Source organism: Actinocatenispora sera, from assembly GCF_018324685.1.
GTDB classification, from domain to species: domain Bacteria; phylum Actinomycetota; class Actinomycetes; order Mycobacteriales; family Micromonosporaceae; genus Actinocatenispora; species Actinocatenispora sera.
Genome location: NZ_AP023354.1, coordinates 1,026,245 through 1,081,658 on the forward strand (window position 1 = coordinate 1,026,245; position 55,414 = coordinate 1,081,658).

Below are 55,414 nucleotides of genomic sequence, written 5' to 3' on the forward strand. Positions count from 1 at the left end.
GTACTACGTGGAGTGGACGATCTTCGCGATCTGCGCGTCGATCTTCGCCATCCGCACCTTCAAGATCGCCGCCGGCGACTTCCCGTACCCGACCTGGGCGACGCCGCTGTCGCACGCGTTCGGCTCGATCTTCACCGGCATGCCCACCGGCACCGCGCTGAACCTGGTCACGATCTGCGCGCTGGTCAAGCTGCTGGTGTCCTGGGTGTGGTTCATCGTCATCGGGCTGAACCTGACGATGGGCGTCGCCTGGCACCGGTTCCTCGCGTTCTTCAACATCTTCTTCAAGCGCAACTCCGGCGGTGCGCTCGCGCTCGGCCCGCTGAAGCCGATGACGGACGCCGACGGCAAGCCGCTCGACTTCGAGGAAGCCGACCCGGAGAAGGATCCGTTCGGGGTGGCGCAGGTCGAGCAGTTCAGCTGGAAGGGGCTGCTCGACTTCACCACCTGTACCGAGTGCGGCCGGTGCCAGTCGCAGTGCCCGGCGTGGAACACCGGCAAGCCGCTCTCGCCGAAGCTGCTGGTGCTGTCGCTGCGCGACCACGCGCACGCGAAGGCGCCGTACCTGCTGGCCGGCGGCGGCAAGGACGCCACCGGCGAGGAGAAGGCGAGCCAGGAGCAGCTCGCCGGCGTCGACGCGCTGGCGCTCGCCGAAGCGGACCGCCCGCTGATCGGCGGCCCCGACGAGGGCGGCGTGATCGACCCGGACGTGCTGTGGTCCTGCACCACCTGCGGCGCCTGCGTCGAGCAGTGCCCGGTGGACATCGAGCACGTCGACCACATCGTCGACATGCGCCGGTACCAGGTGCTCATCGAGTCGAGCTTCCCGACCGAGGCCGGCGTGATGCTGCGCAACCTGGAGAACAAGGGCAACCCGTGGGGCGCCAACCCCAACACCCGGGAGGACTGGACGAAGTCGCTCGACTTCGAGATCCCGCGGGTGGGCAGCGACGAGGCCACGGACTTCGAGTACCTGTACTGGGTGGGCTGCGCCGGGGCGTTCGACGACCGGGCGAAGAAGACCGCGAAGTCGGTCGCCACGCTGCTGCACGAGGCGGGCGTCAAGTTCGCCATCCTCGGCGAGGGCGAGACCTGCACCGGTGATCCGGCCCGCCGGATGGGCAACGAGTTCGTGTTCCAGATGCTCGCCCAGCAGAACGTCGAGACGCTGAACGAGGCGTTCGAGGGCCGGGACAAGGGGCGGCGCAGGATCGTCGCGTCCTGCGCGCACTGCTTCAACACGCTGGCCCGGGAGTACGAGCAGCTTGGCGGCGAGTACTCGGTGGTGCACCACACCCAGCTGCTGGCCGACCTGGTGTCCGCCGGGAAGCTGACCCCGGTGAGCCCGATCGAGGGCGGCGTGACCTACCACGACCCGTGCTACTTGGGCCGCCACAACCGGATCTTCGAACCGCCGCGGGAGCTGATCGGCGCCGCGGCCGGCGCGGCGAGCGGGCACGGCGGCCCGGCCGGGAACGGCGCGGCCGCGGGGAACGGCGGCCCGGCCGGCGATGGCGCGGCGAGCGGGCTGACCGAGATGCCGCGGTTCGCGGAGCGGTCGTTCTGCTGCGGCGCCGGCGGTGCCCGGATGTGGATGGAAGAGCGGATCGGCAAGCGGATCAACGTGGAGCGGGTCGAGGAGGCCCGCTCGACCGGGGCGAAGACCATCGCGGTGGCCTGCCCGTTCTGCATGACGATGATCTCCGACGGGGTGAACGCCACCAAGCCGGACGGGGTGGACGCCGAGGACGACGTCGAGGTGCTCGACGTCGCCACGGTGCTGCTCCGCTCGCTGGGCAAGTAGTGCGCATCAGAACGGGCGGTGTGGTTCCCGGTTCGGGAGCCGCACCGCCCGTTCGGCGTACTGCCAGATCGTGGTAGGCGCCGCGGATGACGCCCGCCTGGTACGCGCCGTTGTAGTTCGCCGCGAACGCGGCGTCGTGGTAGGTGGTGCCGTGATTGAAACTTTCCGGCACAGACCGGCGTTCCGGGTCAACAGTGCGTATCTCCCCAAGGCTGCGATTTGCGACCGATCAGGGCGATCGAGCTGCGTACCGAAACGGTCCCGAAGCGGCTGTCACGCGAGCGGCCTGGTGCGGTTACCGGCCCGACACGGCGTAGCCTGCACCTCGTGGAGCACGCAGCCGGCGGTGACGATCGACCTGGTCCGGGTCGATCGTCGGCCGAGCCCGCCCCGGCCGAGACCGGCCAGGCCAACGGGAAGCATCCGGTGCTGCGCGACGACCCCCGGCGGCCCGCCGACGACGAGCCCTCCGAACAGCCGGACGCGGCGGAGCAGCCGATCTGGCAGCGGCACAAGCCGCCCATCTGGTACCAGCCGCGGGTGCTGCTGGCGGTGCTGATCGTGGTGGTGTTCGTCGGCGCCGTGGCGCTCGCCGCCCGGCACGGCACCTGGCCGCCGAAGGCGCAGTGCGGCACCCCCAAGATCACCGGCTCGGTCGGCCACGTCAAGAAGGGCAACCCGGTGTACTGGGCGGCCACCGGCCGGGCGGGCACGTACGCGGTGACGTTCGGGGCAACCTCCGCCCGGGTCGTCGGAGGGAAGGTCGAACCGGTCGGCAGCGAGTCGATGGCCGCCGGCAAGGCGATCGTGGTGCGGCAACCGGCGACACTCTCCGGCTGCCGGTACGTCGGGCACTTCACCATGCCGTTCCCCACCGGCGAGTACCACCTGCGGTTGTTCCGGGTCGACGGCTCGACCGCGAACCAGGTGGCCAGCGCGCGCGTCGACTCGGACGGGTGATCGCGCTGTCGACGGTGCTACCGCTGGCCGCATTCGTGCTGCTGACCGGGGCGAACGCCTTCTTCGTGGTCGCCGAGTACGCGCTGGTGACCGCCGACCGGGCCACCATCGAGCGGCAGGCGTCGGCCGGCGACCGCCGGGCCCGGCAGGTACTCGCCGCGTTCCGGCGGCTGTCCTTCCAGCTGTCCGGCGCCCAGCTGGGCGTCACGCTGTCCGCGCTGCTGACCGGCTATCTGGCCCAGCCGGCGCTGGCGAAGCTGCTGCGGCCGCTGTTCGACGGGCTGGGCGGCGAGGTCGCGGCGAACGTGGCCGCGGTTCTGGCGCTGGTGATCGCGACGCTGTTCTCGATGCTGTTCGGCGAGCTGATCCCGAAGAACGCCACGCTGGCCAAGCCGATGGGCGCGGTCCGGGCGGTGACCCCGATCCTGCGCGGCTTCTCGGCCGTCTTCGGCTGGCTGATCCGGATCCTGAACGGCTCCGCCAACGCGGTGGTGCGCCGGTTCGGGGTGCAGCCGCAGGAGGAGCTGGCGAGCGCCCGGTCGGCGGAGGAACTGGGGCTGCTCGCCGCGATGTCGGCGCGGGCCGGTGCGCTGCCGCGGGAGACCGCGATGCTGGTCCAGCGGACGATCCGGTTCGGCGACAAGCGGGCCGCGGAGGCGATGACGCCGCGGGTGGACGTGGTGGCGCTGCCGGCCGAATCCACCGTCACCGACATGCTGGCGCTCGCGAACGAGTCCGGCCGCAGCCGCTTCCCGGTGTACGTCGACACGCTCGACTCGATCGTCGGGGTCGCCGTCATCTCCGACGTGCTCGCGGTACCGCCGGACCAGCGCCGGGCCACGCTGGTGCGCCGGTACGCGCGCGAGCCGGTGTTCGTACCGGAGAGCCTGCGGCTGGACAAGGTGCTCGAGGCGCTGCGGCAGGGCGGCCGCGACCTCGCCATCGTGGTCGACGAGTACGGCGGGACCGACGGCGTGGTGAGCCTGGAGGACCTGGTCGAGGAGCTCGTCGGCGACATCGAGGACGAGTACGACCGGCCGGAGGAGGAGTCGCTGTCGGCGCAGACGCTGGAGATCACCGCACCCGGTGTCGACCCGGCGAAGCTGGTGCCCGGCGTGCTGCGCGCCGACGAGCTGTACGAGCAGTGCGGCTTCCGGCTGCCCGACGGGCCGTACGAGACGCTCGCCGGATTCGTCATGGCGCAGCTCGGGCACATCCCGGTGGCCGGCGAGAGCGTCGCGCACGACGGCTGGGAGTTCACCGTCACGTCGGTCGAGAAGCACCGGATCGAGCAGGTCCGGGTGCGGCCGCCGGCCGACTGGGAACCGCCCAGCGAGTACGTCCCGCAGGAGTCGTCATGACCGCCCCGAGCGCGCGGGAGGCCCCGTGAACGTCGGCGCGCTGATCGTCACGGTGGTACTGCTGGCCGGCAACGCGTTCTTCGTCGCCGGCGAGTTCGCCATCATCGCCTCCCGGCGCACCCAGATCGAGGCGGAGGCCGGGCGGTCCCGGCGCGGCCGGTGGACGCTGTCGGCGATGAGCCAGCTGCCGCTGATGGTCGCCGGTACGCAGCTGGGCGTCACGATCTGCTCGCTCGGGCTCGGCGCCGCGGCCGAGCCGGCGATCGCGCACCTGCTGCGCATCCCGTTCGAGGCGGCGCACGTACCGGACGAGGTGCTGCACCCGGTGTCGTTCGTGCTGGCGCTCGCGATCGTCACCTACCTGCACACGGTGCTCGGCGAGATGGTGCCGAAGAACCTGACGCTGGTCGGGCCGGAACGCGCGGTGCTGTGGCTCGCGCCCCCGCTGCTCGGCTTCTGTACCGTCACTCGCCCGTTACTGACGGCGGTGCAATGGCTGGCCCGGCTGGTGTTGAAGCTGTTCCGGATCGAGCCGCCGGACGAGGCGAAGTCGGTGTTCAACGCCGACGAGTTCGCCGGGCTGGTCAGCGAGTCGCGGACCGAGGGGCTGCTGGCCGAGCCGGAACACGCCCGGCTCGCCGGCGCGCTCGCGCTGGGCCGGCTGACCGCCGCCGACGCGCTGCTGCCGTGGATGGACGTGGTGGCGGTGCCGGACGACATCTCGCCGGCGGCGCTGGAGTTGACGGCGAACCGTACCCACCGGTCCCGGTTCCCGGTGGTGGCCCGGTCGTCGCGCCGGGTGCTCGGGTTCATCCACGTCAAGGACGTGCTGGAGGTGACCGGGCCGGCCCGCCGCAAGCCGCTGCCGGCCAGCGCGATCCGGCCGCTGCCGGTGGTGGCGCCGAACCGTACGCTCGCCGACCTGCTGCTGTCGATGCGCCGCGGCCGGCACCACATCGCCCTGGTCGGTACCGAGGGCGCGCCGATCGGGATCGTCACCCTCGACGACGTGCTGTCCGCCGTCGTCGGTACGCCGGCGCCGGCGGAGCCGCGGCCCCGGTGATCCCGGGGGCCGCGGCCACCGCCGGTCAGGCGGTCGACTTGTACATGCCGCCGTCGATGATGTAGTCGCCCCCGGTGATGTTGCGGGCCCGGGAGGAGACCAGGAACGACACGAGGTCGGCGACCTCGTCCGGCTCGCTGACGCGGCCGGTGGTGATCGCCATCGACTCCGGCAGCACCCGGTCCATCACGTCGTCGACGGTCGTGTTCGCCTGCGCGGCGAACAGTTCCGCGAAGCCGCCCGGGTCGGTCCACAGCGGCGTGCGCACCGGGCCGGGGGAGACCGTGTTGACCCGGATCCCGGCCGGCACCAGCTCCTCCGACAGCGCCTTGCCGAGGTTCGCGAGCGCCGCCTTCGCCGCCGAGTACGGGGCGATCATGCCCGCGGGCAGCCGGGCGTTGAGCGAGCCGAGCATGACGATCGAGGCGTTCTCGCGGCCCCGCATCGAGGGCACCGCGGCCCGCACCGCCCGTACCGCGCTGAAGAACGTCAGGTCGAAGATGCGGTGCCACTGCTCGTCGGTGAAGTCGAGCACCGACTGCGCCGGCTCGCTCACCGCGACGTTGTTGACCAGGATGTCGATGCCGCCGTGCGTCTCCGCCACGGTACGCACCAGCCGGTCGGCGCCGTCCGGGGTGCCGAGGTCGACCGGGACGAACGTCACGCCGTCGACCGGTTCGGCCGGTGCGGTACGGGCGCCGACGGTCACCCGGGCACCGGCCGCGGCGAGCGCGGCCGCGATGCCGGCGCCGATTCCCTTGCTGCCGCCGGTGATCACGGCGACCTTCTTGTCGAGGTTCAGTTCCATGCCGCCAGCATCGCCAGGTCCGATCGCCGATGCTGGCGGCGATCGGACCTGGCGTTCGCCGGTCAGACCGGGCGGATGGTGACCGCGTCGGCGCGGACGAAGCCGATGCGGTGCCCGAACTGGATCTCGTAGTACCGGTCGTGCCCGACCACGACGGTGTGGTCACCGGGCAGCGAGCTGTCGATCGTCGGCGCGTAGTAGTAGTCGGTGACCACGTCGGTCAACCCCAGCGGGTACCGCTGGCCCGCCGTCATGGTGTAGCCGAGGTCGACGACCGACTGCACCGGCACCGGCGTGCCGTCGTAGGCGCTGGCCTCCGGGTACGCCCGGCCGTAGATCGGCACCGTGGCACCGTGCTTCGGCGTCACCACGAACCCGTGCGCCGCGGTCGCGGTCGGGCTGCGGTGCGGGTCGAGGAACCAGCCCTTGACCCCGGCGTACCAGATGGCGGTCCAGTCACCGGATCGTCCGGCCAGCGCGAACTGCTGGCCGTCCACCGCGCGGGCGGCCCAGTCGGCGATGTCGGTGGTGCCGGGCCCGGCGTGCAGGCCGGGGTCGGACACCAGCGGCGAGTCGGCGCTCGGCTGCGTGTGCAGGTAGACGAAGTTGGTGCCCTGCGCGTCACACGGGGTGCCGGAGCCGGACTTGTCGCAGCCGGTGACCAGCTGCTGGTTGGTGGCGAAGTCGGGCGAGATCGTGACCAGGCCGCCGGTGTGGCTGTGCCGCTGCGCGTGCCCGCGCACCAGGTTCATGTAGTGGTTCCAGTCCCAGTACGGGCCCGGGTCCCAGTGCATGTTCCTGATCCCGGCGGCGGTGGTGGCCGGTACGTTGTCGTGCCCGATGATGTGCTGCCGGTCCAGCGGGATCCGGTACTTCCCGGCGAGGTAGCGCACCAGCTTCGCGGACTGCCGGTACATCGCCTCGGTGTACCAGGTGGCGCCGGTGGCGGCGAACCCCTCGTGCTCGATGCCGATCGAGTGCGCGTTGATGTACCAGTTGCCGGCCTGCCAGGCGACGTTGGTGTTCTGGATCATCTGCGTCACGTGGCCGTCGGAGCTGCGCAGCTCGTAGTGCGCCGCCGCGTACGCCGCCGGGTTCTGGAACCAGCTCAGCGTGCCGTTGTAGTAGCCCTCGTTGTCGTGGATGACCAGGTACTGGATCTTCAGCTTGCTCGGCCGCTCGGCGAGGTCGTAGTTGCCGTAGTCGCCCTTGTCCGCGCTGTTCTGCGCGTACGCGGCGGGTACGAAGTCACACCCCATGCTGGCCGGGCACTCCGGCTTCGGGGTGTCGGCGTCGCTCTCCGCCTTGGCCAGGTGCAGCGCGGACAACTGGCCGGTCTTCGGGGCCACCGACGGCTGGGCGGCGAGCCGTACCGTGTCACCGCTGTCGGTGCGGCGGGCCTCGCCGGTGCGGATCACCTGGTAGACCTCGTCGGCGAACTCGCGCGCGCCGGCCACGTCGGTGGCGCCCGAGTAGCGGGCCACCGCGCCGTACCAGTCGGCGGCGTCGCTGCCGGTCGCGCCGAGCTGGCGCTGGTAGTCGGCGAGCAGCGCGGCACCGGCGTCGATGTTCGCCGCCGGGTCGGTGCGCAGGGTGGCGGGGCTGTCCCCGGTGAGCGCGGCGGCCGCGTCCATGGTGTGCAGCGCCGGATCGCCGGTGCTCTGGGCCGGTCGGGCCGGTGTGGTCATCGGCCGCGCGTCGTCGCCGCGGGCGTCACCGCGCGCGGCCGGCGCCGCCACCCGGGTCACGTCGGTGAGGTGCATCGGACCGTACCCGCCGGCGCTGCTCGGCTGCCCCACGTGGGCGTCCCACCGGGACTCCAGGTAGGACACGCCCAGCAGGACGGACAGCGGTACGTGGTGGTGGGCCGCGGCGGCGGCGAACTGCTGCTGCCGGTCGGCCCCGGTCGCGGCCGGTGCGGGCGCCGCCGTACCGGCCGCGGCCGGTACCAGGGCGACGAGACCGGCGCTGGCCACGATCGCGGCGGCGAGTCTTCGGGATGGCGGTCGGTGCATCGGGGTTCCTCCCTCACGAACCGTCCCGGGGCGACGGCGCCACCCCGGGACGGACCTTGGTTGTCAGGCGGGGACGACGACCACGTCGGCGGCGTTCACGAACGCGATCCGGTGGCCCAGCTGGATGCGCAGGTACCGGTCGTGTCCGGGCACGTCGGTGTGGTCGCCCGGGATGCTGTCGTCGATCGTCTTCGCGTAGTAGTAGTCGGTGACCGCCCGGCCTCCGTACACATAGGACTGTCCGGAGTGGATGGTGTAGGTGAGCGGGGTGACGCTCGCCGGCGGGATCTCGGCCGGGTAGGCCGACTTCTCCGGGTAGGCGACTCCGTAGGTCGGAATGCTGTCCCGGCCCGGCTTCGGCCGGATCACCGGGGCTCGCGCCGGCGAGACCGCGCGGGTGCCGTCGAACCAGACCTTCGCGCCGTCGTACCAGATCGCGATCCACGTGCCGGCCCGGCCGGCGACCACGTACTGCTGGCCGGCGCTGGCCTTGTCGCCCCAGTCGGCGGCGCAGTCGGTACCGCCGGTCTGCGCCGGGTCCAGCCCCGGATCGTCGAACAGCGGTGCGTCGTCACTCGGCCCGGTACGCAGCCAGACGAACGAGCTGGCCTGCTTCGCCACCGGCGTGTTCTGCTCGCAGTCACGCACCTGCTGCTCGTTCGCCGCGAACCGCGGGTTGATCGTGACGACGTGCCGTCCCGGCATCGGGATCGTCGGCCGGCCGACCAGGTTCAGGAAGTGGTTCCAGTCCCAGAACGGGCCCGGATCCCAGTGCATCCCGGGGATACCGGCGGCGCTGATGCCCGGCACGTTGTCGTGGCCGAGGATGTGCTGCCGGTCCAGCGGCACCCCGAAGCGGGCCGCGAGGTAGCGCACCAGCCGCGCGGTCGAGTGGTACAGCGGCTCGGTGAACCAGGTGGCGCCCTGGATCGCGAACCCCTCCTGCTCGATGCCGATCGAGTGCGCGTTGATGTACCAGTTGCCGGCCTGCCAGGCGACGTCCTTGGTCGGCACCATCTGGGTCACGTGGCCGTCGCCGGAGCGGACGACGTAGTGCGCCGACACGTAGCTCGCCGGGTTGGTGAACGTGTCGAGCGTGTCGCCGAACGTCTCCTCGGTGTCGTGCAGGACGATCGTGTCGATCTTCACCTGCTCGGGCCGGTCGGCGAGGTCGTAGTTGCCGTAGTTGCGGGGGTCCGAACCGTCGCCGTCGAGCTGGTACGCGGCCGGGACGAAGTCGCAGTCGAGCCCGCGCGGGCACTCCGGCCGCTGGCTGCTCGCCGGCTTCGGCAGGCCCAGACCCGCCGCCTCGGCCCGCTTCGGCGTCACCTTCCGGGCGGTCAGGCTGATCCGCTGGCCGTCCGCGGTGGTGGCGTGCGCGCCGGCCGCGATCGTGCCGTACACCGAGTCGGCGAAGCTCTGCGCGCCCTGCTGGGTGGACGCCTGGGCGTACTTCGCGACCGCGCCGTACCAGCCGTCGACGCCGCTCGGCAGGTTGCCGTGGCCGAGGTCGCGGGCGTAGCGGGCGAGCAGCGCCGCGCCCGCCTCGATGTTCGTCGCCTCGTCACCGCGCACCGTCGCCGCGTCCACGCCGAGCAGCGCCGCCGCGGTACGGGCGGTGTGCTGGGCGGCGCCATCGGCGGCGGCGCCCGCGGTGATCGCCGCGGCCGGCCGGGCGACTCCGTCTCCGCGCTGGTTGCGCTCCGGTGCGGTGGCCCGGGCGCCCCTGGTCGCGGCGGCCACGTCGGTCAGCGCCATCGGCCCGTACGCGCCGGAGGTGCTCGGCGCGCCGGCGTGCGCCTCCCAGCGCGTCTCCTGGTAGGACACGGCGAGCAGCACGTCGGCCGGTACGCCGGAGTGGTGCGCGGCCGCGGCGAACTCGGCCTGCCGCTGGTTCGGCCCGGACGCCGGAACGGTACTGCCCTGCGCGCCGGCACCGGTGGCCATGGCCCCGGCGCCCAGCACTCCGGCCGCGGCGACCGCGGCAACTCGGACGATGCGTCGCACAGCCTCATCTCCTCGTCGCGATGGTTACCCGTCGTTTCGGGTATGGCGGTTGATCAGACGCTAACCGCTTGTGGACACACTTGTCCGACCTTGAGCGGAGGTCAATACCTGCCGCCCCAAACCAGAGGAGTCGGAAGAATCCTTCACGGCGCGCAGGTCCGTTGCCGCCGCCCCGGGCGGTTTCGTGGTAGAAAAGCTGCCTGACCTCGAATGTCCGGTTACCCGCCGGCGCACGCGGGAGGGCCCATGCTCCGACGTCTCGCCGCAGCGCTCATCACCACCGGCGCCACCGTGCTCGCGGCTCTCGCGGTGCCCGGCACGGCCGCCGCCGCGACCACCCCGACCACCGTCTGGCAGTGGAACATCGCCGGCAACACGATGCACCACGGGTCCACCACCGACGGCCTCATCCCGGCCGCCACCTCGTCGATCGTCCACCGCAACGCCCAGTTCGTGGGCATCAACGAGCTCTGCCACCAGCAGTACACGGCGCTCGTGACCAGCCTGCGCGCCGCCGGCTTCCCGCAGGACCCGGGCAACTTCGCCCGGTTCGAGCCGAGCACGCCCGGCGGCCAGAGCAGCATCTGCGCCGGCCAGCAGTACGGGATCGGGCTGTTCAGCGCCGCCCCGCTCGGCACCGCCCGCCGGTACGCGCTGCCCGACGCGCGGCACCCGAACGAGACCCGCAAGCTGCTCTGCGCGCCGCTCGCCGCCCGGCCACACCTCGTCTACTGCACCACCCACCTGGTCCCGGACGACGCGTACCTGCAACCGCAGCTCGACGCGGTCCGCAGCCGGATCGACGGCTTCCGGGCCGCCGGCGACACCGTGCTGATCTCCGGCGACTTCAACGCCCAGCCGAACAGCGCGCGGCTGAACGGGTGGTACTCGTCGTCGCTCGACACCCCCGCCAACCGCGACAACACCGGCCGGTACCGGGAACTCGACGACACCGACGGCGGCTGCCCCGGCTACGGCGAGTGGACGTTCGGCAGCACCGGCGGGCCGTGCGGCCTCGGCACCAAGCTCGACCTGCTGTTCGTTCGCGAGGACACGGTCGCCGGCGTGTACCAGGAGGACTCGCTCGCGGTGCCGACCACCTGCGGCGGCCCCTGCTCGGACCATCGCGCCATCGTCGGCACGGTCCCGGTCACCGTGGCGGGTTGAGCATCGGTCCGAGTCAGCTGCCGGTCGGCCAGGTGCGCCAGTTCTGCCAGGAGCGGCTCGGGGTCGGGCCCCGCTGCCCCTGGTAGCGCGACCCGTACACGGCCGAGCCGTACGGCGCCGAGGCCGGTGACGACAGCCGGAACAGGCACAGCTGGCCGATCTTCATTCCCGGCCAGAGCATGATCGGCAGGTTCGCCACGTTCGACAGCTCCAGCGTCACGTGGCCGGAGAAGCCGGGGTCGATGAACCCGGCGGTGGAGTGCGTCAGCAGGCCCAACCGGCCGAGGCTCGACTTGCCCTCCAGCCGCCCGGCCAGGTCGTCCGGCAGCGTGACGACCTCGAGCGTGGACGCCAGCACGAACTCGTTCGGGTGCAGCACGAACGGCTCGCCGTCCGGCACCTCGCGCAGGCTGGTCAGGTCGTCCTGCTGGCGGGCCGGGTCGATGTGGGTGTAGCGCGAGTTGTTGAACACCCGGAACCAGCGGTCCAGCCGCACGTCGATGCTGGACGGCTGGATCAGCGCCGGATCGTACGGGTCGAGGCGCAGCCGGCCGTTGTCGATCTCCTTGGCCAGGTCCCGGTCGGACAACAGCATTCGCGCAGCGTACCGACAGCGCCCGGACAACGCCCCACCCGGCCCCGTGCGCGGCAGAACCTACAACAGATGTTTTGAAACAACTGTTGTAGGTGTAGGGTCGGCGCCATGGACGAGCAGGACATCCGCCTCGACACCGCGACCCTGCGGGTGCTGGCCCACCCGCTCCGGCTGACCGTGCTCAACCTGCTCCGCGAGCGCGGGCCGGCCACCGCCACCCGCGTCGCCGCCGCGCTGGCCATCAACCCCGGCGCGGCCAGCTACCACCTGCGCCGGCTCGCCGCCGGCGGGCTGATCGTCGAGGACGAGGACCTCGGCAGCGGGCGGGACCGCTGGTGGAAGGCGGCGCACCGGCAGTCGATCCACGACCCGTCGGCCGGGCCGGCGGACCACCGGGCGGCCGGCCGGGCGTACACGCACGCCCTGGTGCTGGCCCGGATCGAGCAGCTGCGCCGGGCCGCGCAGGAGGTCCCGCTGCTGCCCCGGGAATGGGCCGACGTCAGCACGTACGGAGACTTCACGCTGACGCTCACCCCGTCCGAGGTGGCGCGGCTGCGCGCCGAGCTGTTCGACGTGATCCGCCGGTACCGGGACGAGCCCGCCGCCGACGCCGCGGCCGGCGTGCCGGTGTCGGTGCAGGTTCAGGCGTTCCCGGTGCCCGGCACGATCCCACTCGAACCGCCGCCGGACGTCACGGTGCCGCACGATCCGAGGCCGCACGATCCGGGGCCACTCCAACCCGCGCCGGACGATGCGGAGCCCCTCGAACCGGGGCCGCACGATCCGAGGCCGCTCGAACCGGGGCCGCACGATCCGAGGCCGCTCGAGCCGGGGCGGCACGAGCCGGAGCCGCCCGAAGCGGAGCCGCCCGAAGCGGGGCCGCGCGAGCCGGGGCCGCGCGAGCCGGCGCCACGCGAACCGGGGCCGGCATGAGCGGGGCCGTGGCGCGCGGGCGTTCCCGCGAGGGCGACACCGCCGCAACCGCGGTCGTCCGGCCGGCACACCGCGACCCGAACGTGCTGCGCTGGCTCACCGCGTACACCGCGTCGGTGACCGGGGACCTGGTCTACTTCCTCGCGCTGTCCTGGGCCGCCACCCGCATCGCCGGCCCCTCGTACGTCGGGCTGGTCGTCGCGTGCGGCGCGGTGCCACGGGCAGTACTGATGCTCGCCGGTGGCGTGGTCGCCGACCGGTTCGGGCCGCGCCGGATCGCGGTGGCCAGCGACACCACCCGCTGCGTCGTGATCGGCGCGGTCGCCGTCACGATCCTGCTGACCTCGCCCGGCCTCGGCCTGCTGATCGCCGCCGCGGTGGTCTTCGGCGTGGTGGACGCGCTGTTCATGCCGGCCGTCGGCGCGTTCCCGCCGCGGATCACCACGTCCGGTCAGCTCGCCCGGCTGCAGGGCATGCGCGGGTTGTCGATCCGGCTCAGCAACGCGGTCGGCCCGATGCTGGCCGGCGTCGTCCTCGCGACCGGCAGCTCACCGGCGGCCTTCGGCGCGGCCAGCGCCCTGTTCGCGGTCTCGCTGCTCCTGCTGCTTCGGGTGCGCACCACCCCGGCGCCGGCCGCCACCCGGGTACCGGCCTGGCGCGGGCTCGGCGAGGGCCTGCGCTACCTGCGCGGGCACCGGGTGCTGGCTCCGCTGGTCGTGGTCGTCGGCCTGAGCGAGATGTGCTTCAGCGGCCCGGTCGGTCTCGGCCTGGTACTGCTCGCCGACGAGCACGGGTGGGGCGCCACCGGGATGGGCTGGATCGCCAGCGCGTTCAGCGTCGGCGGCGCCGCGGCCGCGCTGCTGGTCGCGGCGCGCCGCCGGATTCCGCGGGCCGGCCTGGTCTCCGCCGGCGCGCTGCTCGCCACCGCCGCCGGTACCGCCGGGATCGGATTCGCGCCGAGCCTGCCGCTGGCCGTACTGCTGGGCGGGTCGATGGGGTTGACCAGCGGCGTCACCAGCACACTGACCGGCGCGCTGGTGCAGACCGAGGCTGATCCCGGCTACCTCGGCCGGATCACCGCGGTCACCACGCTCGGCACCCTGGGGCTCGCGCCGATCCTGTTCCCCGCCGTCGGCCTCACCGTCGCCGCCTGGGGCTCGGCCGCGTTCTTCACCGGCTGCGCCGCGATCTGCCTGATCGCCGCCGCGGTCGGCCTCGCCGCCCGTGCGCTCCGGCGGGCCGAACTGCACCCCGCCGGTACGTCCGGGTAGCCGCCGGTCTACCGAATCAGCGAACTGCCGGGCTGGCAAGCTTCCGGCCTGACGGACTGCCGACCTGACGGACTGCCGGGCTGGCAAGCTTCCGGCCTGACGGACTGCCGACCTGACGGACTGCCGGGCTGACGGACTGCCGGGCTGGCGGGCTGCCGGCTGGCGAGCTGCCGGGCCGGCGGGCTCCCGGCCTGGCGGACTGCCGGCTTGACGGGCTGCCGGGGTCACGGGCTGCGGGCTGCGGGCTGCGGGCTGCGGGCTGCGGGCTGCGGGCTGCGGGCTGCGGGCTGCGGGCTGGTGCGAACGCGCAGCGCGGGTCGGCCGGTTCGGTAGGCTGCGCCGCCATGGAAGCATCGACGTCCTTCATCCATCACGTCGGCGTGTTCGCGTCGGACTTCGAGGCGAGCGAACGGTTCTACACCGCCGCGCTGGAGACGCTCGGCATCGTCGCCGGCTACCGGACCGAGACGGTGGCCGAGTACTGGCATCCCGAGCGGGACACCCCGTCGCTGTCGCTGGAGACCGCGGAGAAAGCGCGGGACGCCACCCGCGGGATGCACCTCGCGTTCGCCGCGGACGGCCGGGACGCGGTCGACGTCTTCCATGCGGTCGCGGTGTCGGCCGGAGGTACGTCGCGACACGCTCCCCGCTTCTGGAACGAGTACCGCGCCTACTGCGCGTTCGTCAGCGACCCCGACGGAAACAACATCGAGGCGGTACACAAGGAGAACGGCTAGCCACACGACCCAGCCACGGACCCGCCGACCCGGCGCAGGCATCGACCGGGACGGCGTGGGACCAGCCAAGGCTCGCAGTGGGGCGTCGGCGCACCGGCCACGAGTCGCGGAGCCGGCCGAGGCGGACGTGGAACCTGGGCGGCGCGGAACCGGGCCGGGCCGGCGCGACAGACAGACGACGCCGGACCCGTGGCGGGCTCGGCGCGCGAACGAGCAGCCCGCGCCGAGCGGAACGACGAGTCAGCCGACGCGGCGAACGCCGTCGCCGCGCCGGCCACGGGTCGCGGAACCGCCCGGGCCGCGCGGAGCCGGGCCGGCCGGGCGGCAGACAGACGACGCCGGACGCGTGGCGGGCTCGGCGCGCACGAGCTGTTGCGCTGAGCGGGTGACGGATCAGCCGACCCGGCGGAGGGCGTCGGGGGTGAGGTCGGCGAGCGTCGGGTAGCCGTCGACCGCCATGATCAGGTCCAGTTCGGCGAGCAGTGAGCGCAGCACGTGCACCGCACCGGCGGTGCCGCGCAAGGCCAGCCCGTACGCGTAGGGCCGGCCGATGCCGACGGCCGTGGCGCCGAACGCGAGCGCCTTCGCGATGTCCGCGCCGGACCTGACGCCCGAGTCGAACAGCACCGGCCGGCCGTCGCTGGCGGCGACGATCTCCGGCAGTACGTCCAGGGTCGGCAGCCCGCCGTTCGCCTGCCGCCCACCGTGGTTGGAGCAGTAGATGGCGTCGACGCCGCCGTCCAGCGCGCGGCGCGCGTCGTCCGGGTGGCAGATGCCCTTGACCACCAGCGGCAGCGTGGTGAGCGACCGCAGCCACGGCAGGTCGTCCCAGGTCAGCGGGTTGCCGAACAGCTGCACCCACTTCAGCACGGTGGCGCGCGGATCCTGCTCCGGCGGCTGGCCGAGCAGCCGGCGGAACACCGGGTCGGACGTGTAGTTGGTCAGGCACTTCCCGCGCAGCTGCGGGAAGTTGCCGCTCGCCAGGTCACGGGGTCGCCAGCCGGTGATCCAGGTGTCGAGCGTGACGACGATCCCCTTGTACCCGGCGGCCTCGGCCCGGCTCACCAGGCTCGCCGCGAGGTCCCGGTCGGTCGGCGTGTACAGCTGGAACAGCCCCGGCGTCGGGCCGAGCGCACCGGCGACGTCCTCCAGCGGGTCCTCGCTCAGCGTCGACGCGACCATCGGTACGCCGGTCTGCGCCGCGGCCCGCGCCGTCGCCAGGTCACCGTGCCCGTCCTGGCTGCACAGGCCGAGCAGGCCGATCGGGGCCAGGAACACCGGCGCCGGCAGGTCCAGGTCGAACAGCCGTACCGACAGGTCGCGCTGCGCGGCGCCGACGAACATCCGCGGTACCAGCCCCCACCGCTCGAACGCGGCGACGTTGGCACGCTGGGTGTGCTCGTCACCGGCGCCGCCCGCCACGTACGACCAGACCGACGGCGGCAACGCCTGCTCGGCCCGCGCCGCCAGCTCGGCGTACGCCATCGGCAGGTCGGGCAGGGTGCCGAACAACGCCTGGAAGTAGAGCTCGTTCTGGTAGTCGCCGAATGCGGGCATCGCGGTCTCCTCCTCGTCGCACTCGTCGCAGCGAGACTCTGCCATCTCGGCGCGCGGACCGCCGCCCGGCCGCTCGATCCGTACCGCCACGGGTCGCGCCGCAAATCCTCCTCGAAGGCTGCTCGGCGTCCCTCCCCGAAGCCTGCTCGGCGGCCGGCCAGCGCCGGCCCGGGAGCCGTTGCACCACGCGTCCCGCGGGTGCCGCCGACCAGGCGGGGGTGGTGCTCCGGCCGCCTCGCACCGCCCGATCGGGGGCCAAAACAGTGGTTGTTCGAACATATGTTCGATAGACTAGGACCCATGGTCACCTGGGCAGAGTTCGCCGAAGCGGCACCCGAGCTGGCCGAGGCCATCCGTGACCTCGTGCACCAGTTCGGGCAGGGCTTCGGCTTCCTCGCCACGGTCCGCCGCGACGGCGGCCCGCGGGTCCATCCGGTCAGCCCGGTGATCACCGATGACGGGCTGTTCTGCTTCCTGATCGACTCGCCGAAGCGGCTCGACCTGGAGCGCGACGGGCGCTATGCGCTGCACTCGTTCCCGGCCGACGACCGCGACGACGAGGCATATCTGGCCGGCCACGCGATCCCGGTGCGGGACCGCGGTCGACTGGCCCGGCTCGCCCAGCTCGGCCGTGCCGCCGGCACGGTCGACTGGCACCTGTTCGAGTTCCTCATCGATGCCGCGATGGTCGGTCGCCGCGACCGCCCAGCCGTCACGCCCGGTCGCCCGGGCGCCGGCTCCGCCCACATCACCGTCTGGCGCGCACCCAACGACCCGACCGCATCGGGCAGCCCAACTGCGCCGTGCAGCCCAACCGGGCTCGACCGCACCACCGCGCCAGGCGCACCGTTCACGATCATGGAGGCTCCGTGACCAGCTTCGCCGCATCCGCAACCGGCGCCGGCATCACCCTGGTCGGCGAGATCGTCGACCTCGACTCCCGCAACGGATCCGATCTGTCCCGCATGTCGGTCCGCTGGCTCGGCGTCACCGTCGGCCCGACCGGCGCGTACCGCACGGTCCGCTCCGACCCGAGCTCCGCTGGCGACGACCCCCGTGCCGGTGCGCCGACGGCCGACAGCGCCGGCCACCCGACGTCCGCTCCATCCCCCGGTGCCGCGGCCCGCGATACCGCAGCCGGTGGCGTCGCACCCGCCGCGGCCGCGGCGAGCGGTGCCGCGCCCGGCGCGGCCGCGGCGAGCGGTGCCGCGCCCGGCGCTGCCGCGACGGGCGGTGTCGCGGCGGGTGATGTCCGGGGCGGCGGGGCCCCGGGCGATTGGGGCTCCGGCGCGTTCTTCGCCTCCGCCATGCGCGCCGCGGACGGCGGCGGCGCACCGTTCGTGCCGCCGCAGCGCAGCGGCGGCGACGACGACCCGAGCCGTTCCCACCGTCCCGACCAGGACCGACGCCCCGGCCGCCGCGGGCTGACCGGTTCGATCCGCCGCCTCATCGACGGACCGCAGGGCCGACACCGCCGCACTCATCACTGACCTCACTCCTCGCCCCCGCCCGGCCCACCCTCCCCCGGGGTGGGCCGGGCGCCCCCGCTTCGGCCCTGTAGAGTGTGAGCGGTTCACTCGACCCGGTCGGGTGAGCACGCGGGTGTAGTTCAATGGCAGAACTTCAGCTTCCCAAGCTGACAGTGCGGGTTCGATTCCCGTCACCCGCTCCACCACGAAAGGCCAGGTCAGGGCACACGCCCGACCTGGCCTTCGTCGTTGCCACTGCCTTTAGTTGATCTTGCGTGCCATTACCGTGCCATTAGCCGGCCGGCACCAGAGCACCCGCGGGCGGGTCCTCCGGCTCGTCATCGCCCCCGCCGGGAAGCTTCCGATCGAGCGCGTCGGCGATGGCCCGGTCAGCCTCCGACGTGGCGTGCTGGTAGATCAGCGCGGCGTTCATGCTGTCGTGCCCCATCCGCGCCATCAGGTCACGGGTGCTCGCCCCGGACGAAGCCGCCAGCGTGTTGCCGGTGTGCCGCAGGTCGTGAAAGTGCAGCCCCGGCTTCCCGATCTTGGTCACCGCCTCCTTCCACGCAGTCACCTTGTTGAAGTTGCTGCGCTTGAGAACAGCCCCCTTCGGACCGGTGAACACCCAGGCGTCCGGGTCGTCGCCGACGTAGTCCGCCAGGTGCCGCCGCAGCTCCGGTACCAGGCTCGCCGGGATCGACACCGTCCGCAGACCGGCACGCGACTTCGGCGGCCCGAGCAGCACACCGCCGGATCGCTCCACGAACGCTTGCCGAACGCGCACGGTCCGCACCGACAGGTCCAGGTCCCGCCGCTGTAACGCGGTCACCTCCCCGTACCGGAGGCTCGCGAAGGTGGCGAGCAGCACCAGGGCGAAGAACCGGTCCGGCATCTCTGCCGCCAGGTCGTACACCTCGGTCACGTTCAGCGTTGGCCGCTCCGCCGGGTCCTCCGCGTCGGCGCCCGGGATGCGGCACGGGTTGCGCGGGAGGATGTTGTCTTCGTTCACCGCGGTCATCAGCACGGCCCGCAGCAGCCGGTACGCCTTCGCCGCCATGCTTGCCGAAACACCCTTGCCGAGCAGCTCGGCCCGCCACTCCCGCACCATCGCCGTCGACAGCTTGCTGAGCGGCACGCCACCCAGGTACGGCGCGATGTGCTTGCCGAGCAGCCACCGGTACAGGTCCACCGTGCGAGGTCGGAGCTTCGGCCGCTGCGCGATCCACCGGTCCGCGTAGTCGCGCAGCAGCACCTTGCCCCGCTCCGGATCGATCCACTCGCCCCGCGCCACCTGCCCCTCAACGATCGCCAAGGCACGCAGAGCCAGCGGCCGCGTTGGATAGGTCTCGGCGCCGTTGCGCATCCGCCCATCCGGCCCCGGATACCGGACCTGAAACCGTCCTGACGGCAGCTTGCGCACGTTGCCGAAATGGCGGTGGCCCTCCTTGTTGGGCATCAGGCCACCTCCCGCAGCCCGCGCCACACGTCGGAGACGGTCATGGCCTCGACCCTGCCGGCGTGGACATGCGCCCACACGTCGGAGCTGAGCAGCCGGACGCTGCGGCCGACCTTGTGGAACGGGATGCGCCGCTCGGCGACGAGCCGACGGACGTAGCGGGTACTCATCTTCATGACCGCCGCCGCTTCCTCAACGGTCAACACACTGTCCTCTATGGACATACGAGAATCCTCCCCAGGTCTCATGCCGCGTGGCCTGTTGCCGAAAGTCGTTGCAGGACTTGCTGTTTCGCCGCGTCGAGTTGCGCGCGCCATTGCTGGCGCTCGGCGATCTTGCGCAGGAAGTGCACGTGTGGTGGCGGCACGTCGGGGTCGTCGCGGGAGGCGAGTTGGTACTCGAACCGATCGAGCGTCGCCGCCTGGCCCTGCCCGGGACCGTCCGCCTGGTCCTGGGCAGTGCCGGCCGCCTGGTCGCCGTCGTCGTTGCCGGTTGCCGAAAGGGCGAGGAGTGCTTTGACCCAGGCTTTGCGGTCGCCGCGGTGGTCGGCGAGGGTCTTGTTCGACCACTGCCGGGAGACCAGCACGCGCCGTCCGGTGAAGCCGAGGGTGCGCCGCTGGTGGACCTTGCCCTTGCACCGTCCCGGCCGTGCAGTGGCTTTCGCGTTCTTGGGTTGGATGCCGTAGAGCAGCCAGTTCGGGCAGGTCGGCGAGCACGGCAGGGTTTGCAGCTCGTCCGCCAGGCGCGCCATGTGCTGTTCCTGCGCCCGCGAGTCGGGCGACACGGCGTCGGTGATGTCCTTGGCGATGTACTTCGTGATGTAGCGGATGGTTTTCTCGGCGTTGTCGGAGCCGCCGCGCACGCCCTTGACGTCGACCGTGCCCAGCCGCGCCACGTGGGCAGGCTCGGCGGCGGGGTCGTCGTCGATGGCATCCAGGGCCTCATCCCAGGTCGGCAGCGCCGCACCTGTCGTCGGGTCACGGTAGGCCAGCGCATCCGCGTCCCAGGTCGGGAGCGGCCCGTCGGGGTCGTAGACGAGCCGGTCATGCGCGGGCCACCACACCTGGTGGTAGGTCGCGGCAGCGACTTGCTTGACCAGCTTGCGGGCCAGCGCACCACGCACCGCGAAGTGCCCGTGCGGGGCGAGCCGCTTCTGCATCTCGATCGACCCGGCGTACTGGACTTTCCAGCCGACGGCGCGGCGCAGGTTCTGCCAGAACCGGTCGATGACCTTCGCGAAGTGGATAGCGTCCAACGCCGCGGCCCGGTAGTCGTACGCGTCGGGGTCGACCGGGGTGCCCAGTCGGGGGTCATGCTGCGCGTGCAGCTCCCCGCACTCGCACGGCTGCACCCGGCCGCGCCGGTAGTACGACGAGTGCACCGCCCCGTACGAGCCGAGGGTGAGGGTCAGGAACATCGAGTCCCGGTGCTCGTGGCCGTCGGAGCCGATGTGCGGGTGCGGGATGGTGCGGTTCGCGACCGGGAGCCGGGGCAGGTCGGGTGCGTCCTGGCGCCGTTTGGTCGACCGCTTCCGCGCCGGAGCCGTCTCCTGTTCGTCGGTGCCGTCCTTCCGGCCGCCGGGCAGGACCGAGCCGCGGATGCCGGCGGCGGTGATCTGCTCGTCCACCTGGTCGATCTCGGCGTCCAGCTCGGCGACCTGGTCCCATTCGGCGGCCATCACCACCGAGGTCCGGGCGAATTCCAGGACGGCCCGGTACTCGACCAACTCCCGCTGCTCGTCTGTTGGTGCGTCCGGGGTCGTCACCGGTTCGTCCGTGAGGTGCCAGCCCTCGCGGATCTGCTGCATCCGCAGCCGGCGGTTCGCCTCGGCGCACGGTTCGCACTTGGCCGCAGACGTGGCGCCGCACGGCACGGAGATCAGCTCGGTTTCGCCGGTGGCGGTGTTGGTGCGGCGCAGCCACACCGGCTTGACGCACACCCCGAACTGCTTCGCCAGCTCAGCGGCCATGTCCTTGGCGATCGGCTGCAACAACCGAGCCGCGCGCGTCCCCGGTCGCGGCGTGTCCTCTTGCCCGAGTTCTGGGAGTATGACGGCCGTTGGTTTCACGCTGCTCATACCGACGGCACCTCCCGAGCGGACCCGTTGACACGAGCGACGGGACGAGATGGCGCAACCACCCGAGCCACGAGCGGACGAGCCGACGCCGGGGCCGGCGTCAGGGTCGGAGCCGGGTCATGAACCGTCACCACCGTCGGGGATTCCGGCGCAGACGGAGCATCGGTCGGGAGCGTGCTTGCATCGGCGTCCACCGTGGCCGGTGTCGGGTCGGATTCGTTGTCCTGCAATGGTTCTGGTTCTGTCGTGCGCGATGGGCCGGCGAGGACCATCTTGGTCAACACGATGAACGCGACGGCCGGGACAGCGGCCAACAGCCACCCCGACACCGAGGGCGTGGCACGGGCGAATTGGGCCGCCAGCGACAGCCCGACCGAGGCGACCAGCACGGCGGTCGGGAACCGGACCGAGGTGCCATTACGGCGTCGCCGCCGAACGTCGAGTACCGCGACCGTTGGGGTCAGTTCGGAAGCCATGGCGTTCGCCCAGCCGAACCAGTCCCCGGTACCGGCCGGCACGTTGGCCATGGTCCAGTCGTGCATGTGCGTGAAGGAGGCGGCGCCGGCCATGGCGCCGATCCCGGCCAGGATCAGCAGCCGGGCCGCGTTCTCCGCCTTGTGTGCGGTGGGCATGACGGCCCTCCCTACTTGCTGGTCGGAGTGACAGGAGTACGGACGAACTCGGGCGGATCGCCGGTGACGTCGAGCGCTTCGCCGAGCAGCTTGAACACCGCCCACGCCTCCGGTACGGACAGCGGCAGGCGTCGGTGTCCGGCGCCGACCGCGACCCACATCCGGGCGTCGGTTTCGCTGGCGTCGAGTCGGACCGTGACCGCCGTGCCGGACAGCAGCGCGCCGGGGACCCGGATGCGCCACAACCGGGCCGCGCGGCGTTCGATGCCGGTCATCGGTCACCGCCGCGCAGCTTGTTGAACAGCTCGACCGGCAGCGGCTCCGACCCATTGCCATTCCCGTCGACGGGCGTATTCCGTTGCGGGGGAACAGATCCTGCCGAGGCGGGCGCCGGGGTCGGTGTCGCGTAGCGGGTGTTCATGTCGTGGATGTGGTCGTCGGTGATGTGGGTGAACCGGACCCGGACCGGTTCGGGCCGCTGGTCGAGCACCATGTACCCGACCCCCGGCAGGCTGGCCGGGATCTGGTCGGCCAGCGCGCCCCGCTTCCGTGCTCCGGCACCGAGGACCATGTCGACCTGTTCGTCTTCGGTCATCCGCAGACCGACCCGGGTCGGGAACAGGTCGCGGAACTTGACGACCTCCTTGCGCGGGTCCTGCACCGCCGCGATCACATGCACGCCCAGCGCCCGGCCCTGCGACAGCAGCACCGCCAACGCCGCTTCGATCCGCGCTCGAAGGTCCTTGTCGGTCAGGTACGCGGTCAGCGCCGCCAGCTCGTCGACGAGCACCACGATCGTCGGATCGGCCGGGGCCGGTACGTGCTGGCGGACCGATCCGGCGAGGCGCGTCTGTCGTTCGCGCATGACCTCGACGGCCTGGTCCAGGACGTCGGCCATCTCGGGCAGCGACGAGTAGGCGAAGCGGGAGAACAGGCGGCGGCCCATGGCCAGTTCCATGCCGCCCTTCGGGTCGATGGCCCACACCTGCACCAGCCCCGACCGGATACCACCAGCCAGCGCCCGCAGGATCGACCAGATCACCGACCCCTTCCCCGACCCGGTCGCGCCCGCGATCAGGACGTGCGTTTGTTCCAGCACGATCCGCAGCCAGGAGCCGTCCTCCCGCAGTCCGACCGGCAGGCTCGACAGGTCGGGGGTGTGCGGGATCGAGTCGGGGCCGATCGCGGGGACCGCGTAGGCCAGCAGGTCACCACGCACGAACACCAGCGTCATTTCGGTCGGGCGGTCCCGGCCGAACCGGTGGCGATCCCACCAGGCCATCAGGACGCCGAGGCGACCCGCGCGGATCTTGGGTAGGACGTTGATGCGGCCAGAGAACACACGGCACAGGCGGGTGCCGAACGCGTACGCCAGCTCCGAGGACTTCCCCGACCACGTGTCCGGGGTCTGGCCGCGCAGCAGCCGGACGCGGACGACGTCGCCGGCCGGGGAGGACTTCACTGACAGGATCGGCGGCCAGTACTGCACCGACCCGTGCGCGGTCGACAGGCCGCAGCCGCGCATGGTCGGTTCCCAGCCACGCCGGTACAGCCACCACCGACGCCACCGCGACAGCCACGGCCACTTCACCCAGACTCCGAACGAGTCCCGGTGCCCGATACGCCACCCGGACAGGCCAGCCGCCGCCAGGAGGAAGACGATCGGGATGATCTGCCAGCCGGCCCGCCAGCCCAGCCAGACCAGCAGCACCGCCGGGCCGGTCACCCGCCAGTACCGCAACGCCAGACGGACACCGCGGTACAGCGCACGGAACATCAGGCCGACCAGCAGCGCCCACCGCGGCACCGCGAACACCGACGACTGCAACCGCACCAACTGCGGCTCACGACGCGCCACCATCACCGACCACCACCCGTCACGGGACGCAGGCGGTACTGCGGGCAGCGTTCGGGAGTCCCCAACGCGTTGAAGTGCTTGCGGGGTGACGAGCAGAACGGGCACGGGCCGACGTCGTTGCCGCCATCATTGATCCCGCAGGAACCGACCAGGCCGAACCTGGTGGTGAACACCCAGACCGCCTGACGACCGCAGGTGCACAGCTCGCCAGGTAGCCCGAGGCGAGCGCGATCATCCATCGAGTCGTTCATCGCCCACCCCCAGCGTTCACGAACGCCGGTACGACCGGGAACAGCGACGACTGGACCGCGCGAGCCGAGTCACGGTCGGTTCCCGCGTTGCGGCGCGCAGGCTTGCGCTGCTTGGGTGGGGCGGGGACGAAGGTCATCGTGGGAAGCCATTGCCCACGGCCGAGGACCGCGGCGACGTCGATCGGACGCGACACCAGCTCGGCGAGCGTGGTGCGGTCGAGATGGCGGTACCGGTAGATCGTGCGGGCCGCCGCCGCAGCAGCACCGGCGATCTCCACGAGCGCGGCGACACGGTCGGCGTCGGTACCGGTCGAGCAGTACGCGGCACGGACTCCGGCCAGCGCCGGGCAGGCCAAACTGGCCACATCGTGGCGTGACATTCTGGATTCCTCCTGTGAGGCAGGAGAAGCGCGGGACGGTCAGCCGCCAAGCTCAGGCCGTCCCGCGCCTCATGAACGGGAGACGGTCAGGCGACTCGGTCCGAGTCGGCGGGAACGGCGAGCTCGCGCGGCTCGACGATGCCGGTCGCGCGAAACGAGAACGTCAGCTGCGCCTTGCACTTGTGCTGCCGGCCGTCGTGCGGCGCGCGGCACTTCTTGTCGTCCAGGTACGGCGTGAACTGCAGGCCCTCGAACGCGACCACCGGCGGGTAACCCGGGATCTTCGCGGCCGGCGGCACCGGCTGGTGCTCCGCGAGCACCTTGACTTTGACCTGCGCGGAGCGGCCGAACTTCGACGCCTCCTCGTCCAGGTCCATCACCGTGACCGCCCAGACCCGCTGCCCGGTCTGCTTGTCCCGCGCCTGGTCGTCGCCCTGCCCGCGCTTGTCGAAGTCGATCTCCTTGTCCACCGACAGGCACAGGGCGTTCTTCCGGAACGCCACCTCGGACGGGATCTCCACCCGGATACCCATAGGGATGCCCACTGCTACCTCCGTCAGAACTTCGCTCGATGTGTTCCTACAACTTGACGTGCTATGTGAACCATAGCGAAGCCAACTTGTAGTGGCAAGTGCGTCGGACGAATTTCTCGGGTCGTCGCCCGAGCTACGGCATGCCGGCCAAGACGAGGGGCCAACTGGCGATTGGGCTACTTACGGCCGCTCTGTCGCCGAAGCAGAACCCGCAGCACGCGCAAAGCGGCTTCGCGTCGCACCCTCATGGAGGAGAAGACTGCGGTCATCGAGAGGATGACGACCAGCAGCACGTACACGGACGAGACACAGGCCAGAGGCAGTGCCACGACCTCCGATGTTGCAACCGCAGCCGCTTGCAAGGTGGATGTGGGCCCCACTCCGCCACTCCCTCTAGTTGACACACCAGAAGAAGCGCGATGCGGAGCACCTTGACTGAGTGACGCCCAGTGCGGGCAAGCGCTCTTTGCCCGCGCCAAGAGTACCTACCAGGCACACCTAGATTGAGCAGACAATGAGCAGGGGCGCGACGCAACCCAGCAGCTCTAGTCAGCGAGCGGGAAGGTGTCGACCAGGTCGTGGCGGTCGGCAGGAAGCACCGTGTCGACGGCAGCGACAACCGCGCCGTCCGGAGCGGAGGCGGTGACCATCAGCCAGAGGACCGGCGTTGTCTCGGTGACCTTCAACAGGTCCAGCTCGGCCGGTTCAGGAAGCCGGGCGGTGATCCTGGTGGTTGCGCTGTCGAGCCGTACACCGGCGTTCTTGCGGAGATGTCCGCGGATGCCGCCTGCGATCGGCTCGCGCTTCGTCAGGTCGTTGCCCACCGCCAGCTCGACCGGGATGTACACGGTGGACAGCGCGACCGGGCCATCGTTGCTGGTCACCAGCCTACGTCGCTCGTACACGGGGGTATCAGAGTCGACGCCGAGAGCCGTTGCCACCCACCGCGGAGCGATGACCGCGCCGACTCGCAGCAGCTCCGTACCGACGGACTCGTCCAGGTCCAGGGCCGACGACACGTACTCGGGGGTGACCTGACGAGCCGATGCCGGAACGCCGCGCACGAAGTGCGACTTGCCCTGGTGCGACTCGATCCAGCCGTCCTGGCGGAGGATGCTCAACGCCTTGACGATCGTGGTCCGCGACGTGTCGAACTCATCCGACAGCTTCGCCTCGCTGGGCAGCGCCGACCCCGGCGCGTATGCACCGGACTCGATCTTCGCCTGCAACGCCGCGAGGACCTGCGCGTACTTCGGTGGGCTCACTTCCAGCGGCACGACACACCGACCTCAGACTCAGCATCATCACGTGTCAGGAGCTTGGGACCTGACTGTCAGGCCATCCTGCCTCACCGTACACGTTCGTTCCGAGAGCGGACGTCTTCGTCCATCAGCGTTCGTCTTCGTCCACGACCGCCCCCGCGCACGTACTGCCCCGCGTACCTACTTGTACCGACGAACGCGTGTTCGTGCATGGCCGTCCGTCGGGATGTCCCGGCCGAGCAGTGGCGACGCTCCGCGGTCACCTCGTGTATCGGACTCCGGGGTCTCCGCAGATGACGATTGCCGGGGCGTACACGACCACATCGCGGTGATGCCGAAGGCGCTCACCGCGCGGGCCGAGTTCGTACCCCGAGATGGCGAGCCAATCCGAGGTGGTAGCGAGATGGCGTTGGCCCATCGCCGCCGGAGCCGGCTTCGACTCCCCGGTGATCAACAGCCGGATCGGCCGGCCGCCAAACCGAGTCGATGCCTTGTCGCTCAAGCAGACCGTCTGGCCGGGGATCGGGACGAACGAGCCGACGGAAATCGTCGCCATGGGTGGCCTCCTGGCGTTGGATGGCACCGGGGCGGGCGGGCTTGGGTACGCCAAAGGAGTGGCGTACGGGGGATGCCGGCGCCCGGCCCGGTGCCGGTCTTGTCACGGGAGCAGGACGGGCGCGGGGCACCCTCGCCGCCCTGGGTACGACAGGGCTGTGTCGCCGCGCCCGTCCTGCCCCGTACCCGGTCGGCGATGACCGCTGCTGATGAGCCGCCGGCCGGGAGTCTCATGTCAGATCCTGTGCCAGCCGTCGCCGAGATCGGCTTCGAGCACCAGGCCGTCCCCGTTCGCGGCCGGGATGCTTCCTTCGACGGCCGCGGACAGGCACGCCGCGATGCCCAGCGCATCGCCGGCCGATAGCCGAGCGATGGACCCGGTCGGCATGTGCAGCGCCACCATCCCGTCGCCCGGGTACGCAACGACCGTCGCGACCGCGACGCCGGTCGGCATCAGGTCGACCGCCCGACGCACCCGGTACCAGTCGGACCGCGACCCGAACGGGGCCGGAGCAGCGGTCCAGTACCGGCCGGTCATCGGGCATCCGTCGCCGAGCCGGTCCCGTTGCAGACGACGCAAGGGCGCTTCGCCCACGTCGAGGCTTGCTCCGAGCCGAGCCGGTCGGTGACCACGGCCCGCATCGGGCGTTCGTACTTCCAGCCCCTACCGCCACAGGACTGGCAGGTACCGCGTGAGGCATTGGATTCGGTCATAGCGGCAACGTATGGTCACGGTGCAGGAACAACCCGGAATACTTTTCCGGGGTCGTTGCCGGACAGCCTTGCGGGACGGTGGAGTGTGCCGGACGCGCCAGACACGTTGACGATCGGCGAGCGCATCGCGTGGAAGCGCCGTCGGCGCGGCATGTCCCAGGGTGTGCTGGCCGGGCTCGTCGGCCGTACCGACGACTGGCTGAGCAAGGTCGAGAACAACAAGATCCACCTCGACCGGCTTTCGGTTCTGCGCTCCCTTGCCGACTGCCTGGACGTCAGCGTCGGCGATCTGCTCGGCGAGCCAACGATGATGCAGTGGTCGCCGGACAGCGGTACCCGTACCGTCCCGGCCCTCCGCGAAGCATTGCTCGACTACCGCCAGCTGTCCCCGTTCCTGTCGACCGCCGACGACGAGCCTGTTGCGCTACCGGTGTTGAAGTCCAGCGTCGACGACGTCAGGACCGCCTACCAGGAGTCGCAGTTCGGGTACGTCGTCAACCGCCTGCCGGCCGTGCTGTCCGACGCGCAGACCGCGGTACGCAGCTCGACCGGCGACGACCGCGACCACGCCCGCCAGGCGCTCGCCCTCACGTACCAGGCAGCTGCGACCCTATTGACGAAGCTCGGCGAGACCGACCTCGCGTGGATCTCCGCCGAACGCGGCTTCCATCTCGCCCAGGACGCCGGCAACCCCGTCGTACTCGGTTCCCTGTTCCGATCGCTCACGCATACGCTGCTCGCCACCGGCCGCTACGCCGACGCCGTCCGCCTGGTCGAAGACGCCGCCAACTTCCTCGAACCCGGCCTCAACAAGGCGACCCCGACCTACCTGTCGGTGTACGGAACACTGTTCCTCACCGGATCCGTCGCCGCCTCCCGCAGCGACAACCGAGCCGCCGCGCAGACCTTCCTCACCGAAGCAGACTCCGCAGCCCACCGCATCGGCCAGGACGCCAACCACCTGTGGACCGCCTTCGGCCCAACCAACGTCGCCATTCACCGCGTGCAAGCCGCACTCGAACTCGGCGACGTACAGGTAGCGATCGACCTCGCCCCCGGCGTCGACACGTCCAGCCTCCCGGCCGAACGCCGCGCACGGCACGCCATCGAGACCGCCCGCGCGTACAACGCGTGGAACCGCACCGACGACGCCATGACCGCGCTGCTCGACGCGGAGCAGTTCGCACCCGAGCAGATCCGGTACCACGCCGCGAGCCGCAACCTCGTCCGCACGTGGGTACGCCGCAGCAGAGGCACGCCGAGCCACCAACTCACCGGCCTCGCCCGTCGGATGCAGGTCGCCGAGTAGCCCGCATACCCTCGACCCTGTGACGACACCCGGACCGCACAACCCCACCCGCGCAGCGGCAGCAGCCGGAGCCCTCTTCACCGACGCCGAGGGCCGCATCATGATGGTGCGCGCCACCTACAAGGATTACTGGGACATCCCCGGCGGCTACGTCGAGCCCGGCGAGACCCCCTACGAAGCCTGCGTACGCGAAGTCGAAGAAGAACTCGGCATCCGCCCCACCATCGGCCGCCTCCTCGTCGCCGACTGGGCCCCCTCAGACCGCGACGGCGACAAAATCCTCTTCATCTTCAACGGCGGCCACCTCACCAACGAACAGCACGCCACTATCAAGTTCCAGGATGCGGAGATTGCTGAGTACCGATATGTCCATCTCGACCAGAACCGCGAGCTGACTCTTCCTCGGCTAGTCCTCAGGTTGGCTGCTGCGCAACAAGCAGTGACGTCAGGGGACACGAACTATCTCGAAAACGGCCACCCTCTTCAATAGATTACCGAGGTTTTCAATTGGTGAACTGCTCTACCGGCGGTTACGGAGAGGTCGGGACCATCCAGAGGACTGGACTCTCCGCCGCGATCACGGTAAAGTAAGCAGCCAAGCACACAGGGCTAGCACATTGGAGGCGACTGTGGCTGTTCGTGTCAATGTCGCTCCCACGATGCTCCGTTGGGCTCGCCGTCGAGCTGGCCAGAGTACCCATAGTCTGTCGGGCAAATTCCCGAAACTACCAGACTGGGAGACTGGGCGCGCAGTTCCGACAATGCGACAACTTGAGGAATACGCGCGTGCTACCCATGCTCCGCTGGGGTTCTTCTTCCTATCTGAACCACCAACGGAAGAGTTGCCGGTGCACGACTTTCGAACGTTCGATAGCCAGGCCGTTCACACACCGACTCCCGACCTTCTCGACACCATTTACCTTTCCGAGCAAAGGCAAGAATGGTACCGCCACTTCGCCATCAGGAACGGCGAGCCTCGGGTGGCGATCGTCGGTAGTTTGTCAGTACGCAACAGGATCACCGAGGCGGCAGCGTATCTGCGCGATGCTCTCCATTTCGATCTTAGCAGTCGAACTGGCTATTCAAACTGGAATAAGGCCCTGAGTGGCCTGGTAGCAAATGCTGAAGATGTCGGCATCTTGGTTATGATCAGCGGTATCGTCGGTTCAAATACCCATCGCAAGCTCGATCCGCGCGAGTTTCGCGGCTTCTCACTGGTTGACCGAGTCGCTCCGGTAATCTTTATCAACGGCGTGGACACGAAAGCCGCTCAGATATTCACTCTCGCACACGAAATTGCCCATGTTTCCCTCGGCGAATCGGCGCTGTCCAAGCCGGATCTCTCACAGACGAACGTGACTGACCGAACTGAGCGTTGGTGCAATTCGGTTGCGGCAGAACTCCTCGTGCCCCTGGAGTCGATTCGTGACGAGTATGAGCCTCGGAACCGACTTACCGAAGAATTAAACAGGCTTGCTCGGTACTACAAGGTGAGCACTCTGGTTATTCTTAGGCGCATATTCGATGCTGATCTCATTTCGCACGACAACTTTGAAACGTCCTTTAGTGCGGAATTACGCCGCGTTATGGCACTACTCGCAAAGAAGAAATCAACAGACGGCGGCGACTACTACAACACCCAGCCCGTCCGCCTTAGTAAGCGCTTTGCTCGTGCTCTAATTTCCGACACCTTGGAAGGAGGAACACTCTACGGAGAAGCCTTCCGCCTCCTCGGGTCGAAGAAGCTTTCAGTCTTCGAGGAGCTGGGTCAGAGACTCGGAGTCGCCTGATGTACCTGATTGACACAAACGTGTTGATCGATGCCAAAAACAGACACTACGCCTTTGACATCGTTCCGGCATTTTGGGACTGGCTCAAGCAAGGACACAAAGCAGGCAAGGTTTTTACAGTCGAGAAAGTGGCCGAAGAGATCTTAGGCACGGCCGACGAGCTAGCCGCCTGGCTACGCAAATTGCCTCCCGCCTTCCGCCTCACCCCTCACCCCAAGGACACGGCCTCTCTAACGGCATTAAGCAAATGGGCGAGCTCCGGTCACTACACCTCGGCCGCCGTCTCCACTTTCCTTAGTAGTGCTGACTACTTTCTTGTCGCGCAGGCGTGCTCGCACCATTGCGTTGTTGTCACCCACGAAACGGCCGACCCGGCATCAAAGCGCCGAGTGAAGATCCCAGATGCCTGCGCCGCGCTAAAGGTTGTCCCGTAATCGTTGGTCCGCTCGGTCGTTGACCTTGGTGTGGAGCAGACGATCAGGTCCGATCAGCCGCAGTGGATCCCGGTGTTCACCGGCCTGTCAGCCCGGCAGTTCGGCAAGCTGGTGGCCATCGTGGCTGGTCGCGGCGGACAGCAGACCGGCGCTGGCCGCCGGTGGGGGCTCCCGCTGGCCGACCGGGTGCTGTTGGTGGCCACCTACTACCGCACCAACCTGACCCTGCGGCAGATCGCGCCGCTGTTCGGAGTATCGAAGTCGGCCGCCGGGCGCATCGTCGATCACCTGGCCCCACACCTGGTACTGGAGCCCCAGAGCCGCCGGCACCGACCCGACACGGTCCTGATCGTGGACGGCACGCTGGCGCCCACCCACGACCGGAACATGTCGGCCCGGTCGAAGAACTACCGGTACTCCACCAACCTGCAAGTGGCCATCGACGCCAACACCCGCCTGACCGTCGCGGTCGGAGATCCGTTGCCCGGCAACCGCAACGACTGCCGCGCCTACACCGACTCCGGCGTCGACCAACAGTGCGCCGGCGCGGCGGTAATGGCCGACGGCGGCTACCAGGGCAACCCGGAGGTAATCATGCCCTACCGCAAGCCGCGCGAGGGTGAACCGCCGCTGCCGCAGTGGAAACAGGACCTCAACACCGTCCACCGCCGTATCCGCGCCCGCGTCGAGCACTGCTTCGCCCACATGAAGTCCTGGAAGATCCTCCGCGACTGCCGCCGCAAACAACGAGGCGTCTGGTACGCCGCCGCCGGTATCGCGTTGATGCGCAACCTGACCATGGTCGTATGACCGGCCCGACGCGGCCGTGAAGTCCTTCCGCGTCAACCCATCAAGATCATTACGGGACAACCTTTAGGCGTGGAATGCACCACGCCTTTTATGATGCTGAGGCGCGAGCAAGCACGTTTCACACTCCCGTGACCCGTTTCCTTCCTGACTGTGATCAGTCGGTTGTGATCAGTCGGTTGTGATCAGTCGGTGTGTTGCCGATTTGTTCTCTACATGATCAAGGCGCCGCGCGGGCGCGGCGCGGCGCCGGCCCGGCGGCGGTAAGGCCCGGCCCCTTCGGCTGCCGCCTCTGGGGCCGGAGCGCCGCCGCCGAACCGGCGCCATTCGACTCCCACGGCCAGGACTACGAGGCCGTTTCGGGGTTGCGGCCCACGATCGCCCTGCTCGGTCACCGTGAACCGCGGTAACGGGCGATCGACGCCAAGGCGGCCCAACACCGGGGCCGCCTTGCCACCGGCACCGACGCTCACCGTCCGTTGGTCTGGCACTGCCCATCATTGACCGTCGGAAGCGTGCGGCGCAGCATGAGGGCCGTGCCAGACACCGACCTACTCACCACAGCACGTCGCCGGTACCCCACCGGCGACCAGGTGCAAGGACGCATCAGCGACAAGCCATGGGGCGACGGACGCACCGGCGTCATCGTCGACCTGGGCACCCGGCCACCCTTCGGATTCATCGACGCACTCCACCTGCCCTACCAGGCCCAGCAGTGGCCCGCCATCGGACGTGAAGCGCCGTTCGAGGTGCTGCAACACCGGCCCGGACAGGTCCGTCTCTACCCGCTCGACCCCGACATGCGCTCGCACCGCCCGACCCTCTGCCGCCTGACCAGCGAAGCATGGGAGGAACTCTGCGCTCGACACCCAGTGGGCTCCACTGTCACGGCGACCGTCACCTCCGTCTACCCGAGCAACCGCGAGTACGTGACAGAGTTCGACGGCCATCATGCCGTGCTGGAGTACGACGAGCCGGCGCCCACCGTCGGCGCCGTCGGTCGATACCGAGTGGTCCGCCTACTCCACGCAACACAACGCATCCGACTAGCGGCGACTACCCAGGACGCGAACAGCCGGCAAGCCTGACCGGCAGGCCGCCGCCGTGCCATTGGCGTGCCATTCGGGGTGGCCAACGAGGGTTAGTCCAGGCCGGTGGCGGCCAGATAGACGCGCTGGTCAGGGCGTTGAACGTTGATCGTGGTGCGGTTCCCAAGCTGACAGTGCGGGTTCGATTCCCGTCACCCGCTCCACAGTTCCCGTCCAGGTCAGAGCACCTCTCCGACCTGGACGGTTGATCTTCATACCGGGTTCTTGCGTCGGCCATGCCCGTTACGTGCCCGGTCCCGACCCGTGCGCGACCTGCTTGTCCAGACCCTCAGCGATCACACGGTCCCGTTGCGGGTCTGTCAAACGTTCGGTGTATCTCAGGGTTGGGTGGGTTACTTCTTGCCGGCGGCCAGACGGCCGTCGAAGGCGATGTCGAACGCGTTGAGTGCGGGCTTCCACCGCATCATCCAGCGTTTGCGTCCGATGCCGGTCGGGTCCAGGCTCATCACCGCCATGTAGACACACTTGAGCGCGGCCTGTTCGTTGGGGAAGTGCCCGCGGGCCCGCACAGCGCGACGGATCCGGGCGTTGACCGACTCGATCGCGTTGGTCGAGCAGACCACCCGCCGGATCTCCGGGTCGAACGCCAGGAACGGCACGAACTCGGCCCAGGCGCGTTCCCAGAGCCGGACGATGGCCGGGTATCGGGTGCCCCACGCCTCGGTGAACTCGGCGAACCGCTCGGCCGCGGCGGCCTCGGTGGGCGCGGTGTAGACCGGCCGTAGCGCCTTGGCGATAGCGTCGAAGTGCTGCCGGCCGGCGTAACGGAAACTGTTGCGCAGCAGGTGCACCACGCAGGTCTGCGTCACCGTGGCTGGCCACACACTGGCGATCGCTTCCGGTAGCCCGGACAGCCCGTCGCAGACCATCATCAACACATCGGCCACGCCCCGGTTCTTCAGCTCAGTGAGCACATGCAGCCAGTACTTGGCGCCTTCACCGCCGTCACCGGCCCACAGCCCGAGGATGTCACGGTTGCCCTCGCAGGTGACCGCCAGCGCCACATAGATCGGCCGGTTCGCAACCTGACCATCACGGATCTTGACGTGGATAGCGTCGATGAACACCACCGGATACACTGCATCCAGCGGCCGGTTCTGCCACTCGACCATGCCCTCGATCACCTTGTCGGTGATCGTGGAGATCGTCTGGCGTGACACCTGCGCCCCATACACCTCAGCCAGATGGGCCTGGACCTCGCCGGTAGTCAATCCCTTGGCCGCCAGAGAGATCACCATCTCATCGACCCCGGACAGCCGCTTCTGTCGCTTCGCCACGATCCTCGGCTCGAAACTGCCATTGCGGTCCCGAGGAACATCCAGCTCGACCGGACCGACCTCGGTGAGCACGGTCTTGCTGCGGACGCCGTTGCGGGAGTTGCCGCTACCTCGACCAGCCGGATCGTGAGCCTGGTAGCCCAGATGGTCGGTAATCTCGCCCTCCAACGCCGACTCCAGCACCCGCTTGGTCAGCGCCGCCAGCAGCCCGCCCTCCCCGGTCAGCTGCAGCCCACCGGCCTTGGCCCGATCGACCAGCTGATCAATCAGCTGCTCATCCAGCCCGCCCAGGCCAGCCGCCCGTGTCGGATCGTCGGTGTTGTCCATACCAGACATCATCTCGGTCATCGATGTCACTTCCATGATCGGGAGTTACACCGAACGTCTTACAGTCCCCCCGTTGCTGGTAACGCATCGAGGAGTGCCTCCTGCGCGCCATCAGGTGGGCCAGGGTCGCGCGGTTGTCGGTACCCAGCGTGTTACCGCGTCGCTTCGTCCGGCTCGTCGTGGTGGGCGGCGGTCAGCAAGGTGTGGACGTCGTCGGCTTCGGGGGATCCGAGTTCGGTGAGGATGTGGTGGGCGGCCCGCCAGTGCTCGGTGGCCTGGGTCGGGTGTCCGGTGGCAGTGGCGAGGTGGCCCAGCTCGATCAGGGCCACGCTCTCCTCGTAGGGGGCGCGGATCTGCCGGAGGATGCGTAGGGCCTGTCGGCAGTCGCGGGCCGCCTGCTCGTGATCGCCGGCCAGCCGGTGTGTGGTGGCCAGCTCGCACAGGGCCCAGCCGAGCTCGGTACGGCCGCCCTCGCGCCGGATGCGGTCGGCCGCTTCGGTGAAGCAGGCTCGGGCCTGGTCGAAGTCACCCAGCTCGCGCCACGCGCAGCCGAGGTTGATCTGGGTACGGTTGGTGAGGCTCGGGTGTTCGATCCGGCGGGCCATCGAGAGTGCGTCGGTCAGCAGCTCGCGCGAACAGCGGTAGTGGCCGCGCATGCCGGTCAGCACACCGAGGTTGAGCCGGGCGAGCGCCTGGTTCTCCTGGTCGTCCGCCTCTTCGGCCAGCCGCAGGGCCTGGGCGAAGTGGTCACCGGCGGCGTCCCAGCGGCGGGCCTGCAGGTGCACCAGTCCGAGGTTGTCGATCGCCGTCGTCTCGCCCTGGCGGTCGCCGATCGACCGGAACTCGGTCAGCGCGCGTTCCAGCACCGGCTCAGCCTCGACGGTACGGAACTGCATCAGCAGGCTGCCGCCGACCTGGTTGCGGGAGTGCGCGATCAGCCACGGATCGTCGCCGGCCTCGGCGAACCGGAGGGCCTCGCGGCTGTGCCGTTCGCCGGCCAGGTGGTCCGAGCAGTCCTTGTCGTAGTAGGAGAGTGCGAGGGCGAGGTGGGCGGCGGCCGACGTGTCGATGTCGAGGTCGGAATCCCGGCAGAGTTGGGTGAGCGCGGTCAGGTTGGTGTACTCGGTGCCGACCCACGCCATCGCGGCGGCCCGGTCCGGGAACGCGTCCTCGGTCTCGCGGAGCAGGGTGTAGCGGGTGAGCCGGGCGATGCCCGCGGTGTGGGTCACGGCACGGCGCAGCGCCGCGGCTCGCGCGGACGGGGGGTCGACAGCGCTTGCCAGGTCGTTGGCGTACGCGCGGACCAGGTCGTGCATGCGGTACCGGCCGATCGCGGTGCTGGCCAGCAGGTGCACGTCGACGAGATGTTCGAGGAGCTCCTCGGCGCCGGTGTGGGGCAGGTCGAGCAGCGCGGCCGCGGTGGGTTCGGGGATGTCCGCACCCGGCCACAGCCCCAGCAGCCGGAACGCGCGGGCCTGCGGCGGGGTGAGACCGTCGTAGCTGAGCCGGAACGAGGCGCTGACCGCGAGGTCTCCGACCGCCAGCTCCGACAGCCGTTGCCGGGCCTCGGACAGGCGGGTGGCGAGGTGGTCCACGGTCCAGTGGCGGCGGGCCGCGAGGCGTGCACCGGCGATGCGGGTGGCCAGCGGGAACCCGTCGCAGGCGGTGGCGATGCGGCGCGCCGCGTCCGCCTCGGCGCCGACCCGGGTGGCCCCGGCGATGCGGCCGAGCAGTTCGACGCTCTCGTCCAGGCTCATCGGCGGCAGCGCGACATGGCGGGCGCCGGGCAGGTCGGCCAGCTGTCGGCGGCTGGTGATCAGGACGGCGCACCCGGACCCGCCGGGCAGCAACGGCCGTACCTGCGCCACGTCGCGGGCGTCGTCGAGCACGAGCAGGACCCGGCGGTCGGCGAGTACGGAACGCAGCAGCGCGGCGGCCGGCTCGAGCCCGTCGGGCACCGCTACCCGCAGTGCGGTGAGCAGCAGCCGCAGCACGTCGACGGGCGCCGCCGGCACGGGGGCCGCGCCGCGGAGGTCCACGCAGAGCTGCCCGTCGGGGAAGCGCTCGCGCAGCAGGTGCCCGGCCCGTACCGCGAGAGTGGTCTTGCCGGTGCCGCCGGCCCCGCTGATCACCACCAGCGGGGCGGCGCCGGGGTCGCACAGCCGTCGGACCTCGGCGAGCGCCGTGTCGCGGCCGGTGAAGTCCGGGATGTCGGCAGGCAGCTGGGCCGGGGCCGGCCAGCGGTACGGCCGCTCGGCGCCGGCCCAGCTGTCGCCCGCCCTGCCGGCATCGTCGTCGGCGCGGAGGATGTCGGTGTAGGCGGCCTGGAGTTGCCTGCCGGGCCGGACGGCAAGGTCGTCGGCGAGTGCCTGCCGGATCCGGTGGTACGTGTCGAGGGCGTGGGCGCGGCGGCCGACCGCGGCCAGGACGCGGATGAGGCGGGCGGCAACGGCCTCATCCAGGGGATCGAGGGTGGCGAGCCGCGTCAGCGGCGTCAGAGCGGTCTCGGCGATGCCGCGCACCGGAACGGTACTGGTCAGGGCGGCATCCGCGTGCCGGATCGCGGCCGCCGTGATCTCGCGCTGGATCGCCGCCGCGGCAGGCTGTCCGGCCAGCGCGGGCAGGTCTGCCAGGGGCGCACCGCGCCACAATCGCCAACACCGCGCCCACGACTCGAGTGCCGCGGTGGGGCGGCCGTCGGCCCAGGCAGCATCGGCTTCCCGCGCCGCGGTACGAAAGGCCAGCAGGTCGACGTGCGTCTCGTCCACCACCAACCGGTACGCGCCACCGACGCGTTCCAGCCGCGGGCCGCCGGCACCGAGTAGCCGCCTGATCCGGGAGACGTGGGTGTGCAGCAGCTCCGGGGGCGGCGACTCCAGATCGGGCCACACCCCCTGCAGCAGGTCCGACACGGCGACCGGGGTGTTCGGGTACAGCGCGAGCAACGCCAGCAGGCTGGCGCGGCGGGCCGAGCCCACCGGGACCGGCTCACCGTCCCGGATCACCAGCAACGGTCCCAGCACCTGCAGCCAGGTCCCGACCCGGTCGGACCGCGACCGGCCGAGCGCTTCGGGCCCCGCTGCCGGCGCGGCCGCCGACGGACCAGCGGCCAGCGGCTCGACCGGTGGCGGGTCGGCGGCCAGCGGCTCGACGTCCGGTGGTTGTAGCGCCGCTGCCAGTCGCCGCAGCGTCGCCGGCCGGGGGTTCGGCACCCGGCCCCGCTCCAGGTCGCGGACGGCGCGGACACTCAACCCGGCCCGGGCGGCCAGCGCATCCTGGGTCAGGCCCAGCCGCCGCCGGGCCTCGCGCAGTCCCTCCGGTAACCGGAACTTTTCCACCACCACACCACCCCCGCCCGGCAACCGGCCAGACCGCGGCCGGCAGGACGGAGCGTACAATGGCGGCGCATCAGGACGATCCGCCTCCCGTGACGGCGCCTGGCGGCGGACCGGCAGAACCGGCCAGCCACGTGCAAGTGCGGGCGCGGATCCTGCACGAGTGCCCAGCCACGAGGGGTCGGCGCCCGGACTGGGCTCCACCGATCGGCACCGACCTCCCCGCCTGCACTCCGGCTGACCGGCCATACCCGGAGGCCGTACGATGGCCGGTTCCAGAGATCCGAAGGATCGCCGGGTCGGTGAGCTTGAACCCGCCTTGCGCAAGGGAGCGCTCGATGAAATTTCGGTTCGGCCGCAAGAGCGAGAAGCGGACCGCCGCGCCTGCCCCCGGTACCGCTCCTCGGCCCCGCCCTCAGACGGGGCTGAATCGGGTGATGGCCGAGGTCGGAAACCTCGCGGCGGCCAGCAGTGCCGATATCAGGGACAACTTCGACCGGGTGCGCGACACGTGGGGGGCGCGGGAGGTACTCGACCTGACTGCGGAGGAGCTCCGCCGGCAGGTGACGGACATACTCACGACCGACCGTCGTGCGGGCTTCACCGAAACGATGGTCGACGCGGATGAGGGTCCGGCTCAGCCGAACGTTCAGTTCAACACGATTTCGATCGAGTCGGGGACCGGCAGGTTCTACCGCATCATGCGCCGGGAGGACGGCAGGTACGCGCTCTTCGGTCACGAGGCGATGTACCGCAACCGGCAGAGCGGCGGGCGTGCTCGTCAGACGTCGGGCGCGACGTACGTGGACGTGAACATACCCGTGAGATTCCTGATCATCGCCCGCCCGGACACTGAGCCCTTTTCATCGTGGTGGGGATGTGTTGGGCCGCTGGGGATCGAGACGGGTTCGTGACCGAGAGGGGCGTGTCGCGGTCGGGGATGTAGCGAAGCCCTTGCTATGACGGCGATCGACCAAGATCTGCTGTCGTCAGCAAGGGCTTCTTCATGTTGTTTTACCGTGCCGCGCTGCCGTTGTCATCTCAGACCCTGACCTTCGTGTCTGGACTCATCCGCCGCCATCGTCGGCAACTCGGCTCGCGGTGGCGGGCGCTGGATGCGGGGCAACAGGCGCTGCTGGTGCTGGTGTATCTGCGCAAAGGTGAACCGTTCACGCAGGTCGGGGCGGGTTTCGAGGTGTCCACAGCCACCTGCTGGCGCTACGTCAACGAGACGGTGGAGCTGCTGGCCGACCGGGCACCGAAGCTGCAGGCGGCGCTGAAGACCGCGAGGCGGGCCGGCATGGCCTACGTGATCATCGACGGAACCCTGGTCCCGATCGATCGGGTGGCCGCCGACCGGCCGTTCTACTCCGGCAAGCACCGGATGCACGGGATGAACCTGCAGGTGATCTCGGCACCCGACGGGGCCATCCTGTGGGTGTCGGGTGCGTTGCCCGGCAGCGTGCACGACACCGCCGCCGCCCGCATCTGGAACATTCTCGCCGCGCTACGCCAGGCCGGGCTGATCGCCCTGGGCGACAAGGGCTATCACGGGATCGGCGAGCCGGTGATCACTCCGTACAAGGGCAAGGGTAAACCCGAGTCTCAGAAAGCTGCCAACCGGGCGCACGCGAGGCTGCGTGGCCCCGGCGAACGCGCCAACGCCCAGCTCAAAACCTGGCGCATCCTGCGCAAGCTACGCTCCAGCCCCCACCGCGCCGGCCGACTCGCCAAAGCCATCCACGTCCTTCAAGACCACGAACTCGCAGCAGGATGAAAAAGGCTCACTGCAACCAAACTCCTGCGATCGTTGCTGGAGAAGGGAATGCCGGCGACACTGTTCGAGATGGATTTCGGGGTCGGCGAGCTCAAGTGTGTCGGCATGCCGAGCAGTTCCGCATCCGGCAACCGGCCGGACATCACGATCTCGGAATCGCAGACGGCGACGAGTTCCACGGGCGAAGGTACCCGCGGCTGCACGAAGTGCCAGACCCGTTGGAAGTCGGTGTACGGAGAACTCCAGGACTCCACGGAGCTCACCAGGCTCGCGAAGCAAGGCGATGTCTCGGTGAACGCAAGCCGGGACCAGATCATCGGTCTGACCTGCATCAGCTGCCGGGAAAGCGTGTGCATCAACGACCTGGGGCAGCAGCTTCCGTCCGAGGGTCTGGCGAAGGGCAACGTCACGTGCCCGTCCTGCGCCGGCCACCTGTACTACGCCTGACCAGGGGCGGTTCGAGCCGCGTCGGTGCGGGAACCCGCGGCGGCGGCGGGTGGGTGCGACACGTCCATCGAGGCGCACCTCGGCCGCTGCGGCGGCGGGTGCGTCGTCGGTCGAGGCGCGCCTCAGCCGTCGCTGCGACCCGGCTGATGGCGCGTCCTCGTCAGCAGGCGCATCGCCGCGACGTTGGGTGGCTGCTCCCAGAACAGGCCGACCAGGTCTGCGTCAAGCTCGTCTCGGTGGCTTCCGACGATGCCGCGGCGGAAGAAGCCGGCATCGACCCGCTGCAGTTCGGTGAACGTCGGCGGCTCGGCGTTCGCCTGTGGCGTCAGCCAGGGAGCGACGACACGCACCGCCGCGCGGATGGCGTGCAGCGGGTCGGCGATCAGGTCCTCGTAGCGAACGACCACCCGATGCCGTACCGGCGGGTCCAGCCAGCTCAACACGTTCGTCGCCCATGCCCCGGCGCCGGCACCACCGCCGTCGGTGAACTGGCCGCGTACGTCGGCCGCGAAGCTCTCTCGCGGGTCCCCTGGTTTACGTCGCAGCCGAGCCCACGAGACCGCCGCATCGCGCCCGTCCCGGACCAGGCAGATCGAGGGCGTCTCGTCCCCAGGCTCCCGTGGGCGGTGTGTCTTGACGAAGTACAGCTCCGGCGCCGCCTGCATCGCCGCGACCTCCGTCGGCCGCTCGCGTGCGCCCATCAGCTCCGAGCCGATGCGCTCCGCGACACCGTCCTTCTCGTACACCACGTAGGTCGGTACGCCGTACAAGCGATGCAGGGCGATGCGCGCCAGCGTGTTGCCCGAGCGAGGGTACGAAGCCAGCCAGACGATCACCCGCGCAGCCTAGGGTCCCACCGACGCCGATCGGCCTGGGACAGCTGCCGGACCGCGCCCGCAGGTTCGATCCGGACTCGCACGGCACGGCACGCGGCGGTTGCGGTGATCCGCGCAGAGGACGGCGGTGTCAGGCGTCGTCGTTCAGTACCCGGTCGAGGGCGGCCTGGCCGGCGGGGAGCCAGTGCGGTTTGCCGCCGGGGAGACCGCGGTCGCCGTTCTGGCCCATCAGCATCAGGAAGAAGCACTTCATGGCGGCCAGCCCGCGGGCGCGGCGAATCGTCGCCTCGTCGGCAACCGCGTACGTGTCGAAGAACCGGGTGGCCGTGCCCGCCGGCAGTAGCAGCCATGCGGCGGCGAGGTCCCAGGCCGGGTCGCCGGCGAACAGGCCGCCGAAGTCGACGACACCCGAGAGCGTTCCGTCGGAGACGACGACGTTCGCGGGATGCAGGTCGCCGTGCACCCACACCGGCGGGCCCTCCCACGCCCCGGCGGCCACGGCGTCGTCCCAGAGGGACCGGACCCGCGCAGCGATGTCGTCGGGCGTCAGGTCGCCGCGGCGGGGCAGCGAGCCCATCGCGACGGCTCGGCGGAACCGCTCGAATCCGGCCGTACAGTCCCGGGGATGGGCACCGCGGTCCGTGGCGGTCGGCGCATCGGCGGGCGCCTCGACATGCAGCGCCCGCAGGAAGTGCGCCAGGGTGTCGGCGGCGTGGGTACCGCGGCTGATCGAGCCGTGGTCCAGTGGCTCGCCCGGTACCCAGGTCATCACGGTCCAGTGCTTCGGGAAGCGCGCGGACGGCACACCGAGCCGCACCGGCTCCGGTACCGGCAGCGGCAGGCGCGGGGCGAGAACCGGCAGCCACCGCCGCTCCTTGAACTGCAGCTCCGGCGTCGCGTCCATGCGCTGCATGCGTACCGCCAGCTCGTCGCCGAGCCGCCACATCTGGTTGCCCCAGCCGCCCGGCACCTCGCGGATGGTCAGCCCGGCGAGATCGGGGTGCTGCTCCCGCAGCAGCTCGCGGACCAGCTCGGCGGTCACCTCGATCTCGGCGTCGGCCATGCGAAGCCACGGTACCGGCGCGGGCAGCACGGCATGCGGGGGTTCTAGGCTCGGGTGGTGCGGAGTCCGACTCAGGTGGCGTTGTCGCGCGCCGATATTGCCGCGATGGTGGTCGACGGGCTGGGCCCGGTCGACATCGTCGAGGCGGTCGAGTTGAGCGGCGGCACGTTCGCCACCGTCTGGCGGGTGTCGCTGGCCGACGGCCGGGACGTCGTGGTCAAGGTGGGGCCGCCACCGGGAACTCGAATCCTCCGGTACGAGCGGGGGCTGATCGCGGCCGAGGCGGAGTACTTCCGGCTGGTACGCGAGCGGGCACCCGGGGTGCCGGTGCCGCAGGTGCTGGCGGCGAGCGACGACTGGATCATCACGACGCTGCTGCCGGGCCGACCGCTGACCAGCGAGGACGCGCCACGGGCCCGCACCGAGCTGGGCGCCGCGATCGCCGCGGTGCACGAGATCTCCGGGTCGCACTTCGGCTATGCCGGCGACCGGCCGTCCGCGCCCGACTGGCCGACCGCGTTCGGTGCGATCGTGGCGGCGCTGCGGGCCGACGCCGCGGAGTGGAACGTGCCGCTGCCGCCGCTGGACGGGGTGCTCGAGCGGCACCACGACGTCCTCGCCGCGGTGACCCGGCCGACGTTGCTGCACTTCGACCTGTGGGACGGCAACGTGCTGGTGTCCCCGTCCGGCGGGCTCGCCGGCCTGGTCGACGGCGAGCGGTACCTCTACGGGGATCCTTTGCTGGATCTGGTGTCCCCGGCGCTGTTCCGCCGTATCGAGGACGAGCCGGACCACCCGTTCCTGCGCGGGTACCGGCCGGCGCCGTTCGACGCGGCGGCGCGGATCCGGCTCTCGCTGTACCGGGTGCACCTCTACGTCCTCATGATCACCGAGGGCCCGAGCCGGGGGATCGCGCGAAACGACGGCCGCCACGACCGCCTCACCGACCTGCTGACCGCCGAACTCACCCTCCTCGCCGCCTGATCGGCGGGGAGGGCGGCGCGGTCGGTCAGGTGGCGGGCTGGAAGTGCTGGGTGCCGATGACGCGGAGCAGGTCGAGCTTCGCACCGTCCTCGGCCGGATCGACCGGGAAGAACACCAGCAGGTGCACGCCCTCGTCCGGGGTGAGCAGTACCTCGCAGCGCAGGTGGACCAGGCCGACCTCGGGGTGCTGGAAGTCCTTGCGGTCGGCGCGACGCACCGCGACCTCGTGGCGCTGCCACAGCTCGCGGAACTCGGCGCTGCGCTCGAGCAGGTCGTGGACCAGCTCGGTGACGTCGCGGTCGCCGGCGCGCCGGGAGTACGTGGCGCGCAGGTCGCTGACGCTCGTGGCGGACAGCCGCGCCCAGTCCGCCGTGGGCAGCCGCTCGCGCGAGGACGGTTCGGTGAACCAGCGCCAGATGAGGTTGCTGTCCCGGCCCGGGCGCAACTCGTTCAGCCCGCTGACGGCGGCGAACAGCGCGTTGCGCCACACCACCTCACCCAGGTCGGTACTGATGCAGACCGGCACGTCGACCAGCCGGGTGGCGAGGTCGATCAGGCCCGGCCGGACGTGGCCGCCGGCCACCCGGGCCGGTGCGGCCAGTCCGGCCAGGTGGAACAGGTGGTCGCGCTCGTCGATGTCGCAGCGCAGCGCCCGGGCGAGGGCCGCCACCACCGATTCGGACGGCGCCGAGCCGCGGGCCTGCTCCAGCCGGGAGTAGTGGTCGGTGGACACGCCGGCGAGCTGCGCCACCTCCTCGCGCCGCAGGCCGGGGGTACGCCGCCGGGTGCCTGCCGGCAGGCCGACGTCGGCCGGGCGCAGCGTTTCGCGGCGGCGGCGCAGGAAGTCCGCCAACCCGGTACGGTCGATCACCGCTCCAGTCTGCGCGCCGTACCGGCCGCCTGCCAGGGAGAGGCGGTCCCTGGATGTGCCGTGCCTGGTTGCCGAGTCGGGGCCCGATCACGCTGGCGGCATGACCACAGCACTCGACACCCGAACCCTGGGCCGTACCGGCCCCGCAGTTTCCACTCCCGGCCTCGGCTGCATGGGCCTCTCCGGCGCGTACGGCCGGGTCGACGACGACGAGGGCGTCCGCGTCGTGCACGACTACCTGGATGCCGGCGGGACGCTGCTCGACACCGCCGACTTCTACGCGGCCGGGCACAACGAGCAGTTGATCGGCCGGGCCCTGCGCGGCCGGAACCGCGACGACGTCGTCCTTTCGGTGAAGTTCGGGGCGGTCCTCGCCCCGGGTGGCCAGATGCGCGGTTTCGACGCACGGCCGGACGCCGTGCGCAACTCGCTCGCCTACTCGCTGCAGCGGCTCGGTACCGACCACGTCGACGTGTACCGGCCGGCGCGGCTGGACCGGACCGTACCGATCGAGGACACGATCGGCGCGATCGCCGAGCTGGTCGACGCCGGGTACGTGCGGCACATCGGGCTCAGCGAGGTCGGCGCGGCGACCATCCGGCGGGCCGCCGCGGTCGCCCCCATCAGCGACCTGCAGATCGAGTACTCCCTGCTCAGCCGCGGCATCGAGGACGACATCCTGTCCACCTGCCGGGAGCTCGGCATCGGGATCACCGCGTACGGGGTGCTCGCCAAGGGGCTGATCGGCGGCAGCCCGGTGCGCGGCGACTCGCGGACCATGTTCCCCCGCTTCCAGGGCGAGAACCGGGAGCACAACGACGCGCTCGTCGCCCGGCTGCGCGAGCTGGCCGACGCGAAGGACGCGTCGCTCGCCCAGCTCGCGATCGCCTGGGTGTCCGCGCAGGGCGGCGACATCGTCCCGGTCGTCGGAGCCCGCCGGCCCGACCAGGTGACCACCATGCTCGGCGCCAACCGCGTCGTACTGGATGCCGACGACCTGGCCCGGATCGACGAGCTGGTGCCGCGCGGTGCGGCCCGCGGCGACCGCTACCCGGCCGCGTTCATGGCCGACCTCGACAGCGAGCGCTGACGCGCCGGACGGCCGGACGAGCCGTGCCGGCCGGACGAGCCGGCCGGCACAGGTCGCCGACCGGAGCGTTACTCGGCGGGGCCGAGGAGGCGGCGGGTGAGGGCGGCGTGCAACGTCGTGAGCGCCCGGACCAGGTGCGGGATCAGCAGGAACGCGGCGAGCCCGCCGGCCATGTGCACTGCCACCGCGCCGACCACGGTCGGGCCGCCCCACGAGGTGCTCAGATCCATCGCCCAGGAGTACACGAACGGGAACAGGATCAGGTTCCGTACCGAGACCAGCGCCCAGAAGACGATCAGCCCGACGCCGAGGCCGCCCAGCGGCACGGACAGCAGCAGGTGCGCCACCGCGCGCAGCAGCCCGCGCCGCGGCGGAACGGCGGTACCGATCAGCCCGTGGCGGCGGCGCTCGAGCCGGGCGGCGGGCAGCGCGAGGGCGAACGCCAGCCCGACCGCCACCGGTACCCCGAGCGCCGCCAGCCGGGTGCCGGCCAGCCCGGTGATCGTGGCGATCGACAGCGCGAACCAGGCGACCCCGGTCAGCGTGGTCAGCGCGTAGGCGTTGCGCCGCCAGTCCCACAGCGGGGCGAACAGCTGTCGCGCGAAGAAGTGGCCGGTCCGATCGATCGTCAGCTCGCTCATGCCGACATCCTCCGGTCCGGCACCGGCGCGGCACATCACCGCGCGGAGCCAGCCCGACCCCCTACCCAGGTACGACGGCGCGGCGGCCGGCGCGCAGCACGGTGAGGTGCCGACGGGGTACGCGGTCGCCCAGGCGGGTGCGGATCCGGTCGGCGACCGCGTCCAGCAACGGTTCGCGCACGTCGGCGGGCAGCCGCCGGTACGGCGACAGCGAGCGCAGCAGGTCGGCGAAGCCGGCGCCGTCGAACCACTGCACGGTCGGGTACCAACGGACCGTCGTCGGGCCGAACAGCGGTCCGGGATCCTCGACCTGCCCCCAGCCCGCGCCGGTGGCCCGGACCTGATCCTCGGTGGGCGGGTGACCCCAGTCCGGGTTGCCCGGGGAGAACCGCTCGTGCAGGTCGGCGGTCTCCGCGTACACCTCCGGTTCGCCCGGCCGCCGCACCACGACGTGCCCCAGCAGCGCCGCCCACCCGCCGGGCCGCAGCACCTGGTACGCCCGGGGCCAGCCCACCGCGGGATCCACCCAGTGCCAGGACGACGCCGCGACCAGCGCGTCGTACCGCCGGCCCCGGTCGTCCCACCGCTCGAAGGTGGACGTCTCGACCTCGACGCCGGGCGTGCCGGCCAGCCGCTGGCGCGCCAGCGTCGCCAGTTCGGCGCCCGGTTCGACCGCGGTCACCCGCCAGCCGCGGCCGGCGAGCGAGCGGGTCGCCTGGCCGGTGCCGCAGCCGACCTCCAGCACCGCCGACCCGGCGGGCAGGCCGGCGAGGTCGGCGAGATCCGCGAACAGCTCGTCCGGGTAGCCCGGGCGGACCCGGTCGTACAGCTCCGGTACCTCGTTGAACACGCGCCCGAGCGCCCGCCGGTCCGCACCCACCGTCACCCTCCGAGATCCGACCACCGAGTGTCCCAGACCGTCGCCGGGCGCCGTACCCGTTTCGGCGTCGCGGACCATCGCCCGCCGGACCCGTTTCGGGTCGTCACCGCTGCACGGGCCACGATCGCCGGTCCAGGAAGAGCGTCATCCGGGCTGCCGCGTCGTTGTCCCAGGACAGCTGCACGCCGACGAGCACCGCGACGACCAGCGACACGATCGGCGTCAGCAACCAGCCGTCCGCCAGCGTGCCGATCAGGTCCTGCCACGCCGACTCCGGCGGCGCCGCCGCCAGCACCGCGTCGGCGACGTCGCTCTGCGTCGTGTAGTCGATGCAGCACCCGTTCGCGAGGCAGCACATGCTGCCGATCGCGACGACCACGAACGCGACGGCGCGGGACGGCTCGCTCCGGGCGAGCAGCAGCCAGAGGCCGCCGAGCAGGAACAGCGGTGCCATCGCGAGCGAGTAGATGACCATGTCCTCGGCGATGGCGGCCACGACGACGGTCGCCTCGTGGGCGTCCGCGGCGGAGACCGGATGCGCCGCCGTCGCCGCCGCGGCCCACTGGCCGGCCGAGCGCATCTCCGACCAGGCACACCCGGCCGCGACGAGCAGCACCACACCCTGGCCCAGCAGCAACGATCCGGACAGTCTGGCCGGCCACTGCGGCGCCGGTTCCGGCGCGTTCCCTTCCGCCCCAACGATCACGGCCAGCAGCGTAGGGCGACTCCCGATCCCCGGCCCGGTTCACCACCAGGCCGACCACACACCCACCCACATCCGCCACATTCGACACGACGGCACCATCGATCAGGGCAGGGCCACCGCCCACACCACCAACGGCGGTACCGCTTCCACCGAGTCGCCGGCGTCGTCGTCACCGCCGTCATCGGACCCGGCGTCGGCGTCGGCGAGATCCGACCAGGCGACGAGGCCCGGCTGGTCGTCGGCCGCGGCGAGCGCGACGACCTCGGTGGCGCGGACCGCCAGGCGGTACGGGCCACCAAACGGGAGCCGGTCCGGCGGCGCGGAGGACAGCGAGCATCGAAGCTGACCCGCCTGCGCGTCGTACCACGAGTAGAAGGTGCCGGCATCGCCACGTCGCGAGAGGCGTACGCGCAACACGCTCGTGACCCGTTCCAGCGCTGCGCCGACTGCGGGCACGTCGACGGCGCCGGCCGGTACGCCGTAGCCCCAGGTGTTCGCGCGCACCTCGGCGGCCGGGTCGCCGGGCATCAGGGCGACCTCGTCGTCGTCCAAATAGGACTGAATCAGGTCGACGAGCGACTCGTCGGCCACGACCAACCCCCTCCGTCAGCACCGCCTCGGGCCGATCGCCGCAGCGTCCGGCGTCCCCGAAGCCGTCGGGCGCTACTCGGGGCGGCCGCCGAACTGCCAGCTGTGCACCTCGATCGCGTCGTAGCGGTCGGGCGTGAGCACGGCACGCGCGGCGTCCGGGTCGGGGGCGCGGAGCAGAACCGCGGTACCCAGCCAGTGGGCGCCGTCGTCGGACAGCAGCGGCCCGTACGCGATCAGCTCGTCCCGGTCGGCGGGCGGCGCGGCATCCACCGGCTCACCCGCGCCGAGCCCGAGCACCAGGTAGCGGCTGCCGCCGGTACGGCCGCCGGGAAACTCCCACATGGTGCGTCCCAGCAGGTTGCGCCACCGGCGCAGCAGCACGTCACGGTAGACGCCGGCCTGGTAGTTCGGCTCCTCGAAGGCGAACCGGCGCGCCGCCGCCGGGTCGGGGAGATCGAGGACGTGCACGCTGCCGGTCGCCGTGTCGAGGTCGTCGGCGAGGGTCGGGCCGCGCGCGATCATCTCCGCCGCGAACCCGTCCATGTAGGACCAGTGCGCCTCGACCAACTCGTCCCGCAACGCCCCGGATCCGGGCCGATCCCGGTGATAACAGAGGAACTCCATCCGCGCAGTCTCGCCGACACCCGGGTCAGCGGGCCAGCGAGTAGCCGGCGGTGGCGAACAGCGCGACGCCGGACAGCACGCCGGAGACCAGGCCGATGACGGGCGCGCCGGCGCCGACCGCGTCGAGCACGAAGCCGGCCACACCCAGCGCGGTCATCGCGGTGCCGAGGACGTGGAACCGGGTGAGCCGGAACGCCCGGCCGAGCCCGAAGAAATGCAGGCCGACGACGACCGCGATCCACGCCACCGCGACCTCGGAGTGGCCCAGCACCCCGTTGATCACGTACAGCCCGGCGAACAGCGCCGCCGTCTCGATCGCGACGATCACCCAGAACCGCCGGTACCCGAAGAACGTCGCCGAGCCGGCACCGGCCCGGTCGGTCGATCCGCTCGGGTCCGAGCGCGCGGCGGCCGGTCCCGGGCGGGGGCGCCGGACGAGCAGGGCGATCAGCAGCACGGCGGCCACCGCGACCCCGGCAAGCCGGACCACCGTCGGCCAGGGTGTGGCGAGCCCGCCGCTGTTGACGACGACGAACACCAGCCCGAACACGATGGCGATCAGCGACCCGACGACCTGGCCCGGGCTTCTTCCGGTAGCGGTGGACATGCCCGCAATCCTGCCTGACCTGCCGGAGCCACCGTACGCGACGCCGGTGTCCGCCCCGGTAGCTGCGCCCCGGTAGGCTGCGGCCCGTGCGGTGGCTGGAGGTACGGCGACACTCACGGACGAAGAAGGGCCTCGCGCGGGGCTGCGGCAGCGCGCTGTCGGCTGACGGGGTGCGCCTCGCCCGCGAGGTCGGGGCGCGCACCGGACCGTTCGGGTACGTGCTGGCCAGCACCGTGCCGCGCACCGTGGAGACGGCGCTGGCGATGGGCTTCGCCTGCGACGACACCGCCGAGATGCCGTCGGGCTACCTGCCCGGCGTGGTGGGCCGGCACGACCAGTGGCGCTGGCCTGCCCCGTACTCCCGTTACGCCGCACTGCTTGCCGCCTCGGCGGAGCTGCGATCGGTTGCAGCCCAAAACCTCGCGCTGTGGACACACGCGGTTCGTGCGGTATCGGACGGGTCCGCCGCGCTGGTGGTCTCGCACGGCGGCGCGATCGAGTTGGCCCTCGTGCACGGCCTGCCGCACGGCGACCACGCGTCCTGGGGCGTCCCGCTGCAGCCCTGCGACGGCGTCCGGCTGGCCTTCGACGGCACCGGATTCACCACCGTCACGTTTCACCGCACCGGATTCGGCGAGTGACGGGTCAGCGCGCATGCTCGACGTGCAGGACGCTCAGCTCGCGCGCGTCCCGGTCGCGCTTGCCGCGGCCGTGCAGGCCGACCACGAGGTCCTCCCCGCCCGGTACCTCGTCGGCGGCGACGTAGGTCATGATGTCCGGGTGGTGGCAGGTGACCGCCAGCCCGACCCCGGATCGAGCGTCACCACGTCGAAGTCGCCGGCCGGACTGCCGGCGTGCACCGGGCCGTACTCCCAGAGCAGTGCGGTGGCGGCCGCCGCGAGATCGGCCGCTGGATCCGGGTTCGGCAGCACGACGTACGTGCCCTGCGCGAACACGACCCAGGATTTCCCGGCGCCGACGATGACCCGCCGCCACGCGCCCGGAGAGCTCTCAGCCATGCGCCAGATCCTGCCAGCCCGACCCACACAGCGCCGCCCCACCATCCAGCGCGGCGAGCAGAAACCGCTCGTACCCTGGTGGCACGTCGCGGCCACCGGACAGCATCCAGTGCAGCCGGCTGATCCCGGTCAACAGCACCGTGACCGTGTACCCCAGCCGGACCGCCGCTGGCTCGAACCGACCGCGGGCGGCGGCAAGATATTCCGGTACCGGATCGTCCAACGTGGACAGCGCCAGGTGGGCGAGATCGGCGCCGACCGGTGCGATGCCGAGCGTGGCCCAGTCGAGTACGACGGTGTCGGCGCCGGCGGCGATCAGGTTGCCGCGGTGGAAGTCGCCGTGCGACAACACGGTCGGCACCGACTCGACCACCGCGAGCAGTTCACGGCGGCGGGCCCAACAACGCAGCAGCGGGCGCGCGACCGGCATATCGGCCCAGTCCAGCGAGGTCACCGCGAGCCGCTGCGCCAGCTGGTGTCCCGCGAGCCAGCCTGGGTCCGTTGCCGGGGTGCTCGTCTGCCACGCCGCCAGCCGCCGGGCCGCTCTGCCGCCGGATTCCGGCCCGCCGGTCGTGTCGGCCAGGTAGACGGTGTCACCCACGACGCCGTAGCAGAGCGGCGCCCTCAATCCGGGGCCACGTGGCAGCAGATCGGACGCGTAGGCGAGCGGTTCGCGCCGCCAGTAGGCGAAGTGCCGGGGATCGCGCGCGCCCGCCGCGTGCCGTCCGGTACCAGCGGGCCTGGCCCGCTTCCGGATCAGCGTGAATGGCCGCACGTCGGCGCCGGTACGCAGCTCGCCGGTGAGTCGGGCCACTCCGCCGGTGGCGGCACCGGTACCGGCGCCGATCGATTCGGCGTGGCGGGACACGAGCGTGCCGGCCATCCCGCCGGCGAGCGCGAGGATTACCTGGTCGGGTAGCTGCATGACGAGATCCCATCAGCGAATCGGCCGGCTCGCAGCCGGTTTGTACCCAGGGAGCGGTGCTGGCCGGTCCGTCTCGGTCCGGGCCCCCGCTGGCGGCACGCCGTCGATCGGTGTCGAGAGGCGCGAGGCAGGAGCAGCCTGGGCGAGGTCACGCTCGGAGGTGGCGGGGTCGGGCAGTGCGTGGGAGGTGGCAGACTGCGGTGGTGCACGTGATCGACAAGGTTGCCTGGTTGAAGGTGCAGGACGGGCGGATTCTGAGCACCCGGTCCCGGGGCAAGGACACCTACTACGTGCCGGGCGGTAAGCGGGAGCCGGGCGAGAGCGACGTGCAGACCCTGGTACGCGAGATCGCCGAGGAACTGGCCGTCGACATCGCCGCGGAGACGGCGGTACACGCGGGTACGTACGAGGCGCAGGCGCACGGCCACGCGGAGGGCGTGCTGGTGCGGATGACCTGCTACACCGCCGACCATGTCGGTACGCCGACGGCCAGCAGCGAGATCGAGGAGGTCCGCTGGCTCGGCTACGCCGACCGGGACCGGGTCTCTCCGGTGGACCGGATCATCTTCGCCGACCTGCACGCGTCGGGCCGGCTCTGCTGACTTCAGTCCGCTGTGGACAGAGCAGATTCGCTGTCGGACAACGTGATCCAGTAGCGGCGGGTGCGGCCGAGTTCGGTGTCCCGGACGTCGTCGAGGACGCCGCCGGCGCGTTCGATGGTGCGCGCGGAGGCGACGTTGTCATCGGCGCAGGTGATCAGCACCCGGTCCATGCCGCGGTCGCGGGCCCGGTCGAGCACGGCGACGAGCGTCCAGCCGGCCAGGCCACGGCGGCGGGCGGACGGGCGCACGCCGTATCCGATGTGGCCGCCGGCCCGAAGCAGGAAGTCGTTGAGCTCGTGCCGCAGCGAGATGGCACCGAGGATCTCGTCGCCCGACACGATCCACCAGTAGCTCGCGTGCACCCGATCCGGCGCCACCGGTACCGAGTCGTCCGCCTGTTGGCGCAGCCGGGCCACCCAGGCGGCGAAGCCGGCGTCGGTGTCCACGTCGTCGGCGTCGTCGTTCAACCCGCTGCCGTCCTGGTGCACCCCGCGACCCCAGTCGTCGCGGGCGGCCCGCCAGGACGCGGCCAGCCGGGCCGTCGGCTCGATCAGTTCGGGCATGCGCCGCAGCGTAGGCAGCCGCCGCCGGTACCGCCAGCCGTTTGCCCGGATCCCCGAGCGGCCGATGCGACCGTCGCCCCGGGCGCCGTCAGTCGAGTTCGGCGGCGGGCAGCGGTACGGGCGGGGCGAACCAGGCGGTACCGGCGGGGTGCAGGGCGGCAGTGATGCAGGCCAGGTGGCGCGGCGGGATGTCGGGCAGCCGGTCCAGCTCGAACCAGCCGACGTCGATCGACTCGTCGTCGTTGACCCGCGGTTCCCCGCCGACGGCGCGGCAGCCGAACGCCAGGTCCAGCATGTACACCTGATCCCTGTTCGGGAACGTGATCAGGTCCATCGACTCGACCCGCAGCAGGCTCTGCACCTCGGCGACGATGCCGGCCTCCTCCCATACCTCGCGGATCACCGCGGTGGCGGGCTGCTCGGGCGGTTCCAGGCAACCGGTGACGAGCGTCCACCGGTGGTTGTCCGCCCGGCGTACCAACAGGATCCGGCCGTCGTCGTGACGGACGACCGCGGTGACACCGGGCAGCGGCAGCGGATCGTGGCCCAGCTTCGACCGGATGCGGGTGACGAACTCGGGTACGGCCATCCGCCGACTCTACGAGGTCTCCGCCGGCCCGGCGAACCGACACCACCGTCAGCGTTCGACGACCGGACGCCAGTCCCGGACCGCGGTGACCTCGACACCCGCGGTCCGGTAGTACGGGTCCGTGTCCAGGATCTGCTCGACCGCATCCCGGTCGGCGGTGAACACCAGCAGGGCGCCGGAGTCGTCGGCCCACGGGCCGGCGGCGAGCAGCGCACCCTCGTCGCGCAGCCGGGTCAGGTAGGCGCGATGCGCCGGGCGGGCGGCGAGCCGTTCGGGTGTGGCGGTGAAGGTGAGTTCGACGACGATCATTCGCCGACCGTACGGTGGATCCCGTGACCAGGCCTGTAACAGGCGATACACCGACCCGGCTGCAAGCCGTACCGCTGTTCGCCGGGCTCGACGATGCGCGGCTGCGGGCGGTGCTCGCCAACTCCGTGCCGCGGCGGTACCGGCCGGGGCAGCCGCTGTGGCACGCCGGCGACGCGGCCGGGCGGCTGGCGATCCTGCTCGCCGGGCGGGTCGCCGCGACGACCGTGACCTCGGCCGGCCGGGTACTTCGGTTCGGCGAGTGGGCCGCGCCGTGCGCGCTGGACAAGGTCGCCGTGATCGACGCCGGCGGGCACACCGCGACGTTCGTCGCGCAGACACCGTGCCGGGTCCGGCTACTGCCGCGGGAACGGTTCCTCGCTCTCGTGGACACCGCCCCGGCGGTGCGCCGGCACGTCCTCCAGCTGCTCGCCCGGCAGGCCCGGGACCAGCAACAACGCTGGGTGGGCGGGACCGGCTCGGCGCAGGCCCGGCTGGCCGCCTGGCTACTCACCGAAGCCGGGACCCCGACCGCCCCGAGCCAGCACGTGGCCCGGGCCGCGACCCCGACCGCCCCGAGGGAACGTGCAGGCCAGACCGGGACCCCGACCGGCCCGAGGGAACGTGCAGGCCAGACCGGGACCCCGACCGGCCCGAGGGAACGTGCAGGCCAGGCCGGGACCCCGACCGGCCCGAGGGAGGAGGAGGGCCGGGCCGGGATCCCGGCGGACGATCCGGGCGGTAGACCCGCGCCGGGCGTCGTGGTCGCGCTGCCGGACAGCCAGCAGGCGCTGGCCGAACTGCTCGGCGTCACCCGGGTCACCGTCAACCGCGCGCTGGCCCGGCTGCGCCGCGACGGCCTGATCGCCGTCGACGGCGGTACCGTCCGGATCCTCGCGCCGGAGCTGCTCGCCCGCCGCGCCGACGACTGAGCAGAGCGCGCCAGCGATCCACGTACCGGCGGTGCCGTCCGGGTTCCCCGGGGCGCGCGGGGTGCAGGGTCAGCGCCGCAGTTCGGCGATGCAGCACTTGACGGAGCCGCCGCCGCGGTGCAGTTCGGTCAGCTCCACCGGCACCGGCTCGTACCCGCGGGCGGCCAGCTTGGCGATCATCCCGGTCGCGGTCGAGTTCAGCACCACGTGCCGGTTGTCGCTGACCACATTCAGGCCGAACGCCAGCGCGTCCGCCTCGTCGGCAAGCAGCGCGTCCGGGAACAGCTGCCGCAGCACCCGCTGCGAGGCCGCGCTGAACGCACCCGGGTAGTACGCGACGGTCGCGTCGTCGATCGAGGCCAGCGCGGTGTCCAGGTGGTAGAAGCGCGGGTCGGTCAGGTGCAGCGAGACGACCGGACGGGCCAGCGCCTCCTGCGCCTCGGCGTGCGCTCCGATCGCGGTGCGAAAGCCGTACCCGGCGAGCACGACGCCGCCCATCCCGGGCACCGCGGGCAGGTAGGCGAAGTCACCCTCGCCCTCGTTGGTGTGCTCCGGGATGTGGAAGTCGCTCCAGCCGTTCGCCAGGTACCAGGCGCGGTGGTAGCCAGCCTCGGCCCGCCGCTGCTGGTAGCGGAACCGAGCCCCGTACACCGCGCCGTCCACCACGAACGCACCGTTCGCCGCGTAGACCATGTCGGGCAGGCTGGACTGCGGATCGAGCACGTGCACCGTGTGGCCCAGCCGGGTCAGCGTCTCGCGCAGCCCGTACCACTGCTTGACCGCGAGCTCGGTGTCGACCGGTTGTTCGGGATGCATCCACGGATTGATCGCGTACTCCACCGCGAAGTGCTCGGGCGGGCACATCAGGTACTCGCGGGTACGGACGGGGCGGGGCGCGGCGGTCGCCGGCGCGGCGAGCGGGGAGTCAGCCGGTACCACCTCGTACTGGCCGGCACGTGGCGTGTCGATCACGCTTACGAAGGTAGATACGCTGGCGGTTCACGGATACGCGGTTCCGTTGCGGGATAGGAGCATTCCGTTGCGTCTTGACGAGCTCGACCGGAGGATCGTTGCGCTGCTCTGCGAGGACGCCCGCTTCTCGTACGCGGAGATCGGCGCTCGGGTCGCGCTGTCCGCGCCGGCGGTCAAGCGGCGGGTCGACCGGCTGCGCGCGACCGGCGTGATCCGCGGCTACACCGCGCTGGTCGACCCGGCGGCGCTCGGCTGGTCGACCGAGGCGTTCGTCGAGCTGTTCTGCACCGGGCGCACCACGCCGGCGGAGATCGAGCGCGCCACCCGGCGACACCCCGAGGTCGTCGGCTCGTACACGGTGTCCGGTGGCGCGGACGCCCTCGTACACCTGCGGGCGTCCGACATCAGCCATCTGGAGCAGGCGCTGGAGCGGCTGCGCGCGGAACCGTTCGTGACCCAGACCCGGTCGATGATCGTGCTGTCCCGGCTGGTCGACCGGCCCGCCTCCGGCCTCACCTCATCCTGACCCCAGTCGT

At 71.1% G+C, this 55,414-nt stretch carries 60 protein-coding genes and 1 tRNA gene (1 of these 61 only partly in view); 26 read left to right on the top strand and 35 right to left on the bottom strand.

Going from position 1 to position 55,414, the window contains the following annotated elements:
* The 4 genes from Asera_RS04775 to Asera_RS04790 form a co-directional block, all read left to right on the top strand.
* A protein-coding gene (locus Asera_RS04775) for a (Fe-S)-binding protein (RefSeq protein ID WP_030449223.1) crosses the window boundary here: on the top strand, positions 1–1,804 show its 3' portion. It extends 461 nt beyond the left edge of the window; 1,804 of the gene's 2,265 nt are visible here — the last part of the coding sequence; its start codon lies off the left edge, out of view; it ends in the stop codon at positions 1,802–1,804.
* 327 nt (positions 1,805–2,131) lie between these two features.
* Positions 2,132–2,764 (top strand): hypothetical protein, encoded by a 633-nt coding sequence (locus Asera_RS04780; RefSeq protein ID WP_030449224.1) that lies wholly within the window; start codon positions 2,132–2,134, stop codon positions 2,762–2,764.
* Complete coding sequence (locus Asera_RS04785; RefSeq protein WP_244843740.1) at positions 2,761–4,125, top strand: hemolysin family protein; 1,365 nt, start codon at positions 2,761–2,763, stop codon at positions 4,123–4,125. Before Asera_RS04780 ends, Asera_RS04785 begins: the two co-directional genes overlap by 4 nt.
* Before the next feature lie 25 nt (positions 4,126–4,150).
* Complete coding sequence (locus Asera_RS04790) at positions 4,151–5,188, top strand: hemolysin family protein (protein WP_030449226.1); 1,038 nt, start codon at positions 4,151–4,153, stop codon at positions 5,186–5,188.
* 25 nt (positions 5,189–5,213) lie between these two features.
* Here Asera_RS04790 and Asera_RS04795 read toward each other — a convergent pair whose 3' ends face one another.
* The 3 genes from Asera_RS04795 to Asera_RS04805 all read right to left on the bottom strand — a co-directional run bounded on the left by Asera_RS04795 (position 5,214) and on the right by Asera_RS04805 (position 10,018).
* Positions 5,214–5,996 (bottom strand): oxidoreductase, encoded by a 783-nt coding sequence (locus tag Asera_RS04795; RefSeq protein WP_030449227.1) that lies wholly within the window; start codon positions 5,994–5,996, stop codon positions 5,214–5,216.
* A gap of 62 nt (positions 5,997–6,058) precedes the next feature.
* A complete protein-coding gene (locus Asera_RS04800; protein ID WP_030449228.1) occupies positions 6,059–8,011 on the bottom strand; it encodes an N-acetylmuramoyl-L-alanine amidase in 1,953 nt (650 codons plus the stop codon).
* A gap of 63 nt (positions 8,012–8,074) precedes the next feature.
* Positions 8,075–10,018 (bottom strand): N-acetylmuramoyl-L-alanine amidase, encoded by a 1,944-nt coding sequence (locus Asera_RS04805; RefSeq protein WP_035298458.1) that lies wholly within the window; start codon positions 10,016–10,018, stop codon positions 8,075–8,077.
* A gap of 246 nt (positions 10,019–10,264) precedes the next feature.
* Between Asera_RS04805 and Asera_RS04810 the strand changes: the two genes are divergently transcribed.
* Complete coding sequence (locus Asera_RS04810) at positions 10,265–11,185, top strand: endonuclease/exonuclease/phosphatase family protein (protein ID WP_051802931.1); 921 nt, start codon at positions 10,265–10,267, stop codon at positions 11,183–11,185.
* Positions 11,186–11,198: 13 nt separating this feature from the next.
* Here Asera_RS04810 and dcd read toward each other — a convergent pair whose 3' ends face one another.
* A complete protein-coding gene (gene dcd, locus Asera_RS04815; RefSeq protein ID WP_030449231.1) occupies positions 11,199–11,780 on the bottom strand; it encodes a dCTP deaminase in 582 nt (193 codons plus the stop codon).
* A 108-nt stretch (positions 11,781–11,888) separates the two neighbouring features.
* Here dcd and Asera_RS04820 point away from each other — a divergent pair, with 108 nt between their 5' ends.
* The 3 genes from Asera_RS04820 (at position 11,889) to Asera_RS04830 (ending at position 14,721) form a co-directional block, all read left to right on the top strand.
* Positions 11,889–12,713, top strand: a complete 825-nt coding sequence (locus tag Asera_RS04820) for an ArsR/SmtB family transcription factor (RefSeq protein ID WP_084132682.1) — start codon at positions 11,889–11,891, stop codon at positions 12,711–12,713.
* Positions 12,710–13,984, top strand: coding sequence for an MFS transporter (locus Asera_RS04825; protein ID WP_051802932.1), 1,275 nt, complete (start codon positions 12,710–12,712; stop codon positions 13,982–13,984). Before Asera_RS04820 ends, Asera_RS04825 begins: the two co-directional genes overlap by 4 nt.
* A gap of 344 nt (positions 13,985–14,328) precedes the next feature.
* Complete coding sequence (locus Asera_RS04830; protein ID WP_030449234.1) at positions 14,329–14,721, top strand: VOC family protein; 393 nt, start codon at positions 14,329–14,331, stop codon at positions 14,719–14,721.
* A 393-nt stretch (positions 14,722–15,114) separates the two neighbouring features.
* On the opposite strand, the gene Asera_RS04835 is transcribed toward Asera_RS04830, so the two are convergent.
* Complete coding sequence (locus tag Asera_RS04835) at positions 15,115–16,368, bottom strand: alpha-hydroxy-acid oxidizing protein (protein WP_244843742.1); 1,254 nt, start codon at positions 16,366–16,368, stop codon at positions 15,115–15,117.
* A gap of 210 nt (positions 16,369–16,578) precedes the next feature.
* Between Asera_RS04835 and Asera_RS04840 the strand changes: the two genes are divergently transcribed.
* From Asera_RS04840 to Asera_RS04850, 3 genes are all read left to right on the top strand, one after another.
* Positions 16,579–17,151, top strand: a complete 573-nt coding sequence (locus tag Asera_RS04840; protein ID WP_157035137.1) for a pyridoxamine 5'-phosphate oxidase family protein — start codon at positions 16,579–16,581, stop codon at positions 17,149–17,151.
* Positions 17,148–17,768, top strand: a complete 621-nt coding sequence (locus Asera_RS04845) for a hypothetical protein (RefSeq protein ID WP_051802933.1) — start codon at positions 17,148–17,150, stop codon at positions 17,766–17,768. The genes Asera_RS04840 and Asera_RS04845 overlap by 4 nt, the downstream gene beginning before the upstream one ends.
* A 108-nt stretch (positions 17,769–17,876) precedes the next feature.
* Positions 17,877–17,950, top strand: a tRNA-Gly gene (locus Asera_RS04850).
* A gap of 89 nt (positions 17,951–18,039) precedes the next feature.
* Here Asera_RS04850 and Asera_RS04855 read toward each other — a convergent pair.
* The 12 genes from Asera_RS04855 to Asera_RS04910 all read right to left on the bottom strand — a co-directional run bounded on the left by Asera_RS04855 (position 18,040) and on the right by Asera_RS04910 (position 27,289).
* Complete coding sequence (locus Asera_RS04855) at positions 18,040–19,203, bottom strand: tyrosine-type recombinase/integrase (RefSeq protein ID WP_030449237.1); 1,164 nt, start codon at positions 19,201–19,203, stop codon at positions 18,040–18,042.
* Complete coding sequence (locus tag Asera_RS04860; protein WP_244843744.1) at positions 19,203–19,409, bottom strand: excisionase family DNA-binding protein; 207 nt, start codon at positions 19,407–19,409, stop codon at positions 19,203–19,205. Before Asera_RS04860 ends, Asera_RS04855 begins: the two co-directional genes overlap by 1 nt.
* 38 nt (positions 19,410–19,447) lie before the next feature.
* Complete coding sequence (locus Asera_RS04865; protein WP_244843745.1) at positions 19,448–21,172, bottom strand: replication initiator; 1,725 nt, start codon at positions 21,170–21,172, stop codon at positions 19,448–19,450.
* Positions 21,173–21,276: 104 nt separating this feature from the next.
* Positions 21,277–21,912, bottom strand: coding sequence for a DUF2637 domain-containing protein (locus tag Asera_RS04870; protein WP_212804513.1), 636 nt, complete (start codon positions 21,910–21,912; stop codon positions 21,277–21,279).
* A gap of 11 nt (positions 21,913–21,923) precedes the next feature.
* Positions 21,924–22,187 (bottom strand): hypothetical protein, encoded by a 264-nt coding sequence (locus tag Asera_RS04875; protein WP_030449241.1) that lies wholly within the window; start codon positions 22,185–22,187, stop codon positions 21,924–21,926.
* Entirely contained in the window at positions 22,184–23,773 is a 1,590-nt protein-coding gene (locus Asera_RS04880; RefSeq protein WP_051802936.1) for an FtsK/SpoIIIE domain-containing protein, read from the bottom strand. The genes Asera_RS04875 and Asera_RS04880 overlap by 4 nt, the downstream gene beginning before the upstream one ends.
* Positions 23,773–24,021: a hypothetical protein gene (locus Asera_RS04885; protein WP_157035139.1), complete on the bottom strand. Its 249-nt coding sequence runs from the start codon at positions 24,019–24,021 to the stop codon at positions 23,773–23,775. The genes Asera_RS04880 and Asera_RS04885 overlap by 1 nt, the downstream gene beginning before the upstream one ends.
* Complete coding sequence (locus Asera_RS04890; RefSeq protein WP_157035140.1) at positions 24,018–24,401, bottom strand: hypothetical protein; 384 nt, start codon at positions 24,399–24,401, stop codon at positions 24,018–24,020. The genes Asera_RS04885 and Asera_RS04890 overlap by 4 nt, the downstream gene beginning before the upstream one ends.
* 86 nt (positions 24,402–24,487) lie before the next feature.
* The gene (locus Asera_RS04895; RefSeq protein WP_425305938.1) at positions 24,488–24,946 is read right to left on the bottom strand and encodes a hypothetical protein; all 459 of its coding nucleotides are present in this window, start codon (positions 24,944–24,946) and stop codon (positions 24,488–24,490) included.
* A gap of 533 nt (positions 24,947–25,479) precedes the next feature.
* Positions 25,480–26,211: a GntR family transcriptional regulator gene (locus Asera_RS04900; RefSeq protein ID WP_030449245.1), complete on the bottom strand. Its 732-nt coding sequence runs from the start codon at positions 26,209–26,211 to the stop codon at positions 25,480–25,482.
* Positions 26,212–26,455: 244 nt separating this feature from the next.
* Positions 26,456–26,752 (bottom strand): hypothetical protein, encoded by a 297-nt coding sequence (locus tag Asera_RS04905; protein ID WP_030449246.1) that lies wholly within the window; start codon positions 26,750–26,752, stop codon positions 26,456–26,458.
* 234 nt (positions 26,753–26,986) lie between these two features.
* A complete protein-coding gene (locus tag Asera_RS04910; protein ID WP_030449247.1) occupies positions 26,987–27,289 on the bottom strand; it encodes a hypothetical protein in 303 nt (100 codons plus the stop codon).
* A gap of 261 nt (positions 27,290–27,550) precedes the next feature.
* Here Asera_RS04910 and Asera_RS04915 point away from each other — a divergent pair, with 261 nt between their 5' ends.
* The 6 genes from Asera_RS04915 (at position 27,551) to Asera_RS04940 (ending at position 32,893) form a co-directional block, all read left to right on the top strand.
* A complete protein-coding gene (locus Asera_RS04915; protein ID WP_030449248.1) occupies positions 27,551–28,774 on the top strand; it encodes a helix-turn-helix domain-containing protein in 1,224 nt (407 codons plus the stop codon).
* Positions 28,775–28,793: 19 nt separating this feature from the next.
* Positions 28,794–29,264: an NUDIX domain-containing protein gene (locus tag Asera_RS04920; protein WP_030449249.1), complete on the top strand. Its 471-nt coding sequence runs from the start codon at positions 28,794–28,796 to the stop codon at positions 29,262–29,264.
* 271 nt (positions 29,265–29,535) lie between these two features.
* Positions 29,536–30,564 carry an ImmA/IrrE family metallo-endopeptidase gene (locus Asera_RS04925; protein ID WP_211255774.1) on the top strand — a complete coding sequence of 343 codons (1,029 nt, stop codon included), beginning with the start codon at positions 29,536–29,538 and terminating at the stop codon, positions 30,562–30,564.
* Positions 30,564–30,998, top strand: coding sequence for a DUF4411 family protein (locus Asera_RS04930; protein WP_084132686.1), 435 nt, complete (start codon positions 30,564–30,566; stop codon positions 30,996–30,998). Before Asera_RS04925 ends, Asera_RS04930 begins: the two co-directional genes overlap by 1 nt.
* A 30-nt stretch (positions 30,999–31,028) precedes the next feature.
* Positions 31,029–31,808 (top strand): transposase, encoded by a 780-nt coding sequence (locus Asera_RS04935; protein ID WP_212804483.1) that lies wholly within the window; start codon positions 31,029–31,031, stop codon positions 31,806–31,808.
* 533 nt (positions 31,809–32,341) lie between these two features.
* The gene (locus Asera_RS04940) at positions 32,342–32,893 is read left to right on the top strand and encodes a hypothetical protein (RefSeq protein ID WP_157035264.1); all 552 of its coding nucleotides are present in this window, start codon (positions 32,342–32,344) and stop codon (positions 32,891–32,893) included.
* Positions 32,894–33,246: 353 nt separating this feature from the next.
* Here Asera_RS04940 and Asera_RS04945 read toward each other — a convergent pair whose 3' ends face one another.
* Both Asera_RS04945 and Asera_RS04950 read right to left on the bottom strand, forming a co-directional pair.
* The gene (locus Asera_RS04945) at positions 33,247–34,518 is read right to left on the bottom strand and encodes an IS256 family transposase (protein ID WP_212804791.1); all 1,272 of its coding nucleotides are present in this window, start codon (positions 34,516–34,518) and stop codon (positions 33,247–33,249) included.
* A 152-nt stretch (positions 34,519–34,670) separates the two neighbouring features.
* Positions 34,671–37,859, bottom strand: a complete 3,189-nt coding sequence (locus tag Asera_RS04950) for a BTAD domain-containing putative transcriptional regulator (protein ID WP_169745941.1) — start codon at positions 37,857–37,859, stop codon at positions 34,671–34,673.
* 431 nt (positions 37,860–38,290) lie between these two features.
* Between Asera_RS04950 and Asera_RS04955 the strand changes: the two genes are divergently transcribed.
* The 3 genes from Asera_RS04955 to Asera_RS04965 all read left to right on the top strand — a co-directional run bounded on the left by Asera_RS04955 (position 38,291) and on the right by Asera_RS04965 (position 40,077).
* Positions 38,291–38,767, top strand: a complete 477-nt coding sequence (locus tag Asera_RS04955; protein WP_030450036.1) for a hypothetical protein — start codon at positions 38,291–38,293, stop codon at positions 38,765–38,767.
* A 92-nt stretch (positions 38,768–38,859) separates the two neighbouring features.
* Positions 38,860–39,630 (top strand): IS5/IS1182 family transposase, encoded by a 771-nt coding sequence (locus Asera_RS04960; protein ID WP_030450047.1) that lies wholly within the window; start codon positions 38,860–38,862, stop codon positions 39,628–39,630.
* 48 nt (positions 39,631–39,678) lie between these two features.
* Positions 39,679–40,077 carry a hypothetical protein gene (locus tag Asera_RS04965; RefSeq protein ID WP_030445144.1) on the top strand — a complete coding sequence of 133 codons (399 nt, stop codon included), beginning with the start codon at positions 39,679–39,681 and terminating at the stop codon, positions 40,075–40,077.
* Between the two features lie 122 nt (positions 40,078–40,199).
* Here Asera_RS04965 and Asera_RS04970 read toward each other — a convergent pair whose 3' ends face one another.
* Both Asera_RS04970 and Asera_RS04975 read right to left on the bottom strand, forming a co-directional pair.
* Positions 40,200–40,913 carry a sulfotransferase domain-containing protein gene (locus Asera_RS04970; RefSeq protein ID WP_030445145.1) on the bottom strand — a complete coding sequence of 238 codons (714 nt, stop codon included), beginning with the start codon at positions 40,911–40,913 and terminating at the stop codon, positions 40,200–40,202.
* 130 nt (positions 40,914–41,043) lie between these two features.
* Complete coding sequence (locus tag Asera_RS04975; protein ID WP_030445146.1) at positions 41,044–41,976, bottom strand: aminoglycoside phosphotransferase family protein; 933 nt, start codon at positions 41,974–41,976, stop codon at positions 41,044–41,046.
* A gap of 57 nt (positions 41,977–42,033) precedes the next feature.
* Here Asera_RS04975 and Asera_RS04980 point away from each other — a divergent pair, with 57 nt between their 5' ends.
* On the top strand, positions 42,034–42,960 hold the full coding sequence (locus Asera_RS04980) for a phosphotransferase (RefSeq protein WP_030445147.1): 927 nt from the start codon (positions 42,034–42,036) through the stop codon (positions 42,958–42,960).
* Positions 42,961–42,985: 25 nt separating this feature from the next.
* Here Asera_RS04980 and Asera_RS04985 read toward each other — a convergent pair whose 3' ends face one another.
* Positions 42,986–43,831, bottom strand: coding sequence for a helix-turn-helix transcriptional regulator (locus Asera_RS04985; RefSeq protein WP_244843747.1), 846 nt, complete (start codon positions 43,829–43,831; stop codon positions 42,986–42,988).
* A gap of 100 nt (positions 43,832–43,931) precedes the next feature.
* On the opposite strand from Asera_RS04985, the gene Asera_RS04990 reads away from it, so the two are divergent.
* Positions 43,932–44,921 (top strand): aldo/keto reductase, encoded by a 990-nt coding sequence (locus Asera_RS04990; protein ID WP_030445149.1) that lies wholly within the window; start codon positions 43,932–43,934, stop codon positions 44,919–44,921.
* Between the two features lie 68 nt (positions 44,922–44,989).
* On the opposite strand, the gene Asera_RS04995 is transcribed toward Asera_RS04990, so the two are convergent.
* The 6 genes from Asera_RS04995 to Asera_RS05020 all read right to left on the bottom strand — a co-directional run bounded on the left by Asera_RS04995 (position 44,990) and on the right by Asera_RS05020 (position 48,970).
* A complete protein-coding gene (locus Asera_RS04995) occupies positions 44,990–45,562 on the bottom strand; it encodes a sensor domain-containing protein (protein ID WP_157034694.1) in 573 nt (190 codons plus the stop codon).
* Positions 45,563–45,623: 61 nt separating this feature from the next.
* Complete coding sequence (locus Asera_RS05000) at positions 45,624–46,448, bottom strand: class I SAM-dependent methyltransferase (protein ID WP_030445151.1); 825 nt, start codon at positions 46,446–46,448, stop codon at positions 45,624–45,626.
* A 97-nt stretch (positions 46,449–46,545) separates the two neighbouring features.
* Positions 46,546–47,148, bottom strand: a complete 603-nt coding sequence (locus Asera_RS05005; RefSeq protein WP_157034695.1) for a hypothetical protein — start codon at positions 47,146–47,148, stop codon at positions 46,546–46,548.
* A gap of 102 nt (positions 47,149–47,250) precedes the next feature.
* The gene (locus Asera_RS05010) at positions 47,251–47,739 is read right to left on the bottom strand and encodes a hypothetical protein (RefSeq protein ID WP_051801949.1); all 489 of its coding nucleotides are present in this window, start codon (positions 47,737–47,739) and stop codon (positions 47,251–47,253) included.
* Between the two features lie 72 nt (positions 47,740–47,811).
* Positions 47,812–48,363 carry a YciI family protein gene (locus tag Asera_RS05015; RefSeq protein WP_030445154.1) on the bottom strand — a complete coding sequence of 184 codons (552 nt, stop codon included), beginning with the start codon at positions 48,361–48,363 and terminating at the stop codon, positions 47,812–47,814.
* A gap of 25 nt (positions 48,364–48,388) precedes the next feature.
* Positions 48,389–48,970 (bottom strand): hypothetical protein, encoded by a 582-nt coding sequence (locus Asera_RS05020; protein WP_030445155.1) that lies wholly within the window; start codon positions 48,968–48,970, stop codon positions 48,389–48,391.
* 86 nt (positions 48,971–49,056) lie between these two features.
* On the opposite strand from Asera_RS05020, the gene Asera_RS05025 reads away from it, so the two are divergent.
* Positions 49,057–49,611: a histidine phosphatase family protein gene (locus tag Asera_RS05025; protein ID WP_051801950.1), complete on the top strand. Its 555-nt coding sequence runs from the start codon at positions 49,057–49,059 to the stop codon at positions 49,609–49,611.
* Between the two features lie 4 nt (positions 49,612–49,615).
* Here Asera_RS05025 and Asera_RS33515 read toward each other — a convergent pair whose 3' ends face one another.
* The 3 genes from Asera_RS33515 to Asera_RS05035 are packed head-to-tail and all read right to left on the bottom strand — an operon-like array spanning position 49,616 to position 50,914.
* Positions 49,616–49,741 (bottom strand): hypothetical protein, encoded by a 126-nt coding sequence (locus Asera_RS33515; RefSeq protein ID WP_280529699.1) that lies wholly within the window; start codon positions 49,739–49,741, stop codon positions 49,616–49,618.
* Positions 49,738–49,989 (bottom strand): hypothetical protein, encoded by a 252-nt coding sequence (locus Asera_RS05030; protein ID WP_211255511.1) that lies wholly within the window; start codon positions 49,987–49,989, stop codon positions 49,738–49,740. The genes Asera_RS33515 and Asera_RS05030 overlap by 4 nt, the downstream gene beginning before the upstream one ends.
* Positions 49,982–50,914 carry a phosphotransferase gene (locus Asera_RS05035; RefSeq protein ID WP_157034696.1) on the bottom strand — a complete coding sequence of 311 codons (933 nt, stop codon included), beginning with the start codon at positions 50,912–50,914 and terminating at the stop codon, positions 49,982–49,984. The genes Asera_RS05030 and Asera_RS05035 overlap by 8 nt, the downstream gene beginning before the upstream one ends.
* Before the next feature lie 203 nt (positions 50,915–51,117).
* Between Asera_RS05035 and Asera_RS05040 the strand changes: the two genes are divergently transcribed.
* Complete coding sequence (locus Asera_RS05040; RefSeq protein WP_030445158.1) at positions 51,118–51,516, top strand: NUDIX hydrolase; 399 nt, start codon at positions 51,118–51,120, stop codon at positions 51,514–51,516.
* 2 nt (positions 51,517–51,518) lie between these two features.
* Here Asera_RS05040 and Asera_RS05045 read toward each other — a convergent pair whose 3' ends face one another.
* The 3 genes from Asera_RS05045 to Asera_RS05055 form a co-directional block, all read right to left on the bottom strand.
* Entirely contained in the window at positions 51,519–52,079 is a 561-nt protein-coding gene (locus tag Asera_RS05045) for a GNAT family N-acetyltransferase (protein ID WP_030445159.1), read from the bottom strand.
* An 88-nt stretch (positions 52,080–52,167) separates the two neighbouring features.
* Positions 52,168–52,668, bottom strand: a complete 501-nt coding sequence (locus Asera_RS05050) for an NUDIX hydrolase (protein ID WP_030445160.1) — start codon at positions 52,666–52,668, stop codon at positions 52,168–52,170.
* Between the two features lie 48 nt (positions 52,669–52,716).
* Positions 52,717–52,977, bottom strand: a complete 261-nt coding sequence (locus Asera_RS05055) for a YciI family protein (protein WP_030445161.1) — start codon at positions 52,975–52,977, stop codon at positions 52,717–52,719.
* 23 nt (positions 52,978–53,000) lie between these two features.
* Here Asera_RS05055 and Asera_RS05060 point away from each other — a divergent pair, with 23 nt between their 5' ends.
* Positions 53,001–53,906, top strand: coding sequence for a Crp/Fnr family transcriptional regulator (locus tag Asera_RS05060; protein ID WP_211255512.1), 906 nt, complete (start codon positions 53,001–53,003; stop codon positions 53,904–53,906).
* 69 nt (positions 53,907–53,975) lie between these two features.
* Here the strand turns inward: Asera_RS05060 and ddaH are convergent, their stop codons facing one another.
* Positions 53,976–54,845: a dimethylargininase gene (gene ddaH, locus Asera_RS05065; RefSeq protein ID WP_342344439.1), complete on the bottom strand. Its 870-nt coding sequence runs from the start codon at positions 54,843–54,845 to the stop codon at positions 53,976–53,978.
* Between the two features lie 100 nt (positions 54,846–54,945).
* On the opposite strand from ddaH, the gene Asera_RS05070 reads away from it, so the two are divergent.
* Positions 54,946–55,404 carry an Lrp/AsnC family transcriptional regulator gene (locus Asera_RS05070; protein WP_030445164.1) on the top strand — a complete coding sequence of 153 codons (459 nt, stop codon included), beginning with the start codon at positions 54,946–54,948 and terminating at the stop codon, positions 55,402–55,404.
* The last annotated feature ends 10 nt before the right edge of the window (positions 55,405–55,414 follow it).

What these genes read in the sequence shown, in the direction of transcription:
- Asera_RS04910 (WP_030449247.1), bottom strand. Translation starts at nt 27,289, where the DNA reads ATGACCGGCCGGTACTGGACCGCTGCTCCGGCCCCGTTCGGGTCGCGG.
- Asera_RS04925 (WP_211255774.1), top strand. Translation starts at nt 29,536, where the DNA reads ATGCGACAACTTGAGGAATACGCGCGTGCTACCCATGCTCCGCTGGGG.
- Asera_RS05055 (WP_030445161.1), bottom strand. Translation starts at nt 52,977, where the DNA reads ATGATCGTCGTCGAACTCACCTTCACCGCCACACCCGAACGGCTCGCC.
- Asera_RS04965 (WP_030445144.1), top strand. Translation starts at nt 39,679, where the DNA reads ATGCCGGCGACACTGTTCGAGATGGATTTCGGGGTCGGCGAGCTCAAG.
- Asera_RS04975 (WP_030445146.1), bottom strand. Translation starts at nt 41,976, where the DNA reads ATGGCCGACGCCGAGATCGAGGTGACCGCCGAGCTGGTCCGCGAGCTG.
- Asera_RS04945 (WP_212804791.1), bottom strand. Translation starts at nt 34,518, where the DNA reads ATGGACAACACCGACGATCCGACACGGGCGGCTGGCCTGGGCGGGCTG.
- Asera_RS05020 (WP_030445155.1), bottom strand. Translation starts at nt 48,970, where the DNA reads ATGTCCACCGCTACCGGAAGAAGCCCGGGCCAGGTCGTCGGGTCGCTG.
- Asera_RS04800 (WP_030449228.1), bottom strand. Translation starts at nt 8,011, where the DNA reads ATGCACCGACCGCCATCCCGAAGACTCGCCGCCGCGATCGTGGCCAGC.
- Asera_RS04955 (WP_030450036.1), top strand. Translation starts at nt 38,291, where the DNA reads ATGGCCGAGGTCGGAAACCTCGCGGCGGCCAGCAGTGCCGATATCAGG.
- Asera_RS04825 (WP_051802932.1), top strand. Translation starts at nt 12,710, where the DNA reads ATGAGCGGGGCCGTGGCGCGCGGGCGTTCCCGCGAGGGCGACACCGCC.
- Asera_RS05015 (WP_030445154.1), bottom strand. Translation starts at nt 48,363, where the DNA reads ATGGAGTTCCTCTGTTATCACCGGGATCGGCCCGGATCCGGGGCGTTG.
- Asera_RS04890 (WP_157035140.1), bottom strand. Translation starts at nt 24,401, where the DNA reads ATGTCACGCCACGATGTGGCCAGTTTGGCCTGCCCGGCGCTGGCCGGA.
- Asera_RS04855 (WP_030449237.1), bottom strand. Translation starts at nt 19,203, where the DNA reads ATGCCCAACAAGGAGGGCCACCGCCATTTCGGCAACGTGCGCAAGCTG.
- Asera_RS05035 (WP_157034696.1), bottom strand. Translation starts at nt 50,914, where the DNA reads ATGCAGCTACCCGACCAGGTAATCCTCGCGCTCGCCGGCGGGATGGCC.
- Asera_RS04885 (WP_157035139.1), bottom strand. Translation starts at nt 24,021, where the DNA reads ATGAACGACTCGATGGATGATCGCGCTCGCCTCGGGCTACCTGGCGAG.
- Asera_RS04840 (WP_157035137.1), top strand. Translation starts at nt 16,579, where the DNA reads ATGGTCACCTGGGCAGAGTTCGCCGAAGCGGCACCCGAGCTGGCCGAG.
- Asera_RS04870 (WP_212804513.1), bottom strand. Translation starts at nt 21,912, where the DNA reads ATGCCCACCGCACACAAGGCGGAGAACGCGGCCCGGCTGCTGATCCTG.
- Asera_RS04930 (WP_084132686.1), top strand. Translation starts at nt 30,564, where the DNA reads ATGTACCTGATTGACACAAACGTGTTGATCGATGCCAAAAACAGACAC.
- Asera_RS04795 (WP_030449227.1), bottom strand. Translation starts at nt 5,996, where the DNA reads ATGGAACTGAACCTCGACAAGAAGGTCGCCGTGATCACCGGCGGCAGC.
- Asera_RS04880 (WP_051802936.1), bottom strand. Translation starts at nt 23,773, where the DNA reads ATGGTGGCGCGTCGTGAGCCGCAGTTGGTGCGGTTGCAGTCGTCGGTG.
- Asera_RS04875 (WP_030449241.1), bottom strand. Translation starts at nt 22,187, where the DNA reads ATGACCGGCATCGAACGCCGCGCGGCCCGGTTGTGGCGCATCCGGGTC.
- Asera_RS33515 (WP_280529699.1), bottom strand. Translation starts at nt 49,741, where the DNA reads ATGACCTACGTCGCCGCCGACGAGGTACCGGGCGGGGAGGACCTCGTG.
- Asera_RS05030 (WP_211255511.1), bottom strand. Translation starts at nt 49,989, where the DNA reads ATGGCTGAGAGCTCTCCGGGCGCGTGGCGGCGGGTCATCGTCGGCGCC.
- Asera_RS05045 (WP_030445159.1), bottom strand. Translation starts at nt 52,079, where the DNA reads ATGCCCGAACTGATCGAGCCGACGGCCCGGCTGGCCGCGTCCTGGCGG.
- Asera_RS04810 (WP_051802931.1), top strand. Translation starts at nt 10,265, where the DNA reads ATGCTCCGACGTCTCGCCGCAGCGCTCATCACCACCGGCGCCACCGTG.
- Asera_RS04830 (WP_030449234.1), top strand. Translation starts at nt 14,329, where the DNA reads ATGGAAGCATCGACGTCCTTCATCCATCACGTCGGCGTGTTCGCGTCG.
- Asera_RS04905 (WP_030449246.1), bottom strand. Translation starts at nt 26,752, where the DNA reads ATGGCGACGATTTCCGTCGGCTCGTTCGTCCCGATCCCCGGCCAGACG.
- Asera_RS04820 (WP_084132682.1), top strand. Translation starts at nt 11,889, where the DNA reads ATGGACGAGCAGGACATCCGCCTCGACACCGCGACCCTGCGGGTGCTG.
- Asera_RS04995 (WP_157034694.1), bottom strand. Translation starts at nt 45,562, where the DNA reads ATGAGCGAGCTGACGATCGATCGGACCGGCCACTTCTTCGCGCGACAG.
- dcd (WP_030449231.1), bottom strand. Translation starts at nt 11,780, where the DNA reads ATGCTGTTGTCCGACCGGGACCTGGCCAAGGAGATCGACAACGGCCGG.
- Asera_RS04960 (WP_030450047.1), top strand. Translation starts at nt 38,860, where the DNA reads ATGTTGTTTTACCGTGCCGCGCTGCCGTTGTCATCTCAGACCCTGACC.
- Asera_RS05050 (WP_030445160.1), bottom strand. Translation starts at nt 52,668, where the DNA reads ATGGCCGTACCCGAGTTCGTCACCCGCATCCGGTCGAAGCTGGGCCAC.
- Asera_RS04990 (WP_030445149.1), top strand. Translation starts at nt 43,932, where the DNA reads ATGACCACAGCACTCGACACCCGAACCCTGGGCCGTACCGGCCCCGCA.
- Asera_RS04865 (WP_244843745.1), bottom strand. Translation starts at nt 21,172, where the DNA reads ATGGCCGCTGAGCTGGCGAAGCAGTTCGGGGTGTGCGTCAAGCCGGTG.